53 protein-coding genes and 1 riboswitch (1 of these 54 running past the window's edge) are annotated in these 56,832 nt (G+C 60.0%); of the genes, 36 read left to right on the top strand and 17 right to left on the bottom strand.

Annotation, left to right across the window (positions count from 1 at the left end; translation table 11 throughout):
• From ACQZ6J_RS20550 to ACQZ6J_RS20500, 11 genes are all read left to right on the top strand, one after another.
• Window positions 1-1,059 carry the 3' portion of a helix-turn-helix domain-containing protein gene (locus tag ACQZ6J_RS20550; RefSeq protein ID WP_449085405.1) on the top strand. 747 nt of this gene lie to the left of the window's left edge, so the window shows 1,059 of its 1,806 coding nt (coding positions 748-1,806); its start codon lies off the left edge, out of view; its stop codon occupies window positions 1,057-1,059.
• A 163-nt stretch (window positions 1,060-1,222) separates the two neighbouring features.
• The gene (locus ACQZ6J_RS20545; protein ID WP_449085404.1) at window positions 1,223-2,206 is read left to right on the top strand and encodes a flavin reductase family protein; all 984 of its coding nucleotides are present in this window, start codon (window positions 1,223-1,225) and stop codon (window positions 2,204-2,206) included.
• 10 nt (window positions 2,207-2,216) lie between these two features.
• Window positions 2,217-3,728 carry an aldehyde dehydrogenase gene (locus ACQZ6J_RS20540; protein ID WP_449085403.1) on the top strand — a complete coding sequence of 504 codons (1,512 nt, stop codon included), beginning with the start codon at window positions 2,217-2,219 and terminating at the stop codon, window positions 3,726-3,728.
• A gap of 39 nt (window positions 3,729-3,767) precedes the next feature.
• Complete coding sequence (locus ACQZ6J_RS20535; protein WP_163988704.1) at window positions 3,768-4,844, top strand: LLM class flavin-dependent oxidoreductase; 1,077 nt, start codon at window positions 3,768-3,770, stop codon at window positions 4,842-4,844.
• Between the two features lies 1 nt (window position 4,845).
• Complete coding sequence (locus tag ACQZ6J_RS20530; RefSeq protein WP_449085402.1) at window positions 4,846-5,655, top strand: alpha/beta fold hydrolase; 810 nt, start codon at window positions 4,846-4,848, stop codon at window positions 5,653-5,655.
• A complete protein-coding gene (locus tag ACQZ6J_RS20525; protein WP_449085401.1) occupies window positions 5,648-6,037 on the top strand; it encodes a carboxymuconolactone decarboxylase family protein in 390 nt (129 codons plus the stop codon). The genes ACQZ6J_RS20530 and ACQZ6J_RS20525 overlap by 8 nt, the downstream gene beginning before the upstream one ends.
• Before the next feature lie 152 nt (window positions 6,038-6,189).
• On the top strand, window positions 6,190-7,023 hold the full coding sequence (locus ACQZ6J_RS20520; protein ID WP_163988710.1) for a transporter substrate-binding domain-containing protein: 834 nt from the start codon (window positions 6,190-6,192) through the stop codon (window positions 7,021-7,023).
• 60 nt (window positions 7,024-7,083) lie between these two features.
• Window positions 7,084-8,058 (top strand): amino acid ABC transporter permease, encoded by a 975-nt coding sequence (locus ACQZ6J_RS20515; protein WP_163988712.1) that lies wholly within the window; start codon window positions 7,084-7,086, stop codon window positions 8,056-8,058.
• Window positions 8,055-8,798 (top strand): amino acid ABC transporter ATP-binding protein, encoded by a 744-nt coding sequence (locus ACQZ6J_RS20510; protein ID WP_163988714.1) that lies wholly within the window; start codon window positions 8,055-8,057, stop codon window positions 8,796-8,798. The genes ACQZ6J_RS20515 and ACQZ6J_RS20510 overlap by 4 nt, the downstream gene beginning before the upstream one ends.
• Window positions 8,799-9,118: 320 nt before the next feature.
• Window positions 9,119-10,018 (top strand): LysR family transcriptional regulator, encoded by a 900-nt coding sequence (locus ACQZ6J_RS20505; RefSeq protein WP_449085400.1) that lies wholly within the window; start codon window positions 9,119-9,121, stop codon window positions 10,016-10,018.
• A gap of 49 nt (window positions 10,019-10,067) precedes the next feature.
• Window positions 10,068-11,189: an HPP family protein gene (locus ACQZ6J_RS20500; protein ID WP_449085399.1), complete on the top strand. Its 1,122-nt coding sequence runs from the start codon at window positions 10,068-10,070 to the stop codon at window positions 11,187-11,189.
• Window positions 11,190-11,297: 108 nt separating this feature from the next.
• On the opposite strand, the gene putA is transcribed toward ACQZ6J_RS20500, so the two are convergent.
• Window positions 11,298-15,002 carry a trifunctional transcriptional regulator/proline dehydrogenase/L-glutamate gamma-semialdehyde dehydrogenase gene (gene putA, locus ACQZ6J_RS20495; RefSeq protein ID WP_449085398.1) on the bottom strand — a complete coding sequence of 1,235 codons (3,705 nt, stop codon included), beginning with the start codon at window positions 15,000-15,002 and terminating at the stop codon, window positions 11,298-11,300.
• Window positions 15,003-15,187: 185 nt separating this feature from the next.
• Here putA and ACQZ6J_RS20490 point away from each other — a divergent pair, with 185 nt between their 5' ends.
• Window positions 15,188-15,649: an Lrp/AsnC family transcriptional regulator gene (locus tag ACQZ6J_RS20490; RefSeq protein ID WP_163988722.1), complete on the top strand. Its 462-nt coding sequence runs from the start codon at window positions 15,188-15,190 to the stop codon at window positions 15,647-15,649.
• Window positions 15,650-15,782: 133 nt separating this feature from the next.
• Entirely contained in the window at window positions 15,783-16,049 is a 267-nt protein-coding gene (locus tag ACQZ6J_RS20485; RefSeq protein WP_163988724.1) for a hypothetical protein, read from the top strand.
• A gap of 46 nt (window positions 16,050-16,095) precedes the next feature.
• On the opposite strand, the gene ACQZ6J_RS20480 is transcribed toward ACQZ6J_RS20485, so the two are convergent.
• Window positions 16,096-16,341 carry a 4-oxalocrotonate tautomerase gene (locus tag ACQZ6J_RS20480; RefSeq protein WP_449085397.1) on the bottom strand — a complete coding sequence of 82 codons (246 nt, stop codon included), beginning with the start codon at window positions 16,339-16,341 and terminating at the stop codon, window positions 16,096-16,098.
• A 54-nt stretch (window positions 16,342-16,395) separates the two neighbouring features.
• Between ACQZ6J_RS20480 and ACQZ6J_RS20475 the strand changes: the two genes are divergently transcribed.
• Entirely contained in the window at window positions 16,396-17,280 is an 885-nt protein-coding gene (locus ACQZ6J_RS20475; RefSeq protein WP_449085396.1) for a LysR family transcriptional regulator, read from the top strand.
• A 245-nt stretch (window positions 17,281-17,525) separates the two neighbouring features.
• Here the strand turns inward: ACQZ6J_RS20475 and ACQZ6J_RS20470 are convergent, their stop codons facing one another.
• Complete coding sequence (locus ACQZ6J_RS20470; protein WP_449085395.1) at window positions 17,526-18,386, bottom strand: LysR substrate-binding domain-containing protein; 861 nt, start codon at window positions 18,384-18,386, stop codon at window positions 17,526-17,528.
• A 127-nt stretch (window positions 18,387-18,513) separates the two neighbouring features.
• Here ACQZ6J_RS20470 and ACQZ6J_RS20465 point away from each other — a divergent pair, with 127 nt between their 5' ends.
• Window positions 18,514-19,374, top strand: coding sequence for an urea carboxylase-associated family protein (locus tag ACQZ6J_RS20465; protein ID WP_449085394.1), 861 nt, complete (start codon window positions 18,514-18,516; stop codon window positions 19,372-19,374).
• 106 nt (window positions 19,375-19,480) lie between these two features.
• Here the strand turns inward: ACQZ6J_RS20465 and ACQZ6J_RS20460 are convergent, their stop codons facing one another.
• From ACQZ6J_RS20460 to ACQZ6J_RS20430, 7 genes are all read right to left on the bottom strand, one after another.
• Window positions 19,481-19,840: a hypothetical protein gene (locus tag ACQZ6J_RS20460; protein ID WP_163988735.1), complete on the bottom strand. Its 360-nt coding sequence runs from the start codon at window positions 19,838-19,840 to the stop codon at window positions 19,481-19,483.
• Between the two features lie 161 nt (window positions 19,841-20,001).
• A complete protein-coding gene (locus tag ACQZ6J_RS20455) occupies window positions 20,002-20,610 on the bottom strand; it encodes a thiamine phosphate synthase (protein WP_449085393.1) in 609 nt (202 codons plus the stop codon).
• Window positions 20,607-21,380, bottom strand: a complete 774-nt coding sequence (locus ACQZ6J_RS20450; protein ID WP_449085392.1) for a thiazole synthase — start codon at window positions 21,378-21,380, stop codon at window positions 20,607-20,609. Before ACQZ6J_RS20450 ends, ACQZ6J_RS20455 begins: the two co-directional genes overlap by 4 nt.
• A gap of 3 nt (window positions 21,381-21,383) precedes the next feature.
• Window positions 21,384-21,581 carry a sulfur carrier protein ThiS gene (gene thiS / locus ACQZ6J_RS20445; protein ID WP_163988741.1) on the bottom strand — a complete coding sequence of 66 codons (198 nt, stop codon included), beginning with the start codon at window positions 21,579-21,581 and terminating at the stop codon, window positions 21,384-21,386.
• Window positions 21,572-22,552, bottom strand: coding sequence for a glycine oxidase ThiO (thiO, locus tag ACQZ6J_RS20440; protein WP_449085391.1), 981 nt, complete (start codon window positions 22,550-22,552; stop codon window positions 21,572-21,574). Before thiO ends, thiS begins: the two co-directional genes overlap by 10 nt.
• A 1-nt stretch (window position 22,553) precedes the next feature.
• Window positions 22,554-24,380: a phosphomethylpyrimidine synthase ThiC gene (gene thiC, locus ACQZ6J_RS20435; protein WP_449085390.1), complete on the bottom strand. Its 1,827-nt coding sequence runs from the start codon at window positions 24,378-24,380 to the stop codon at window positions 22,554-22,556.
• 92 nt (window positions 24,381-24,472) lie between these two features.
• A riboswitch (TPP riboswitch) is annotated at window positions 24,473-24,604 on the bottom strand.
• Between the two features lie 132 nt (window positions 24,605-24,736).
• The gene (locus tag ACQZ6J_RS20430; protein ID WP_449085389.1) at window positions 24,737-25,480 is read right to left on the bottom strand and encodes a hypothetical protein; all 744 of its coding nucleotides are present in this window, start codon (window positions 25,478-25,480) and stop codon (window positions 24,737-24,739) included.
• A gap of 549 nt (window positions 25,481-26,029) precedes the next feature.
• On the opposite strand from ACQZ6J_RS20430, the gene ACQZ6J_RS20425 reads away from it, so the two are divergent.
• Window positions 26,030-27,121, top strand: a complete 1,092-nt coding sequence (locus tag ACQZ6J_RS20425) for a porin (protein ID WP_163988749.1) — start codon at window positions 26,030-26,032, stop codon at window positions 27,119-27,121.
• Window positions 27,122-27,330: 209 nt separating this feature from the next.
• Here ACQZ6J_RS20425 and ACQZ6J_RS20420 read toward each other — a convergent pair whose 3' ends face one another.
• Window positions 27,331-27,972, bottom strand: a complete 642-nt coding sequence (locus ACQZ6J_RS20420) for a TetR family transcriptional regulator (protein WP_163988751.1) — start codon at window positions 27,970-27,972, stop codon at window positions 27,331-27,333.
• A gap of 496 nt (window positions 27,973-28,468) precedes the next feature.
• On the opposite strand from ACQZ6J_RS20420, the gene ACQZ6J_RS20415 reads away from it, so the two are divergent.
• From ACQZ6J_RS20415 to ACQZ6J_RS20390, 6 genes are all read left to right on the top strand, one after another.
• Window positions 28,469-29,305, top strand: coding sequence for an EF-hand domain-containing protein (locus tag ACQZ6J_RS20415; protein WP_449085388.1), 837 nt, complete (start codon window positions 28,469-28,471; stop codon window positions 29,303-29,305).
• Window positions 29,306-29,659: 354 nt separating this feature from the next.
• Window positions 29,660-30,232: an RNA polymerase sigma factor gene (locus tag ACQZ6J_RS20410; RefSeq protein ID WP_163988755.1), complete on the top strand. Its 573-nt coding sequence runs from the start codon at window positions 29,660-29,662 to the stop codon at window positions 30,230-30,232.
• Window positions 30,225-30,674 carry a hypothetical protein gene (locus ACQZ6J_RS20405; protein ID WP_449085387.1) on the top strand — a complete coding sequence of 150 codons (450 nt, stop codon included), beginning with the start codon at window positions 30,225-30,227 and terminating at the stop codon, window positions 30,672-30,674. Before ACQZ6J_RS20410 ends, ACQZ6J_RS20405 begins: the two co-directional genes overlap by 8 nt.
• Entirely contained in the window at window positions 30,671-31,120 is a 450-nt protein-coding gene (locus tag ACQZ6J_RS20400; RefSeq protein WP_449085386.1) for a periplasmic heavy metal sensor, read from the top strand. The genes ACQZ6J_RS20405 and ACQZ6J_RS20400 overlap by 4 nt, the downstream gene beginning before the upstream one ends.
• A gap of 75 nt (window positions 31,121-31,195) precedes the next feature.
• Window positions 31,196-32,704, top strand: coding sequence for a DUF1800 domain-containing protein (locus ACQZ6J_RS20395; RefSeq protein ID WP_449085385.1), 1,509 nt, complete (start codon window positions 31,196-31,198; stop codon window positions 32,702-32,704).
• A gap of 2 nt (window positions 32,705-32,706) precedes the next feature.
• Window positions 32,707-33,927, top strand: a complete 1,221-nt coding sequence (locus tag ACQZ6J_RS20390; RefSeq protein WP_449085384.1) for a DUF1501 domain-containing protein — start codon at window positions 32,707-32,709, stop codon at window positions 33,925-33,927.
• 19 nt (window positions 33,928-33,946) lie between these two features.
• Here the strand turns inward: ACQZ6J_RS20390 and ACQZ6J_RS20385 are convergent, their stop codons facing one another.
• A complete protein-coding gene (locus ACQZ6J_RS20385; RefSeq protein WP_449085383.1) occupies window positions 33,947-34,843 on the bottom strand; it encodes an AraC family transcriptional regulator in 897 nt (298 codons plus the stop codon).
• A 244-nt stretch (window positions 34,844-35,087) separates the two neighbouring features.
• On the opposite strand from ACQZ6J_RS20385, the gene ACQZ6J_RS20380 reads away from it, so the two are divergent.
• From ACQZ6J_RS20380 to ACQZ6J_RS20340, 9 genes are all read left to right on the top strand, one after another.
• Window positions 35,088-36,539, top strand: a complete 1,452-nt coding sequence (locus ACQZ6J_RS20380) for an aldehyde dehydrogenase (protein ID WP_449085382.1) — start codon at window positions 35,088-35,090, stop codon at window positions 36,537-36,539.
• Between the two features lie 62 nt (window positions 36,540-36,601).
• Complete coding sequence (locus ACQZ6J_RS20375; protein ID WP_449085381.1) at window positions 36,602-37,912, top strand: ABC transporter substrate-binding protein; 1,311 nt, start codon at window positions 36,602-36,604, stop codon at window positions 37,910-37,912.
• Between the two features lie 7 nt (window positions 37,913-37,919).
• Complete coding sequence (locus ACQZ6J_RS20370) at window positions 37,920-38,672, top strand: ABC transporter ATP-binding protein (RefSeq protein ID WP_449085380.1); 753 nt, start codon at window positions 37,920-37,922, stop codon at window positions 38,670-38,672.
• Entirely contained in the window at window positions 38,669-39,397 is a 729-nt protein-coding gene (locus tag ACQZ6J_RS20365; protein WP_449085379.1) for an ABC transporter ATP-binding protein, read from the top strand. Before ACQZ6J_RS20370 ends, ACQZ6J_RS20365 begins: the two co-directional genes overlap by 4 nt.
• Window positions 39,394-40,290, top strand: coding sequence for a branched-chain amino acid ABC transporter permease (locus ACQZ6J_RS20360; protein WP_449085378.1), 897 nt, complete (start codon window positions 39,394-39,396; stop codon window positions 40,288-40,290). Before ACQZ6J_RS20365 ends, ACQZ6J_RS20360 begins: the two co-directional genes overlap by 4 nt.
• Window positions 40,287-41,306 carry a branched-chain amino acid ABC transporter permease gene (locus tag ACQZ6J_RS20355; protein ID WP_449085377.1) on the top strand — a complete coding sequence of 340 codons (1,020 nt, stop codon included), beginning with the start codon at window positions 40,287-40,289 and terminating at the stop codon, window positions 41,304-41,306. Before ACQZ6J_RS20360 ends, ACQZ6J_RS20355 begins: the two co-directional genes overlap by 4 nt.
• A 37-nt stretch (window positions 41,307-41,343) precedes the next feature.
• A complete protein-coding gene (locus tag ACQZ6J_RS20350; protein WP_449085376.1) occupies window positions 41,344-42,129 on the top strand; it encodes a coniferyl-alcohol dehydrogenase in 786 nt (261 codons plus the stop codon).
• Between the two features lie 27 nt (window positions 42,130-42,156).
• Window positions 42,157-43,602, top strand: coding sequence for an aldehyde dehydrogenase (locus ACQZ6J_RS20345; protein WP_449085375.1), 1,446 nt, complete (start codon window positions 42,157-42,159; stop codon window positions 43,600-43,602).
• Window positions 43,603-43,913: 311 nt separating this feature from the next.
• Window positions 43,914-44,297 (top strand): hypothetical protein, encoded by a 384-nt coding sequence (locus tag ACQZ6J_RS20340; RefSeq protein WP_449085374.1) that lies wholly within the window; start codon window positions 43,914-43,916, stop codon window positions 44,295-44,297.
• 191 nt (window positions 44,298-44,488) lie between these two features.
• Here ACQZ6J_RS20340 and ACQZ6J_RS20335 read toward each other — a convergent pair whose 3' ends face one another.
• Both ACQZ6J_RS20335 and aceA read right to left on the bottom strand, forming a co-directional pair.
• Window positions 44,489-44,734 (bottom strand): SMc00767 family acetate metabolism repressor, encoded by a 246-nt coding sequence (locus tag ACQZ6J_RS20335; protein WP_163988784.1) that lies wholly within the window; start codon window positions 44,732-44,734, stop codon window positions 44,489-44,491.
• Between the two features lie 26 nt (window positions 44,735-44,760).
• A complete protein-coding gene (aceA, locus tag ACQZ6J_RS20330; RefSeq protein WP_449085373.1) occupies window positions 44,761-46,050 on the bottom strand; it encodes an isocitrate lyase in 1,290 nt (429 codons plus the stop codon).
• Between the two features lie 206 nt (window positions 46,051-46,256).
• Between aceA and ACQZ6J_RS20325 the strand changes: the two genes are divergently transcribed.
• Entirely contained in the window at window positions 46,257-47,669 is a 1,413-nt protein-coding gene (locus ACQZ6J_RS20325; protein ID WP_449085372.1) for a helix-turn-helix domain-containing protein, read from the top strand.
• A gap of 164 nt (window positions 47,670-47,833) precedes the next feature.
• On the opposite strand, the gene ACQZ6J_RS20320 is transcribed toward ACQZ6J_RS20325, so the two are convergent.
• Window positions 47,834-49,555 (bottom strand): ABC transporter ATP-binding protein, encoded by a 1,722-nt coding sequence (locus tag ACQZ6J_RS20320; RefSeq protein WP_449085371.1) that lies wholly within the window; start codon window positions 49,553-49,555, stop codon window positions 47,834-47,836.
• 648 nt (window positions 49,556-50,203) lie between these two features.
• On the opposite strand from ACQZ6J_RS20320, the gene ACQZ6J_RS20315 reads away from it, so the two are divergent.
• From ACQZ6J_RS20315 to ACQZ6J_RS20300, 4 genes are all read left to right on the top strand, one after another.
• The gene (locus ACQZ6J_RS20315; RefSeq protein WP_449085370.1) at window positions 50,204-52,120 is read left to right on the top strand and encodes a glycosyltransferase family 4 protein; all 1,917 of its coding nucleotides are present in this window, start codon (window positions 50,204-50,206) and stop codon (window positions 52,118-52,120) included.
• Window positions 52,050-52,802, top strand: coding sequence for a glycosyltransferase family A protein (locus tag ACQZ6J_RS20310; protein ID WP_449085369.1), 753 nt, complete (start codon window positions 52,050-52,052; stop codon window positions 52,800-52,802). Before ACQZ6J_RS20315 ends, ACQZ6J_RS20310 begins: the two co-directional genes overlap by 71 nt.
• A gap of 87 nt (window positions 52,803-52,889) precedes the next feature.
• A complete protein-coding gene (locus ACQZ6J_RS20305; RefSeq protein WP_449085368.1) occupies window positions 52,890-53,243 on the top strand; it encodes a hypothetical protein in 354 nt (117 codons plus the stop codon).
• 82 nt (window positions 53,244-53,325) lie between these two features.
• Window positions 53,326-53,931 carry a DNA polymerase III subunit epsilon gene (locus ACQZ6J_RS20300; RefSeq protein WP_449085367.1) on the top strand — a complete coding sequence of 202 codons (606 nt, stop codon included), beginning with the start codon at window positions 53,326-53,328 and terminating at the stop codon, window positions 53,929-53,931.
• A gap of 447 nt (window positions 53,932-54,378) precedes the next feature.
• Here ACQZ6J_RS20300 and ACQZ6J_RS20295 read toward each other — a convergent pair whose 3' ends face one another.
• Together ACQZ6J_RS20295 and ACQZ6J_RS20290 are read right to left on the bottom strand one after the other, a co-directional pair.
• Window positions 54,379-56,271 (bottom strand): hypothetical protein, encoded by a 1,893-nt coding sequence (locus ACQZ6J_RS20295; protein ID WP_449085366.1) that lies wholly within the window; start codon window positions 56,269-56,271, stop codon window positions 54,379-54,381.
• Window positions 56,268-56,832 (bottom strand): hypothetical protein (locus ACQZ6J_RS20290; protein ID WP_449085365.1); only part of this gene is annotated, 565 nt, incomplete at its 5' end. The genes ACQZ6J_RS20295 and ACQZ6J_RS20290, both read right to left, overlap by 4 nt.

The raw sequence follows: 56,832 nt of genomic DNA, 5'->3' as shown, positions 1-56,832 counted from the left end.
TCTCTCATGAAGACCGCGCGCGAGACCATCGAGACCGGCATGGCGGATACGGCCAGCCTGTTTCTCGACGATGGCAACAGACGTTTCAAGCTTTCCGCCCGTATCGAGGCACTGAGCGTAGACATGCAATTGGTCGGCGCGCTGATCATCTTCCCGACGGAGCGGGAGTTCAGCGATCTGGATCTGCTCATGCTCGACAGCGCCAAGTTTGCGCTCAGCGTCCAGATGATGCGTAGTTTCATCCGGTTTCGCTTCGAGACCCGCACGCAGAGCGAATTGTTTTTCGAGGTTGTCGAGGCGCGATGGCGCAATGGCAATGATATTGCTCAGCGGGCGCAGCGTCTCGGACTGAGCTTTTCTGTACCTCAACAGATGATCGTCATCGATTTTCCGGAGAAAACCAAGGCATTCGGCGGAGCATCGATCGATGTGGAGCACACGCTTTCGCGGATCATGCAGCAGGTACAACTGCAGGCAAGCCTTGTGGCGGTCGATGGCGGCGTTGTTTGCCTCGTTCCTTACGATGCCGGCAAAAAGCAGGAACGCACCGCCAAGCTTACGCGTCGTATTGCGGAAGAGCTCGGTCGTTATTTCGGCGAGGAGCCTATCGTGGTGGCGGGCAGCCGATGCCTGACGCTTGCCGACTATCCGCCCGCCTGGGAGCGATGCGGCAGAATGATCCGCATCGGACGGTCTTTTGGCCTGACCGGAGCGCTCGCGGCGCAGGATTTCGGGCCGCTGCCGATGCTGGTTGCAGCCTCCGAGGCTGGCGATATCCGTAGCTTCGTGCAGGAAAGCGTCGGCGCCATTGCGGATCATGATCGCGAGAACGGCACGCCCTATCTCGAGACGCTATCGACCTATTTGCAGGAAGGCTGCCGCAGCCAGGCTTGCGCCGATACGATGGGGCTTCATGTGACGACGCTTCGGTATCGCCTGTCACGCATACAGGAACTCTTCGGCGTCGATGTCGAAAGTCCGGACAAGCGCTTCGCCGTCGAACTGGCAATTCGTCTCCACGGTGTCATAGACAATCGGCCGGCTGGTTCGAAGGCCTAGTTTTCCTGCCGTACCTTATGTCTTGAGGGGCGTTTTTGCCGGCCATTTTCACCTCCTACGAACCGGAGCAGAAGTTTTAGTCCTCGTCCGCCGATGGTGAGGAAGAATCGTGGGATCGCCCCCGGTAGCTTGCTCTCAACGAAGACAGAGGAGGCACGAGGGCATGGCGGACACGGCGGCAATGATGGATACCTCCATCGACCCGATCGCATTGCGCCGGGCCTTTGGGACGTTCGTGACGGGCGTGACCGTCATCACGACGCTCGATGAAGACGGCACCCCGCGCGGAATGACCGCAAACTCGTTTACTTCCGTCTCCCTCAATCCGCCGCTGCTGCTGGTTTGCGTCGCCAAATCCGCCTCGAGCTATCAGGCTTTCACCGGTTCCGATTGCTTCGCCGTCAACATCCTTCACGAAGGACAGGTCGACGTTTCGGCAACCTTCGCCTCCAAATCTCCGGACAAGTTCCAGTCGGTCAACCACGATCGCATCCATACCGGAGCGCCAGTCCTGACGGATAGCCTAACGTGGTTCGATTGTTCGGTCTTCAATCGCATGGATGCCGGGGATCATGCCGTTCTGATCGGAGAGGTACGGGCGTTTGGCACCAGCCCCTCGGCTCCTCTCGGCTTTTGCCGGGGACGCTATGCGAGCGTAAAGGATCCGCTTCCCGCCGGTTGGCTCGCCTCGCACGGGATGATCATAGGCTATCTGATCGAGGCTAACGATCATCTGCTGCTCCGGTCGGATGGCAAGGGTGGTTGGGTGCTTCCAACGGCGCGGCGGCGAAAGGCGGACAGCCAGCTGGTTGTCGACGGGGGCGGAGCGCTACGGCTCCTGCCTGACAACACGTTCCTTTATTCCGTCTTCGACGTCGCCGACAGCGATCCGGGTTACCTGATCTATCGCGCGCGCCTTGCGGATGAGGGCATGCCGGCCGACCTGCCCGTCGGACTGAAATTCTTCCACGTCGATGAGATCCCTTACGAGCAGGTGCCCACTCACGAACTGCGCTCGATGCTGCGCCGCTATGCGCGGGAGCGGCGCGAAATGCGCTTTGGCATCTACATGGATTCCGACGATGGCGGCCGCGTCGCGATGATCGACGGTGAGGCCCATGCCTGGATGCAAAGCTCACACGAATAGGACGAGGAACATGAAGACGACGGTCAAATCACTCGAAGGTTCGCGGCAGCTGCTATTCATTAACGGCCGTTTCGTCGCGCCAAAGAGCGGCAATTATATTGCAAGCTACGATCCGACCACCGGCGAGCCCTGGTACGAGTTTGCCGAAGCCGATGCCGCGGATGTGGACGATGCCGTCGCCGCTGCCGGCAAGGCCTTTCACAATCCCGCCTGGCGGCGCATGACGCAGACCGATCGCGGCAGGCTGGTGCGCAGGCTGGCGGATCTTGTCCTGCAGCACGCCGATGAGCTCGCGGAAATCGAGACGCGCGACAACGGCAAACTGATCAAGGAAATGCGCGCCCAGATGCGTGCCATGCCGGACAGCTACCATTACTTCGCCGGCATGGCCGACAAGCTGCAAGGCGAAACGATCCCGGTCAACAAGCTCGACATGCTGAATTTCAACATGCGCGAACCCCTCGGCGTCGTCGGCATGATCACACCCTGGAATTCACCTCTGATGCTTTTGACGGGGACGCTCGCGCCCTGTCTGGCAATCGGCAACACCGTCGTCATCAAGCCTTCGGAGCATGCAACGGCATCGACGCTGGCGCTGGCCGAACTCATAGCAGAGGCAGGTTTTCCCGAGGGCGTCGTAAACGTGGTGACCGGCACCGGCAAAAGCGCCGGCGAAGCTCTGACGCGTCACCCGGGCGTTGCCAAATACGTCTTTACCGGCAGCACGAACACCGGTCGTCGCATTGCGGGCAACGCGGCCATGAATCTCGTCCCGTGTTCGATGGAGCTCGGCGGAAAGTCGCCACACGTCGTTTTCGGTGACGTCGATATCGAACATGCGGTCAACGGCGTGGTCTCGGGGGTTTTTGCCGCCGCCGGCCAGACCTGCGTTGCCGGATCCCGCTGCTTTGTCGAGGCAAGCGTCTATGATCGCTTCATCGATGCATTGGTTGCCCGTACGCAGCGCATCAGGGTCGGTCACCCGATGGTCGCGGAGACCGACATCGGCCCGCTGGCGCTGGCCGACCAGCTTTCCAAGGTCGAGACCTATGTCGCGTCCGGGGTCAGGGAGGGGGCCAGGATCGCAACTGGCGGCAAGCGGCCGCAGGCCCAGGATCTCTCGCGAGGTTGGTATTTCGAGCCGACCGTGATGGTCGAGGCGCAGAACGACATGTCCTTCATGCGTGACGAACTCTTCGGACCGGTTGTCGGCGTCATGCCGTTCAGGACCGAAGAAGAGATGATCAGCCTCGCCAACGACACGAATTATGGCCTGGCCTCCGGTATCTGGACGCAGAACATCGACCGGGCCATGCGCTTCGCCAACCAGATCGAGGCCGGAACGGTATGGATCAATACCTACCGCTCATCCTCCTTCATGTCCGCCAATGGCGGCTTCAAGGAGAGCGGTTACGGCCGGCGCGGCGGCTTCGAGGTCATGCGGGAGTTCTCGCGCCTCAAGAACATCATCATCGACTATTCCGGCGCCATGCAGGACCCGTTCGTCATCCGCCTGAAGTGAAGACGCAGAAGAAAACAAACCCGAAAGGGAGGTAAACAGATGAAATTCGCGGTATCGCTGACCATGGAACGGTTCTCACCGGACGTTCCGATGTCCAGGGCAAAGAGCAACCTGCTGGAACTTGCGCGGATCGCCGATGAGGGCGGCTTCGAGGCGCTGTGGACGGCCGAGCACCACACGATCGAATGCACGATCTCTCCCAATCCGTTTCAGACGCTGGTCTGGCTGGCGCAGCATACACAGCAGATCCGCCTGGGAACGTCGACGCTCGTCGCTCCCTATTGGAACCCCATCCGCCTGGCTGGCGAGGCAGCGCTTTGTGACCATCTGACCGACGGCCGCCTCGAGTTCGGTATTGCCCGCGGCTCCTATCAGTATGAATTCGACAGAATGGCCGGAGGCATGCCCCAGCAGGAGGGGGTAGCCTATATGAAAGAGATCGTGCCCGCGGTTAAGAAGCTCTGGGCGGGCGACTATGCCCATGACGGCCACTATTGGACGTTTCCGGTTGCGACCTCGGTGCCGAAGCCGCTGCAGCAGCCGCATCCGCCGATATGGGTTGCAGCGCGCGATCCAGGCTCGTTCGACTGGGCGATTGCCAACGGTGCCAGCATCCTGTCCACTCCGCTCTCGGCGCCTGCGGCGGAAATCCAGGTTCTTTCGGACAAGTTCCACAAGGCGGTTGCCGATCATCCGGAAGTTCCGCGCCCGCGCTTCATGATGCAGCGCCGGACCTGCGTCTACGACAAGCCGGATGGATGGGAGCTCGCTGTCCAACACAGCATGGACTATGGCCGCGCCTTCGAAAACCTCATGCAGAACATCGGCACGGTACGGGAAGGCTTCCCGGAGGCGGTCCCTTACGAGGCGGTCAAAGGCAAGGACAATTATAACCCGGATAACATTCGCAAGAACCTGATGTTCGGGACTCCGGACGAGGCGATCGAGAAATTGCTGGTCTATGAGGCTGCAGGCGTCGATCAGTATTGTCTCGGCCTGACGTTCAACCTGCCCTTTGAGTTGCAGAAGCGAACGCTGGAACTCTTCGTCAAGGAAATCCTGCCCTTCTTCGCCGCGCGCGAGAAGGAGCAGGGGCGCAAGATGGCGGTAGGCTGACATGGCGGAGACCCAGCGCCATACCGTCGGTGACGTCACGCTCAACTATCGCATTGATGGTCATGGCGATCCCCTTGTTTGCATTCATGGTGTCGGCTCGTATCTCGAGGCTTGGGCCGGGGTGGTCGAGCGCCTCAAGGATCGTTTCACGGTCCTGACGTTCGACCTGCGGGGACATGGCCGTTCAAGCCGGATAAAGGGACGCTACGAAATCGACGATTTCGTCGACGAGGCGCTGGCCCTTGCCGACAGGGCGGGTTTTTCGACCTTCAATCTTGCCGGCTTTTCTCTCGGTGGATTGATCGCCCAGCGTTTGGCCCTGACCCATCTCGACCGGCTGCGCCGCCTCGTCTTGCTTTCGACGGTCGCCGGCCGCACGCCTGAGGAACGTTCCCGCGTTCTGGAGCGCCTTGCGGCGCTGCGTGTCGGCACGCCGGCGGATCATCACAATGCGTCGCTGTCGCGCTGGCTGACGGAAGAGTTTCAGGACCGGAACCCGGAAATCATCGCCTGGCTAAGGCAGCGCGACGCGGAGAATGATCCCGAGTGCTATGCCTCTGCCTACCGGGTGCTGGCCGAAACGGATTTCGGTGGCTTTCTCGACCAAATCCGCTGCCCGACGCTGATTGCAACGGGGGAGGATGATCTCGGCTCCAATCCGCGCATGGCCCGCTACATGCATGACCGCATTCCCGGCTCCGAGCTTCGGATCCTGCCCGGTCTGCGCCATTCAATCCTGATCGAGGCGCCGGAGAGGATCGCGACGCTGATGCGGCAATTCCTGGTGGGAGAGGAGGCGGCCCATGGATGACGTTTTGAAACGAAACGGTGAAGCGGTCAGGCGCAAGGTGCTTGGCGACGATTATGTCGACCGGGCGATCGGCGGAGCCGACGCCTTCTCCGGACCGTTCCAGGACCTGCTCAACGAATATTGCTGGGGTGTCGCCTGGACGGACGACGCACTCGACCTCAAGCAGCGCAGCCTTCTCAATCTGGGAATGCTGGCAGCCTCCAACCGCATGCATGAATTCGGGATCCATTTCAGGGGCGCGATCCGCAACGGCCTGACGGATGACGAGCTTCGCGGAGCTTTGGTGCAGATCGCAATCTATTGCGGCATCCCGGCAGGCGTGGAGGCTTTTCGCGTCGCTCGATCCGTTCGGGACGACATGCAGCGGAAGGGAGAGTGCTGACTTCTCACTCTCGGAGGAACAAGCGGCTGATGGCTGCTCGATATCGCCGGAAGACGAAAGCTCCCGAGAAGGGTCAAGATCGTGGTGATGGTGGGGATACGATCCTGCATCGGAATTGAAATCAAATAACGACAACAGAGGGAACAAAATAGATGGATAGACTTGCAAGAATGGCAGCGGTTGCTGCTTCGCTCGCCGTCGCATTGGCAGCCTTGCCTGCCAATGCCGGCGCCGTCCTTGATCGGGTATTGGCGGCAAAGACCCTGAAAGTCGCGACCGATGCCAACTGGGCGCCGCAATCTTTCATGAACGACAAGAACGAGCTTGACGGGTTCGACGTCGATGTCGCCAAGGACATCGGAAAACGCCTTGGCGTGAAGGTCGAGTTCGTAACGCCCGGCTGGGACATCATCACCGCAGGCAATTGGGCCGGGCGTTGGGACATGCATGTCGGCTCGATGACGCCGACGAAAAAGCGTGCGGAGATCTTCGATTTTCCGGCGGTATATTACTATACGCCTGCAGCCGTTGCCGTTCACAAGGACAGCAAGGCCACCAAGCTCTCCGATCTTGACGGGAAGGTGGTCGGAACGACAGCGACCTCAACCTTCGAGGCCTACGCCAAGCAGGACCTGACCCTGGATGCCGCCGGCGCGCCTGCCTTCAAGTATGAGTTCAAGCCGAAGGAGGTAAAGTCTTATGCGAATTCGACCACCGCATTCGACGATCTCCGCCTGGGAGACGGCACGCGTCTCGATGCGGTCGTTTCCTCGCTGCCGAGCATTATCGATGCCCAGAAGGCAAACTATCCCATCAAGCAGCTTGGCGATCCCGTGTTCTACGAGCCGCTCGCCGTTGCTATCGAGCACGGGGACAAGGCGTTCAACGACAAGATCGCCGATGAGATAAAAGATATGAAGGCGGATGGGACGCTGAGCAAGCTCTCGGTCAAATGGTATGGCGTCGACTATACGGTCGTGAAGTAGCAGACATCAATCTCGGCGGCTTGCGCAATCGAGCCGCCGACCTGGTTGAAGGGGAAAGAGATGCTTTATCCCGATACGGTTGAATCCGAAGTCCTTGTTCATAAGCCGTGGTTTGTCGCGACAGTTTTTGCGACGGTTCTGGTTGCTTTCCTGCTGTTTAATCTGACCGGTACCTCGCTCGGCGAGTTGATGCGCCCGGTGATCGGCGATCCCGCGACCTCGGGCCTTTACGGGCGCTTTGCCATTGCGTTCGCCATTGCCGTGATATTCGCGTTGAATGTCGTACTCATCGGCTTTGCGCCGCTCAGGCTGCAAATCGCCATCGTGTGGCTGGAATTGCTGATCCTCTTCCTCGCATTCTTCGAGACATTTCACCTGAGCCTGCCCTTTATTGCGGAGAAGCTACCATTCCTCATCACGCAAGGGCTCGTTACCACGATCTACGTGTCGGCGGTGTCGATCGTCATTGCGTCGGCGATCGCCATTCTCGGCGCGGTGGCAAAACTTTCGAACAATGGTTTCGCCTATGCGATCGCGAGTTTCTACACCTCGTTTTTCCGTGGGCTTCCGCTATTGATGCAGGTCTATCTTATCTATCTCGGCTTGCCGCAGCTCGGCTTCGTGATCGATGCGGTTCCGGCCGGCATTCTGGCGCTTTCGCTTTGTTACGGCGCCTACATGACCGAGATCTTTCGATCCGGCATCCAGAGCATCGATCGAGGGCAATGGGAGGCCTCTCGCTCGATGGGCTTCGGCTTCGGCGTTACGATGCGCAAGATCATCTTGCCGCAGGCGCTTCCCGTCATCATTCCGCCGACGGGAAATCAGTTTATCTCGATGCTGAAGGACAGCTCGCTCGTATCGGTGATTGGCGTTTGGGAGCTGATGTTCCTGGCGCGCACACTTGGGCAGAAGACCTTCCAGCACATGGAAATGCTGATTTCGGCCGCCATGCTCTACTGGATCCTGTCGATCTGCCTCGAGCTTATCCAGTCGCGCATCGAGCGCCATTATGCCAGGAGCAAAGTGCGATGAACGGCGACAAGATCATCGAAGTGAAGAACGTTTCGAAGTGGTACGGCAGCTTCAAGGTGCTGACGGACATCAATCTGACCGTTCGCAAGGGAGAGCGCATCGTGGTGTGCGGTCCGTCCGGCTCGGGAAAGTCGACGCTTATCCGCTGCTTCAACCGGCTGGAGGCGCATCAGGAAGGCGAGATAACCGTCAACGGCATCACGCTGCATGACCGGATGCGCAACGTCGGCGACGTGCGCAAGAACGTCGGCATGGTGTTTCAGCACTTCAATCTCTTCCCGCATATGACGGTGCTGATGAACTGCATGGTCGGCCCCATGTGGATCAAGGGCAAGTCGGAAGCCGAGGCCCGGCAGACCGCTTTGCGCTTTCTTGAGCGGGTTCGCATTCCGGAGCAGGCAAACAAGTATCCGGTCCAGCTGTCCGGCGGCCAGCAGCAGCGGGTGGCGATCGCCCGGTCTTTATGCATGCAGCCGCAGATCATGCTCTTCGACGAGCCGACGTCCGCGCTCGATCCGGAAATGGTATCGGAGGTGCTGGAGACCATGACGAGTCTCGCCAAAGACGGCATGACGATGGTATGCGTGACGCATGAAATGGGTTTCGCGCGGGCCGTTGCCGATCGGGTTATCTTCATGAATTCCGGCCAAATCGTCGAGGAGGGCGCTCCGCAGGACTTCTTTAGCAATCCGCGTCATGAGCGAACGAAGCTCTTCCTGAGCCAGATCCTGAAGCACTGATCGGATCGCGGTCGTTGCCAGGAAGACGATTGCTGGCAATATATCGCGGCCGCGTCATGGGCCCCGTGGCGCCTGAGCCATCATCCCGAAAGAAGCAAGAAGGCAGATTGCTGCAATCCCGTAAGGGCCGGGTCTATCTCGTAAACGAGACAGGCGGGCGATGGGTCGCCACCAGATTTGTCGTCTTCGTTCCTGATCGACATGCACGCATTCTTTCTCCGCCGGCATTGAATCTTCGAAAATCGATCCTCTTCGCGATCTTGATTATGGTTTCGAGATCGAGAATAGTGTGGCATCTTAATTCTCATATTTGAGAGACAATGGATTTCACAGCCCTCGAAATTTTCCTGGTCGTCGCAGAACAATCGAGCGTCACCCGTACCGCGGCAATCATCGGCCGCGCGCCGTCCAATATCACCAACCGCGTTCGCGCGCTGGAAGACGAACTTGGCGTTGCCCTGTTCAGCCGCGATGGAAAGAAGATGACGCTGACCCGGGAAGGGCGGGTTTTTCGCTCCTATGCACGTCGTTTGACGGCGCTTGCCAAGGACGCGAGAAATGCCGTCATTTCGGCTGGACCTGCCGAGGTTCTGCGCGTGGGTACGATGGAAAGCACGGCGGCCAGTCGTCTTCCTACGGTGTTGCAGGAGTTTGGTCAGACCTACCCGGCTATTTCTCTGCGATTGACGATCGGCGCCACAGACGAGTTAACCCGTGGCGTTCTTTCGGAGGAAATCGATTGCGCATTGATCGCCCGTGTTCCGGCCGATCTGTCCGACACTGCCTCTGCCTCATCCGAGCGCCAATTTGATCTTCTCCAGGCAAACTCGGTCTTTGCGGAAGACCTGCTTCTGGTCCTTCCGTCCACCTCCCGCAATGTTCGTACCGCGGCAGACATTCAGTCGGACGTGCTCGTTGCTCTTGAGCCGGGCTGCACCTATCGTCGCGTGGCTGAGCATTGGATTCGGCAGGCCCGACAAATCCGCACCGTCGAAGTCGCGTCCTATCACGCCATTCTGGCAAATGTCGTCGCTGGCCACGCCGTCGGCGTGGTGCCCCGATCCGTGCTGGAGATGATGCATTGGCCAAACGACATCAAGACCCACACCCTCGGCGAGGTCGAAACACTGTTGATCCGCCGCAAAGATAATCAGTCGCCAGCCTTCGGCTTCTTTCACGAGGCACTGGTTGCCAATCGAGCTTCAGTGGTTTCGCGCTGACTTTCCTCAACAGCCCTCACTTGAGACGGGTACATTTACAGGTTCTGCTATGTCATCACTGGATCCGCAATCGAAACCAGCCAGCGCGCGTTTTCGGCTCTTCACGCCCATTCTGGCCGGAGCCACCTTGCGGGAACGGCTTTTGGCCTGCCTTGGAGCGTTGATCAGTATCGCCGTAACCGGCATGATCGGCGGGTATTTTTTCGGAGACGGTATCGATCTTCCGCTCATTGTGGCGCCCATGGGCGCCTCTGCGGTGCTGCTGTTTGCCGTGCCTGCCAGCCCGCTTGCCCAACCTTGGTCGATCATCGGAGGCAACACGATTTCAGCGCTCATGGGCGTGTTTGCCGCCCATGTGGTCCATGATCCGGTCATTGCCATCGGTGTCGGCGTTGCATTGGCGATCGCGGCAATGTCGTTTACCCGCAGCCTCCATCCGCCAGGTGGGGCTGCGGCGCTGACCGCCGTGCTCGGCGGGCCGGCCGTGGCGCATTGGGGCTTGCTCTTTCCGTTGATCCCGGTTGCCCTGAACTCCTGCGTCCTCGTCGCTTTGGGCATTGCGTTCCACAAATTATCGCGGCGGTCCTATCCGCATGTTGCGGCGCCGGTTGCAGCCAATCTGCATGGAACCACCGACCTGCCGTCGGATCGGCGTGTCGGCTTCAATGAGCAGGATATCGATGCCGCGCTCGTCAACCTTGATGAATCATTCGATATCGACCGCGGTGATCTTGGCAGATTGTTGCGACAGGTCGAGTTCGAATCGCTTGTCCGCTCCAACGGCAAGATCCTGTGCCGGGACATCATGTCGCAAGACGTCATTTCGATCGAGGAAAGCGGCACGACCGAAGACGCCCGGGCCCTTCTCCTGAAGCACAATATTCGCACACTTCCGGTGAGGAGCGATGACGGTCGATTGATCGGGACCTTGGGCTTGCGCGAACTTGCGCAGGCATCCGTTTCGTTCAAGGATCATATATCTCCAGCAGCGACTGCGTCAGCTGGGGACAAGGCATTGAGCCTGCTTCCGGTGTTGACCGATGGCCACACGCATGCCGTCATCATCATAGACGCGGAATTGAAGATCCTCGGCCTGATCTCTCAGACCGATCTTCTAAGCGCCGTGGCGCGTGCTCTCCCGGCTGGACTATCCGACAATCGGGCTGCGTGATCGGCGCGAGGTCCGAGAATCCCATGGCTCTCCGGGTCTTCCGCAGGAAATACGATGGCCGGTCCCTTCCGGTCCGGCCATCGCACGAATGTCAGACCGCGTCCGATGTTATCCGATCGTCATCAGGCTGGCATTGCCGCCGGCTGCTGCGGTGTTGATCGAGGTTGTCACCTCTTCCAGCAGCCAGTTCAGGCAATAGGCATCGGCGCTCCTGGCAATTTCCTCGCTCGACGCCGCCTGGGTGAGAACGAGCGGGCCGGGGATTGCCGAAATCGTCCTGATCGCCGTTTGCACGCGCTCGGCATTGCCCTCGATGAGCGCGCCGGCAAATGGGCCGTCCGCTGCCCAGTCCTTCGTCCAGGAGATGCGCCTGGCGATCTGCGCAGGCAGGCCGTGAAGCTCGCCCTGCAAGCCCGACGCGGCATCGATGACGATCGAATTGCCTGTCGCCAACCCGGCGGCGATCTGCACATGCAGGCCGAGCGTCGTCTGCGGAGCAAGCAGGATCCTGCCGCGTGGATGCAGCGCGTAAAGGTTCAATTCACCGACCGGGCCTTGAAGCTCGGTATTGAAGCCCAGAGACGATTGGGCGGCGACGGCACGCGGCTGCTTTGCCGCGTCCGCAGCCCCCTTGCTTTCGAGCCAGGCGATGAACTGCTCGGCAGCCGGATCGCCTTGTACGGAAGCGTCCCGCAATGGTTCGGTCGAAGAGGCGACCAGGCGGCGCAGATACATCGGGCCGCCCGCCTTCGGGCCAGTGCCGGACAGGCCCCGGCCACCGAAGGGCTGGACGCCGACGACCGCGCCGATGATGTTGCGGTTGACGTAGAGATTGCCGGCACGCACGCGCTCGGTGACATGGGCGATCGTATCGTCAAGCCGCGTGTGCAGGCCGAAAGTCAGGCCATAACCGGATGCGTTGATTTCATTGATGAGCTTGTCCAATCCCTTGCGCTGATAGCGCATGATATGAAGAACGGGACCGAACACCTCTCGCTTGAGATCGCTCAGCTTCTTCAGCTCGATGATGGTCGGAGCGACGAAAGTGCCTTTGGCGGCGCTCGCGGGAAGGTCGAGCTGCTCGACATTGCATCCGAGCTTGCGCATGCGCTCGACATGCTCATCGATGCCGCGCTTGGCATTGTCGTCGATGACCGGGCCGATATCGACCGCAAGCCGATCGGTCTTGCCGACCGACAGTTCGCGAAGCGCGCCCCGCAGCATCGTCAGGGTGCGATCCGCCACTTCTTCCTGCAGGCAAAGGACGCGCAAAGCCGAGCAACGCTGTCCGGCGCTGTCGAAGGCCGAGGCGATCACGTCGCCGACGACCTGTTCGGCAAGGGCCGAGGAGTCGACGATCATGCCGTTCTGGCCCCCGGTTTCGGCAATCAGGGGGATTGGCTTGCCGAATTTGGAGAGCCGTTCTGCAAGCTGCGCCTGGATCAGGCGGGCGACCTCCGTCGAGCCGGTGAACATGACGCCAGCGGTTTCGGGCGCGCCGACGAGTGCTGCACCCATTCTGCCGCTGCCGGGTGCGAACTGCAGGACGTCGTGCGGGACGCCGGCTTCATGCAGAATGCGAATGCCCTGCGCCGCGATCAGGGGCGTGTTACCGGCAGGCTTTGCAACGACGGGATTGCCGGCGACCAGCGCAGCCGCAACCTGGCCGGTGAAGATCGCCAGGGGGAAATTCCACGGGCTGATGCAGACGACCGGACCGAGCGGAACGCTTCCAGGCGACAGCACCGTGCGCGCCTGCGTGGCGTAGTAGCGAAGGAAGTCGATCGCTTCCCTGATTTCGCCGACGGCGTTTGCGGCCGATTTGCCAGCCTCGCGGATGGTCAGGCCGACGAGAACAGGCAAGTCGCCCTGCATGAGATCGGCAGCGCGCTCCAGGATGGTGGCGCGCTCGTCCGGGCTCACGGCTGCCCAGCGCTCGGAAGCCGCAGCCGCAAGCCGCATGACATCGGGCGCATCCTGCGGTTCGAGTTCCGTGACCTGTCCAACGAAGTCGGTGTGGTCGGCGGGGTTGAGGACCGCGCGGGCCGTTCCGCGTTCGGAGCCGTCTGCGAGCAGCGGCTTTGCGATCCAATCCGTGGCTGCGGAGGCCTGCAATTGTGCGGACAGATCGGAGAGCGCGGTCTCGTTGGAGAGATCGATGCCGCCGGAGTTTTGCCGTGCATTGCCGAACAGGTCCGTGGGCAGAACGATCTTGTCATGCTGTGCGCCGACGACGGACATTGCGCGCACGCGCTCGACCGGATCGGCGATCAGCTCGGACACGGGCACATCAGGATCGGCGATCTTGTTGACGAAGGACGAGTTGGCGCCATTCTCCAGCAAGCGGCGGACGAGGTAGGCCAGCAGCGTCTCGTGGGTGCCGACGGGCGCATAGATGCGGCAGGGCCGGCCGAGGTTCTGAGCGCCGACGACTTCTTCGTAAAGTGGTTCGCCCATGCCGTGCAGGCATTGGAATTCATACTTGCCGACGGAAAAATCGCGCCCGGCCATTTCGTAAATCGTGGCAAGCGTCTGCGCATTGTGGGTGGCGAATTGCGGGAAGACCACATCGGTCGCCGAAAGCAGCTTCTTGGCGCAGGCTACGTAGGAGACATCGGTATAGATCTTGCGGGTGTAGACGGGGAAGCCTTCCAGGCCGTCCAGCTGCGCGCGCTTGATCTCGGCGTCCCAGTAGGCACCCTTGACGAGGCGGACCATCAGGCGGTGTCCGGAGCGGCGGGCAAGATCGATGATAAAGTCGAGGACGAAGGGGCAACGCTTGCCATAGGCCTGCACGACGAAGCCGATGCCATCCCAGCCGGAGAGATCGGGATCGAGGCAAAGTTCTTCCAGGAGATCGAGCGACAGTTCCAGCCGGTCGGCCTCTTCGGCGTCGATATTGAGGCCGATATTATAGCTCTTGGAAAGGAGCGCCAGCGCCTTCACCTTCGGCAGAAGCTCGCCCATCACCCTTTCCGTCTGCGAACGCGAGTAGCGCGGATGCAGTGCTGAAAGCTTGATCGAGATGCCCGGCCCCTCATAGATGCCGCGGCCGGCCGATGCCTTGCCGATCGCATGGATGGCATTTTCATAGTCGCGATAGTAGCGCTCGGCATCGGCATGCGTCGTCGCGGCTTCTCCGAGCATGTCGTAGGAATAGCGGAAGCCCTTTGCCTCGAGCGCACGGGCCCGCCGCAAGGCTTCGTCGATCGTCTCGCCGGTGACGAACTGCTCGCCCATCATGCGCATGGCCATGTCGACGCCGCGACGGATGACAGGTTCGCCGCAGCGCGCGATCAGTCTTGTCAGCGAGGCGGACAGCCCGCCTTCATTGACCGTCGATGTCAGCTTGCCCGTCACGACCAATCCCCAGGTGGCGGCATTGACGAACATCGAGCGTCCGCCACCGAGATGCGACCTCCAGTCGCCGCCGGCGATCTTGTCGCGGATCAACGCGTCGCGCGTGGCGGTGTCGGGAATGCGCAGAAGGGCTTCGGCGAGGCACATCAGCGCGACGCCTTCCTGGCTTGAGAGGGAGTATTCCTGCACCAGGCCTTCGACCCCGTCGCCCTTGTGCTTGGCGCGTAAAGCTTCGATCAGGGTCCTGGCCGTCTTCCTTGCAGCCTCGCGAGTGGCTTCCGGCAAGGTGGCAGCCTCGACCAGGAAGGGAAGGCATTCGGTCTCGGGGCGCCTGTAGGCGGCGGTGATTGCCTGACGGAGCTGGCTTTGTTCACGGATGGGCGGCGCGAAATGTGAAAATGGGGCAGAGTCCGGAGCCGGTTCTTCAGTGGCAAGTTTGGCAGAGACAGTCATGATAACCTCAAGGTGCAAGGGTCCCGATGGCTTGAGTGGATGTCGGCGACATCGCCACCCGCAGCCCTCCCGTTGCTTCGATCAGAACATACTGCATTCTAGAAAAGCGTTCCGCCTTGAAACTGCGGCTTTCCAGTCATATTGAACTTCAATATTGCTTACTTCAAATAGGAATGCCTGCAAAAATGACCAAATCCAGTGAAATTGACCAGTTCGATCAAAAGATCCTCGACGCACTGGTCGAGGACGGACGCATGTCGATCACGGAACTTTCGGAGCGGGTCGGCCTTTCCAAGACGCCATGCCAGGCACGCCTGAAGAAGCTGATCGATTCCGGTTACATTGACGGCTTCAAGGCTATACTCAATCCGATCAAGCTTGGCCTGGATCACGTCGCCTTTGCCGAGGTGAAATTGACGGATACGCGCGAGGAAGCTTTGCTCAGCTTCAACAACGCCGTCAAGAAGATAAAGGAGATCGAAGAATGCCACATGATCGCGGGCCGTTTCGACTATCTTTTGAAGGTTCGGACCTCCGATATCCGCCGCTATCGCATCGTTCTTGGCGAAAAGATTTCCAGCCTGCCTTTCGTTGCCAGCACATCGACCAATGTGGTGATGCAGTCGGTCAAGGAAAGCTGGTCCTAGTGTCGATGTGACATGAAAACGTCAATCAACGCCTCTGAGCGCCGGTCATATGCCTCACTTCATCGCGCCGCCTAGATTTCGCCAACCGAATCAGATCATTGCGAAACGCTAAAATGAGCATGATGGAGTACGCATGGAGACCAATGTCAGCGACCACGACCTTGTCGAGGTCATGAAGCGGTACTTTGCGGTGAAGGCCGAAGTCGAAGAGGTGAAGTCGCGCCTGGAGGTGGCAAGGCGAGAGAGCGGCGAGGAGATCGGTGTGTTTTACAATCCGCGCACCAATCAGAACCATGCCGCCGATATCATCCGCTCCCACGCTCTCAAGCAGGAGATGGCGCGCCTGATGGATCGGGCAGAGGCCTGGGGGCGGCAAGGCCTCCTGCCGGACGAGGCCTGACGATCGAATAGGGACCGCCAGGCCGCGATCGTGAAATCGGGTTGCCTCAGCTATCCGATTTCAGTTTGCCCGCCGTTGCCCAGGACTCCTTCGAGATCTCGGTAATCACGATTTCCACCGATTCCGGCGGGCAGGCGAGTGTTTCCACGGCGGCCCTGGTCGCTTCGCGAACGAAGGCGCGCTTCTGATCCTGAGTGCGGCCGGGATGCATTTCCAAGCGCAAGATGGGCATGGTGTCTCCTTGAGGTATGTTGCCGGATGTTCGGCGCGACGGACTATCTTGCAAAACCATCGGGTGATAAATACGCTCACATTTACTTCATTCCGAACCCGTAGGTAGGTAATCGTGGACAAGTTGGCCGGCATGGCGATGTTCGTCAGAGTGGTTGAGCAGGGCAGCTTCGCCGCCGCCGCCGACATCAGCGATGTGTCGTCCGCCATGGTCGCCAAACATGTCAGGACGATCGAACAGCGGCTGGGCGCACGCCTGCTTCACCGCACGACACGCCGTCACCAGCTGACCGAGGTCGGCAAGCTCTACTACGAACGCTGCAAGACGGTACTGGCGGAGGTGGAGCTTGCCGAGCAATCGGCCTCCGAACTGCAATCCGCTCCGCGCGGACGCTTGCGGCTCGTCGCTCCCGTCAGTTTCGGAACGCAAAGCCTCGTGCCGGCGCTTGTCGACTATCTTCACCGGAATCTCGACGTCAGCGTCGATCTGGCGCTCGACAACAATCCGCATGATCTGATCGGCGAGGGCTACGAGCTCGGCATCCATATCGGCGCCCTGACGGACACCAATCTCGTGGCGCGTCCGCTAAAACCCTATCGACGCATTCTTGCGGCTTCGCCGGACTATCTCGATCGCTGCGGCAGACCGCAGGCCCCGGAGGATCTCGTCGATCACATGTGTCTCGGCCATTCCTATTGGCGCTTGCAGGGGCGCTGGCATCTCGTCGGCCCGGAGGGAGAGACCCGAGAGGTCGCGATAAAGGGCAGGTTCACCGCGAACCAGGGCGCAGCGCTGCGCGTTGCGGCATTGCATGGGGCCGGCATCGCGCTGCAGCCGGAGTTGCTGCTTGCCGCCGATCTCGATGCCGGCCGGCTGGAGCCGGTGTTGCCGCAATGGTCTTACAAGCCGACGCCGATGCATCTGGTCTATGCGCCGGATCGGCGCCCGACCGCGATGTTGCGCAGTGTCATCGACTTTCTCGTTGCCCGCTTCGGCTGAGGAAGGAGCCTCTGTCGCCCGCGTGAGACTTTGATCAGATCGGATCATCGCACGGGAGGGTGAGGGGATGAGACCAAGGTGGTGCCGAAGACCATTGCGGCAGGCATCGGCGCGGCAATGGTCGGGCGCGTGCCGAACGGCCGTGGCAATGTTTCGCCGAAAGCGGCGGAGAGGATATCCATCGCAGCCAGGCGGCCTGCCGGTCGCGCACCGCCTGGCCCCTCGCAAATCGCGGGCCTCACAGCTTACCTGCTGACGGAAACCAGCCAGTCGCGAAATATCTCCGCCTCGCGGGAAAGGCGGCTGGCCTGAAGCAGCCAATATGACTTGTCGGTATCCAATGGCGTGTCGAACAGAGTAACCAGCGTGCCATTCGCCAATTCCTCGGCAATGAGGGATGTCGGGCAGAGACCGATGCCCTGGCCGCCGATGACCGATCCGATCATCAAGCTGAAATCGGCAAAGATCGGCCCTGAATTTGCCGGTCGGGAAACACCCGCCAGCGCGAACCATCTTGCCCAGGACGCCGTCGTTTCGTCGTGCAGGAGATCGGCAGCAGCAAGGTCAGCGGGTTGATGCAGCGGACCGTGACGGCGTTCGTATTCCGCCGAACAGGTCGGCCGTGTCTCGGCAGACAGAAGCGAAACGGCGTTCACCGCCGGTCTCGGTCCGTGGCGGATCAGAAGATCGACGCCCGCCGCTTCGGGTGTGCGTGCATCCAGCGCGTAGACGATGTTGATGCGGATATCGGGATGGTCTTTGTGGAAGACGGGCAGGCGGGGTATCAGCCAGCGCGTGGCGACCGAGGCAATGCATGCCACGCTGACGGGTCGGTCGGGGCTATCGAGCCGTACTTGCCGCGCCGCGATTTCGATATGTCCCAGACTGGCTGTAACAGCCGCCCCAAATTCGCGGCCCGCCGTCGTCGCTGTGACGCCTCGCGCATGGCGGTTGAACAATGCCACGCCCAGCCAATTCTCCACGGCACGCACATGCTGGCTTATGGCGGCTGCCGTCAGATTGAGTTCGGCTGCCGCCTTGACAAAGCTCTCGTGACGGGCGGCGGCCTCAAAGGCGCGCAGCGAGGCAAGCGGAAGGTGTTGCATCGCTCAAGGCTAAGCAAGGCTTAGCCAAAGAGCAAGGATAATCGATGTTGTGCACCTGTCCCATATCCTTACATTGCTGGAAGGCCGCAAGGCTCGCTTCCAACTCGTTAAGGAATGTAAAGTCCTCATGAACAGCCTCTTTGATATGCCGGCTCCGGCCGATGCCGAGGAGCGGCGCCGCAAGCCGCCGGTCGTGGTCTATCCGAATGGAACGCTGCAGCCCGCCGATATGGATCTGCTTCATGCTGCCCGGCAGGGCATGGCCAAGGTAGACGAAGTCATCGTGCCGCCGCGCGAGGGTGGCAGCTTCCGGGTGCCGAAGGGGCATTTCTTTCGCATTGTCAGCGTCGAGGGGTCGCAGGTCGGCGACCTCAATCTGTGGAACGCCAAAGACCTTTCGGAACGGTTTTTCAGCGGCAAGACCCGCGCGCTGCACGCAACCCATGTCGGTGTCGGCGATCGGCTCTGGAGTACCTTGCCCTATCTTCGGCCGATGGCGACGATCACGCACGATACGCTCGGCTGGTACGGTTGGGATGCGGACGGAGCCGGCGTTCATGACGTGATCGGCACACGCTGCGACCCCTACACCAACAGGCTGCTGAAGGGGGACGACTATCACCAGTGCTGCCACTCCAATCTGTCGCGCGCCCTTGCAAAAGAAATGAACATTCCGGTCCAGGAGGCGGAGTTTCACGTTCATGATGTGCTGAACGTCTTCATGTGCACCGGCTTCACGCAGGACACACATCAATATTTCATGAAGGCAAGTCCTGTAAGGCCGGGCGATTTCATCGAATTTTTTGCGGAGGTCGATCTCCTTGGCGCTCTTTCGGCCTGCCCGGGCGGCGATTGCGGCAGCGAACATTCGAGCGATACGGTGCCTTGCTATCCGCTGAGGGTGGAGATCTGGCGTCCGGCGCCCGAACGTCTTGCCGGCTACGTTTTCCCTCAACGCAACGCCTATCCGCGCACGCACGGTTTATAATTCGACGGCGTGGCCGTTAAAAAAATTGCCGGCAGTCTGCGGCTGCCGGCAATTCCAAATCGTTTAGGAGGCTGATCGTCCGCCTAGGACGAACTCGGCCGGCGTCCTAGTTACAAACGCGAATGCGCTCGTAGTGCCAGCCATCGTCATACTGGTTTTGAACCGCGCGGTTCTCGAACCAGCATCTGGGCGGGGGCGGCGGAGGTGCGGCATAGACCGGACCGCCGCCGCCATTGGCTATAGCGCCGCCGATCAGGCCGCCGATGAGGCCAGCGGCAACGCCGCCGGCGATGACCCCGCCATTGCCATGGTGGTGATGACGACGCCAGTCGTCGTGGCCGCGCCAGTCGCCGCGATAGGGCGGGCGGCCGTCATATTGTTGTGCCTGCGCGAAGCTGGCGGGCGCCAGTGCGCCACCTACCACCGTCGCGGCCAACAAAACCGTAAGAACTGTTTTCTTTATCATGACTACCTCCAAAGCAGTCGTTCATGCTCAGCGAATGCGCGAGTCATTTAATCAACGTCTTAAGCATGATTATGTTCAGCTGAATATTTTATGAATGTGCCATTCATCGGGCAGCAGGTCCGGAATGCAGCCCAAGGTGCACGATATAGCGCCTGATTTCATCAGCCAGCCGGAGGTCGCGTTGCCTTGAGCCATTCGCGCGTCCGCGATTCGGGGTCGGTATTGCGAGTGATGTCGGTCACGACGGCGGCGATGTCGGCCCCTTGCTCGAATACGGCGCCCAGACGTTCGACGGTCAGTCCGCCAATCGCGACCAGCGGCATGTCGCCAACACGCGCTTTCCATTGGCCGATACGTTCCAGACCCTGCGGCGCCCACGGCATGGCTTTGAGAATGGTCGGATAGATGGGGCCGAGCGCTATGTAGTCTGGCTCGGCCGCAAGCGCGGTCGCCAATTCCGCTTCATCGTGCGTCGATAGCCCGAACCTCAATCCGGCCCGGCGAATGGCGCCGAAGTCCGCCGAAGCAAGATCTTCCTGGCCGAGATGGATGAAATCGCAATCCTCCTCGATTGCGAGTTGCCAATAGTCGTTGACGATCAACTGGCATCCGTGAGCAGCACAAACTGCCTTCGAAGCATTTATCTCCATGCGGATCTCCGGCGGCGTACGGTCCTTGATGCGCAGCTGCACCAGCTTGACGCCGAGCGGCACCAGCCTCCGGATCCAGGCGGCGCTATCGACGATCAGGTAGAAGGGATCGAGGGTCATGGGAAAACCGCCCTTCCGATGAGGGGCGTAGACGGCACGGCCATATCGCGCGGCTCCAGCATGCCTGCGGCAAATCCCTGTCTGCCGGCATCGATCGCCTTTGCGAAAGCTTCCGCCATCGACGCCGGATTGCCGGCACCGGCAACGGCCGTGTTGAGAAGCACGGCATCAAAGCCGAGTTCCATGACGGCGACCGCGTGGGACGGCCGGCCGATGCCGGCATCCACGATGAGCGGCACATCCGGGAAATGCGCCCTCATGGAGCGAAGTGCGGAAAGGTTGAGCGGACCTGCCGCCGATCCGATCGGTGCGCACCAGGGCATCAGGACCTTGCAGCCGGCGTCCAGCAGCCGTTCGGCGACGACGAGATCGTCCGTCGTATAGGGAAAGACCTCGAAGCCTTCGCCCGCAAGAATCCGGGCCGCCTCCACCAGCGCGAAGACATCGGGCTGCAAGGTATCGTGGTTGCCGATCACTTCGAGCTTGATCCAGTTGGTTCGAAACACCTCGCGCGCCATCTTCGCGGTCAGGACCGCTTCCGAAACTCCATGGCATCCGGCGGTATTGGGAAGAACATGGACGCCAAGTTCGCGGATCACGTCGAAGAATGCACCGCCGTTGCGGCCGCCGGCCGCTTCCCGGCGCAACGAGACCGTCACGATTTCGGTTTGGGAGCGCCGCACCGCGTCCGCCAGCACGGCGGGAGAAGGGTAGCGTGCCGTGCCGAGAAGCAGGTGGGACGCAATCTTGGTTCCGTAAAGGTCGAGCATGGGTCAGCCTCCCTGCATCGGCGTGAGGATCTCGATCCTGTCATTGTCGGCGAGCCTATGGTCGTCGCGCTCCTCGCGGTGGATGAGTTCGCCGTTGATGGCCGTTGCCAGCCATTCCCCCTCATAGTCGAGAGCGGCCAGAAGCTGCGAAAGTGTGGCGGCCTCGACGATTTGAGCTTCGCCATTGATGATCAGGCGCATGGGCGGTTCCTGTCGTTGTTGTGTCCGGAAAAGACGAGATCTGCTGCTTCGACAGCCATCGCCGGCGCCAGCAGGAAGCCATGGCGATAAAGGCCGTTGATCAGGACGGTTTTGTCCTCCCGCGTTACCCGTGGCAGATTGTCGGGAAAGGCAGGGCGAATGCCGGCGCCGGTTTCGACGACGGCGGCATCGGCAAAGGCTGGATGCAACGCGTAGGCGGCGTTCAGCAGCTCCATCAGCGAGCGGGCCGTGATCGGCCCTTGAAATTCCGTTTCGATCATTGTCGCGCCGACCATGAACAGGCCGTCGCCGCGCGGCACGATATAGACGGGAAAACGCGGATGCAGCAGGCGCACAGGCCTTGCAAGGGTGACCTCGTGCGTCTGCAGGCAGAGCATCTCGCCACGAACACCCCGCAGTGGCCGGTCTTGACCGATGCGGGCAGCTCCCGTGCAGTCGATGATCGCTTCGAATTCGGCTCCATCCGCTATCCCGTGGTCGAAGGCGACGCCCCTTGCCAGGAGATCGTCCTTCAATGACTGCAATATCTCCCGGGGATGGAGGTGTGCTTCCTGCGGAAAGAACAGGCCATGCCGGAAGCGACCGGCGAGCGACGGTTCGAGGGTGGCGATGTCGTGTTCGTCGACCCAACGATAGCCTGTCGTGCGGCTGGCGAAGCGTTTCACCTCGCTTTGGTCGCGGTTGGGCGCGACGACAAGCGTACCGTTGCGGACAATCTTGTCGGGCAGGATCGCTTCCCATCGATCGGCCGAATCGCGCCCGCGTTCCAGCACCGCCTCATCGGCGCTTTCCCGTTCGCACCAAGGCGCCAGCATGCCGCCTGCAAGCCACGAGGCGGCTCGGCTGAAATCCGGGCAGGGGTCCGAGATTGTCACCTCAGCGCCGCGCCGAAGCAGTTCGTGGGCCACGGCGAGGCCGGCAACGCCGGCCCCTTTGACGAGGATGCGCATATCACTCGGCCGGCTCTGCGGTGACGTCGATCGGCATGTAGAGGTCGCCGCCCTCGCGGTATTTTGCCGCCATCGCTTCCAGCCCCTCCTTTTGCGCCTCGGCGCGGATGTCATGCGAAATCCGCATGGAGCAGAATTTTGGGCCGCACATCGAGCAGAAATGCGCGACCTTGTGGGCTTCCTTCGGCAGGGTTTCGTCATGGAAGCTGCGGGCGGTATCGGGGTCGAGCGACAGGTTGAACTGGTCCTCCCAGCGGAATTCGAAGCGGGCACGCGACAATGCGTTGTCGCGGACTTGAGCGGCGGGGTGACCCTTGGCGAGATCGGCCGCGTGGGCGGCGATCTTGTAGGTGATGACACCCGTCTTGACGTCGTTGCGATCGGGCAGGCCGAGATGCTCCTTCGGGGTGACGTAGCAGAGCATGGCCGTACCGAACCAGCCGATCATCGCAGCGCCTATGCCAGAAGTGATATGATCGTAGCCCGGTGCGATATCGGTGGTCAGCGGCCCGAGCGTGTAGAAGGGCGCCTCGCCGCAGACGGCGAGCTGCTTGTCCATGTTCTCCTTGATCTTGTGCATCGGCACATGGCCGGGTCCTTCGATCATGACCTGGCAGTCTTTCGCCCAGGCGATCTTCGTCAGTTCGCCCAGTGTCTCGAGTTCGGCAAATTGCGCGGCGTCGTTCGCATCGGCGATCGACCCGGGGCGGAGACCGTCGCCGAGCGAGAAGGAAACGTCATAGGCGCGGCAGATATCGCAGATTTCCTCGAAATGCTCGTAGAGGAAGCTCTCGCGATGATGATGGAGACACCACTTGGCCATGATCGAGCCGCCGCGCGAGACGATGCCGGTGACGCGATTGACCGTCAGCGGGATGTAGTGCAGCCGGACGCCGGCATGGATGGTGAAATAATCGACGCCCTGTTCGGCCTGCTCGATCAGCGTGTCGCGGTAGACTTCCCAGGTGAGATCCTCGGCGATGCCGCTAACCTTCTCCAGCGCCTGATAAAGCGGCACGGTGCCGATCGGCAGTGGCGAATTGCGGATGATCCACTCGCGGATGTTATGAATGTTGCGGCCGGTCGATAGATCCATGACGGTATCGGCGCCCCAGCGTGCTGCCCAGACCATCTTCTCGACCTCCTCGGCCATGGAGGAAGTGACGGCGGAATTGCCGATATTGGCGTTGATCTTCACCAGGAAGTTACGGCCGATGATCATCGGCTCGCTTTCCGGATGATTGATGTTGGCCGGGATGATCGCGCGGCCGGCCGCGACCTCCTGACGCACGAATTCCGGGGTGACATGGTCGGGGATGTGAGCGCCAAAGCTCTCGCCGTCGCGGATCATGGTCTCGGCCTTCGCCTTGCGGCCGAGGTTCTCACGGATGGCGATGAATTCCATTTCCGGGGTGATGATGCCGGCGCGGGCATAGGCGAGCTGGGTCACGGCCTTGCCGTCTATGGCCCTCAGCGGCTGACGCTTGGCCGGAAAGTCCGGTGTCAGCCGCTCGCCGGTGACGAAGCCATTGTCCTCGGGGCGTACGTGGCGGCCCTCATAGATCTCGACGTCGCCGCGAGCGAGCACCCAGTCTCGGCGCAACTGCGGCAAGCCCTGCTCGATGCTGATATCCGCGCTTTCGACGGTGTAAGGGCCGGAGGAATCATAGACGATGACGGGCGGCTCGCCCGATGTGGGGTGAACGCTGATCTCGCGCATCGGTACGCGGATATCGGCATGGATGTCCCCGGGGGCGTAGATCTTCCGTGATGCCGGCATCGGGCCGGTGGTGACAGTCGGGGTGAGGTTCTTTGCGGCAATGGTCATGGTTTGAGGCTCCAAGTTGCGGTTGGAGACCCAGTCAATCAGCCGGAATGATGAAAAGACGCCGGCATGGAATCCACGCGGGAATCCGAAGCCTTCGAGCGCTCGCACCGTCCCTACGCCAGTATGAACTGGATCAGGTTCAACGGGTCACTGCGCCACAACAGGCAAAGCCTTATTGTCCAGCAGTATCTCAGCCCCTTGCCGGGACCCCCCTGGTGAATGACGGAAGGCTATGCTCTCCCGTCCGCTCCTGTCAACCCCGCAGCAAGCAGCGCAATTCCCCGGAGAATCGCGACTGCCATATATGCAAATGGCAACCTATGCGTGCTTTTGTAAAGCCGCGGCTTGACGCCGCCTCAGTAACGCGGCGCGGTATTGCCGACGAAGCGGTGAGGGCCGGTGTGGGATAGCTTGCTGGCGGTATCGAGCCAGATCTTGCCGCCCAGTGCACGCCAGCGACGGCAGAAGGCGAAATCTTCGCTGAGATAGAGGCCCGTCTCCTCCTCGATCATGCATTCAAACAGCGCGTATTGTGTGCCTGGCGATGGCTTCGTGCTCGGATAGGCATGAATGGCATTGTAGCGCAGCCCCGAGTAGGCCTCGGTCATCGCCTCGATGACCGCACGCTTGATGAGAAGCATACCAGTTCCGGCATAGACGGCACTGACAAAATCGCCGTCCCGTTCGGCGCTTTGGCCAACCAGAGGCGTGCCGACGTAATGAAGCGCGGCGGAAGCAAGCGAGGAGCCATCCTGAGAATTAGTGCGGGCGGCCGTGTTCCAATCGTAATCCTTGATCGGATACATCGCCGCGACGACATCCTTGTCGGCCGCCAGCAATCGCATCACCTGATCCGGTTCGAAGCTGATGTCGGCGTCGATAAACAGCATATGGGTGGCTGCGGTGTCGTTCAGAAAGGACGATACGAGCGTGTTGCGGCTGCGGGTAATCAAGGCGTCATTGCCAAGGAGAGCCAGCGTCAGCTGTATGCCGGCCTGCGCACCTGTCTGCATCAGGGAGAAGATGGATTGCATGTAATCCTTGGTCACGAGGCCGCCGAAGCAGGGAGTCGCTATGAAGATCAGGCGGTTCTCGTTCATTCGCAATGTGTCCCCTTCGATGGCGCGATTCGCCGAAATCTAGGGAGATTCGATATTTCTGTGTGTATCGATTTATTGAGTTTTGTTTCCCAACTTTGCTGCGGCGGCCAAACGATATTTGGCGGCTGACTGGCCGGGCGAACGCCTGTTGAAGCATTGGCGGCCATGGATCTGATGACATATTCCAGGCCATTGCCGGGATCGAACGCATCCGGGTTGCAGCCCATGTCGTCAGTTGCATTTAGGCAACAGCGCCCAAGTCTAACGCCAAAGCCCGTTTCATATAATTGACAAACATACGGCCTGTTTGTAAGTCAAAAGCAGGACATAATTTGTCTTACGGTCGAGCAGTCGGCCGGATCGGTAGGGGCATTTCAAAACCTTTGCCGCGGGGTCAATCATGGAGGTTCGAGGGGACTCAAGCCAACATCAGGTGCGTATTTGCCGGGCTGCCCGGTCACGTTTCAGACCGAACCGATCTTCGGGGCAGCATTTCCAGCTTTGTACTCGCGGTAAATTAGAAATGCATATTACAACCAGGAGTTTATAATGAACATCAAGAGCCTTCTTCTCGGCTCCGCTGCTGCGCTGGCAGCAGTATCCGGTGCCCACGCAGCTGACGCGATCGTTGCTGCTGAGCCCGAGCCGCTGGAATACGTCCGCATTTGCGACGCATACGGTGCTGGCTACTTCTTCATTCCGGGCACGGAAACCTGCCTCAAGATCGGCGGCCGCGTCCGTTCTGAAGGTGAATGGTACGATGCCTACAATCCGAACAGCAAGGTCGGCACGCTGTGGCACACCCGTGCCGAGCTGAACGTCGACACCGCGACCGACACCGAATACGGTCCGCTGAAGACCAACATGGTTCTGCGTTGGGACTGGAACGACGGCGGCTCCACCTCCACGAAGCTGCTGTTCGCAAACATCAGCCTCGGCGGCTTCACGGTTGGTAAGCTCGACTCGCAGTACAACCTGTATGTCGGTTACGCTGGCGACGTCATCAACGACGACGTGATCTATGACGGCCCGTACGAACTCAACCAGTTGACCTACAACTACGATGCAGGCAACGGCTTCACGGCTGTGATCTCGCTCGAAGACTCGAACTCCAGCGGCTCGGGCGCTTCCTATGGCGCTGGCTGGTGGTCGGACGACAAGTCCAACCATTACGCCCCTGACGTTGTTGCCGGTGCCGGCTTCAAGTCTGGCGCATGGGGCTTCAAGGTCGTCGGCGGTTATGACTCGATCGTCGAAGAAGGCGCGATCAAGGCTCGTGTAGACGCTGACTTCGGCGCATTCTCGGCCTTCTTGATGGGCGGCTGGAACACCGACGGCGACAAGCTCAACAAGTATGCAGGCACCAACCTCGATCGTTCCGCTTGCCCGGCTGATCGTCCGGCGCTGTGCGGCTGGGGCGACTGGGCTGTCTGGGGTGGCGTTGGCGTTCCGATCAACGAAAAGCTGAAGTGGAACCTCCAGCTCGCCTACACCGACTCGAAGATTTTTGCCGCTACCACGAACGTCAAGTGGAACCCGGTCAAGAACCTGCTCATCGAGCCGGAAGTCTCCTACACCAACTTCGATTCTGTAAACCAGGATCAGTGGGCTGGTATCCTGCGCTTCGAGCGTAGCTTCTAATCACAGAATTACCCGGCACCCTTGCCGGGTAAGAGAAGCCTGACGTTCCAATCCGTTGGGCTTCTTTCATCGATCGGTTGACCTCCGATCAAAGTAAAGGATCCGGCTTTCCCTCCGGATCCTTTTTTTATTTCCCAAGCAATCCGGGAAGGCGCCTGGCGCCTTCCGTTCGAAACTGCGTCGAGTCACATGGAGAAGGTGGCCGGACATCAGGCCGGGGAGACCGCCATTTCCTGGGTCTGTGCCAGCGGGAACCATGTCTTCAAGACCATCTTGATGAACATCTGACCGCAGGGAACAAGCTGGAAATTGCCCCTGTCGAGTGTCCATTCGCTGATCAGGCCGCCGATGACGGCGGTCAGCGAGGAAGCGGCCGTATCCGGCGTCCAGGGCGCCGGCAATTTCGTTTTCTCGTCCATCAGGGTGAAGATGCGTTCGAAGTGTTCGTGCATGTCGTGTCGGAAGGAGCTGGCGCGGCTCGTGGTGCCATCGCAAAACGCCATGTCGAGGTGCATCATCACTTTCAGCATGCTGCGCTTGCGTGGATCGCCCTGAACATCGTCGAATATCGCCGCTATCGTCTCTGCGATAAGATCGAGCGGATTGGGCGGCAATTCCCTGGACATCCGCTCCGCCAGTTCCTGAAACGGCTGCTGCGCCTCATCGCGGATTGCGAACATCAATCCCTGCTTGTTCTTGAAATGCCAGTGCACCGCGCCCCGTGTAACCCCGGCGGCGGCAGCTATCTCCTCCAGGCTGACATTTTCATAGCCCTTGTCGAGAAACAGAGCCTTTGCAGAGTGCAAGATCTCGCTCCTCGTTTCCGCCGCCTCCTCCTTAGTGCGCCTCATTCACGTCTCCACAGAAACCAATCTTCAAGCTGTGCCCCTCATTTTTGTTCTTGTTCCATCAGTGCCGCTCGTCACCGGGATCCCTTGTCCCATCGACGTTCAGCAGAGTGGTGATATTTATATACTCCCTAAAAATCGGGGAAGGAAATCGCAATAGGATGTGTTCGTCAAGCGCCTATAAGCCACGCGCAAGTTTCGGTGTGCAGTTTCGCTCCGTTGGGAAGTGAAAATCGAAAATGTGCAGATGCCAATGGAGCCATGATGGCGAGATGCATTGGCGGGGCGAGCCCGAGTTCGCCGGCACTGGAAACGACGCATTGATCAAGTTGGGGCGCAAAACGCGCTTGATCTCCAGCGTTCGCACCGCCATCCGCTCATATCGATGATCCAGGCCGGGTCTTCACCTTCTCCGGTGGGGCTCAGTGACAGTCGTGTTCAAAGTCGCATACGCGTAAGCCATTCGAGTTTCTCTCAACGCTCGTATCTGGAGGCCCCAATGACGAGCATCTCCTCGATTTCATCGAACAATTATTATCAGTATCCGACGTCGCGTTCGACAGCCTCGACCGACGATGATTCCATCTCATCGTTGTTGTCCGATAGCTCCTCCGGCAATTCTTCCGGCGCGAGCTCGTCATCTTCTTCGGACTCTTCGGACGACTCCTCGCAGATCGCGTCGGCGCAACAGCTGATCGCGCAACTGATGAACATCATCCTCAATCTGCAGGCCAACAGCGGCACCGACAGCTCGACCTCGAATTCGGACGATGACGGCAGCTCCGCCACATCGAGCACCCAGCAGGCGTCCGCGAGCGGTACTCAAAGCAGCAAGCAGAGCGACCTTATCAGCGCCATGGACACCAATGGCGACGGCAGTATCAGCGAGGCGGAGTTTGTGGCCGCACGGCCGGCCGACGTCAGCGAAACCCAGGCGCAGCAACTGTTCCAGAGCTTCGACAAGGGCAATACCGGCTCGCTCACCGAAGCGCAGCTTGGCAAAGCCATGCACGCGGGTCACCACGGCCATCACCAGTCGTCCGGGCAGTTGACGGATGACGAGCTTTCCAGTGCGTTTTCCTCGATGGATACGGATGGTGACGGCAATGTCAGCCAAGCCGAGTTCGTTGCCGCCCGTCCGGCCGATGTGAGCGAGGATCAGGCAACGGCGCTGTTCAACAGTCTCGATACGTCCGGCTCCGGCTCGTTGACGCAAAGCCAGTTCGAGGCGGCCATGAAGGGGCAGCAGGCACAGCAATCGCAGTTGCCTGATTTCGCCAGCTTCTATACCGCAAATGACCAGGATCAGACGACGAGCGATCTGTTGACGCTCTGACCGAATATGAGCTTTCGCATTTGACCATGCGAAGTGCCGGCAATCAGGACAAGAGCGCTTGGGGCCTCTGCGTCCGGGTGAGCCGGCTCTTTTCGTTCACTCGTCGGGACGGGCGTCAAGCCCGAAAAGAAAATCTGAAAATCCTTGGGTTCAGAGCGACGGAACTTGACGAGGGTATCGTTCAACGACTGTGAGCCTGTGTTTGATGTCGAAGGATGATACGCTGACCGAGATGCTGCGATCCGATGGGCGCCTCTTGCTCGAGTCGACGGTTGACCGATGGTTGCCAACCGAAAGCCTGGGACAGATGCGGGAAGCCCGTATCGTACGAAACCGCAACGGTGGCGACTGCCGATGAAATGGGATCGCGCCCCCAAGAGTGGCGACCCGGATGAGGATCTGCTCGGACGTATCGCCGCCGGCGACGCTCCGGCGATGCGTACCATGGTGGCGCGTCAGTTGCCGCGTATCGTGGCGGTCGCGACCCGCATGCTTGGCGATGCGACCGAGGCCGAGGATGTGGCGCAGGAGACGCTTTTACGGGTGTGGCGGCAGGCCGGCGGCTGGCGGCAGGGCAATGCCCGCTTCAGCACCTGGGTGCACCGGGTTGCGATCAATCTTTGCTACGACCGCCTGAGGCGGCGCAAGGACGTTTTGGCCGAGCATCCGCCCGAGATCGAATATGAAGGGCCGGCGCCGGATGCGGGCCTGCTGAGTGAAGACGATCCGTTCCGGCGTGTGGAGCGAGCCATGCAGATGATCGCGCCCCGGCAGCGGGAGGCAATCGTTCTGGTTTATTATCAGACACTGTCGAATGCCGAGGCGGCCGAGATCATGGATGTCAGCATCGATGCATTGGAGAGCTTGCTTGCGCGGGGAAGACGCGCGTTGCAACTGCTTTTGTTGAGGGAAGAGGGCGATGGTTGAGAATATCGCGGGTCCTATGAATGCCGAGAGATTCGAGACGCTGGTTGCTGCCTATGGAGGCGATATCGGTCGTTGGCCGCAGGCAGAGCGTGCGACCGCGCGGAATTTTGCAAGGAGCCCGGGCGCGTCCCAAGCGCTTGCGCGTGCAGCCGGCCTGGATGCGCTGCTCGACACCTATGTCGTCAAACACAGCGACGTCGGTCTGGAAGAGAAAGTTCTGGCAAAGCTCGCTCGCCGCCTGACGATCCGAAACTGGTTCCGCTTTGGCTCCGCCGGCATCGGCCTTGTCGGTGTCGGCATCGCCGGTGCGCTTGCCGGCAGCATCGCTATTGCCGTGCTGACGCCCGGCCTGACATCCGATACCTCGGTCGCCTCCGAGGGAACCGCAACCATGTTCGGCGATATCGGGCCGGACGCGGCCATAGTGCAGGATAGCCAATGACGGATCGCAGCTTTCGCATAGTGGTCATATCACTGCTCGTGCTCAACACGTTTCTGATCGGCGCGCTGGCCGGCGGTGGATTGACGTGGATCCGCAAGACGCAAATGCGTGCCGGCATGATGCCGCTCGCCGGCGAGCAATTGCCGTCGTTGCAGCGGAGGGCCCTGCGTGCGGCATTGAGCGAAGCGCGCAAGAACGAACACGAGACCATCCTCGAGGCGCAGCAGGCCAAGGTCGATGCCGCCTCGATCCTCGGTCAGCCGACTCTCAACGCGGAGGAGCTCGCCGCGGCGCTGGCGCGAGCCCGGAACGCTGATTTTGCGTTGCGCACAAAGCTTGAACAGCGCGCCGTCGATTTTGCCGCAACGCTCTCTTACGACGAGCGCCGTGCGCTTGCCGCAAGCCTGGTGCGGCGCATCGTACCGAGGACCGCTGCCACAAAATGATCATACTTGCCGAGCGACGGATCGGAAGGGCGCTCACGTTGAAGGAGTATGTTTGATGCAGGATTTGGCAGGAACATGGCTCAGCAATCGAATGATGTTAATGCCGCGCTCGCGCTTTCTCGATTTGGGCTAGGCGCAGACCATAACGGCATCGCACCAATCGCCTCGGATCCGCGCGGCGCATTGATGGAGGAGATCACGGAGCGCTTCGTTCCGATTCCGGTCGGGCCGCAGCTTCAGTCCACGGCCGATCTTCTGGTTTCTCTGTACGCATTCCAGCAACAGCGCAAAGAGGCGAGGCAACAACAGGCCGCAACCGCCGTCAACGCCATGCCGCGGGACATGCCGGCACAGGGACCGCGACAGCCATCGGCCCAGCCACCGGACACCATGACAGCTCCGCCGAGCAATGAGGCGATGGTTGTGGCGGTCGGCAAGGCGGTTGAGAGGGTGGAGAAGCCTTCGATACCCTATCTTCCTCAGGAGATCCTGCTGGCCGAGGTGGAGGCCCGCTTCAACGGCACCATCCGGCAGCCACTGATCGGCTTCGGCGAGCGGCTCGCCATGTTCTGGGCAAATCATTTTGCGGTTGCCGTGTCGAAGAGCGAGGAGGTTCATATCGCTGCCGGCGCCTTCGAGCGCGAAGCCATCCGGCCGCATGTCTTCGGTCGTTTCGCCGACATGCTGCTCGCCGTCGAGACGCATCCGGCGATGCTCGGCTATCTCGACAATCAGCAGTCGATCGGTCCCAATTCGAAAGCCAATGCCAATAAGAAGCGCGGTCTCAACGAGAATCTCGCCCGCGAGACGCTGGAACTGCATACGCTCGGCGTCAATGGTGGCTACACGCAGGCCGACGTGACGACGCTTGCCGGGATCATCACCGGCTGGACCGTAGCACGCGCCGACGGCAAGCTCGGTGCGTCCGGCACCTTCGTTTTCAACGCGGGTGCTCATGAACCCGGTGACAAGACGCTGCTCGGCCTGACCTATGCGGACAAGGGCGTCGAACAGGGGCGGGAAGCGTTGCGGGACCTTGCTCGCCACTCTGCCACCGCGCAACATATCGCCACCAAGCTCGTCCGGCATTTCGTCGCTGACATCCCGCCGCCTGCGCTTGTCCAGACTGTTGCTGCGACCTTCAGCAAGACGGACGGCGATTTATCGGCGGTCTATCGCGCCCTGGTCAGCTCCGAGGATGCGTGGAACCCGACGCTCTCAAAGGTTCGCTCACCCCTGGAATTCATGGCCGCACTTCTACGGGCAAGTGGCGAGACGCCGAAACCGAACGTCATCCTCGGCACCCTGACGGCGATGGGCCAGCCGTTCTGGGCGCCTGCCGGGCCCAACGGCTTTGCCGATACCGCCGACGCCTGGGCCTCCAGCGAGGGTCTCGGCATGCGCATGGATGTCGCCAACATGATCGCGAATGCGGTGCCGCCCCAGGTCGATCCGCGTCGTTTCGTCTCCGATTGCCTGGGGCCGCTTCTTTCAAGTGAAACGCTCCAAGCCGTATCGCGTGCCGAGACCCGCAAGCAAGGGCTGGTGATCGCTTATCTTTCCCCCGAATTCCAAAGGCGCTGACGATGACCTGTGAACTCATGACACCCACCCGTCGTGCCGTGCTGGGCGCTTCAGGCGCCCTGTTTGCCTGGGCCTTCATCCCGCGCTTTGCCCATGCCGCCGGTGGACGCGATCCGCGCTTCATCACCATCATCCTGCGCGGCGCGCTCGATGGCTTGACGGCGGTGCCCCCCGTTGGCGACCCCGATTATCAGATGCTGCGGCAGTCGATCGCCATGACCACAAGCGGCCCTAACGCCGCACTGCCGCTCGACAGCTTCTTTGCGCTCCATCCGTCGATGCCGAACTTTAACCGGCTCTATCGCGCAGGTCAGGCGGCAGTCGTGCATGCCAGCGCAACGCCTTATCGCGACCGGTCGCATTTCGACGGTCAGGACGTGCTGGAATCCGGCTATGAGACGCCAGGCCGTGTCGAGTCCGGCTGGCTGAACCGGATGCTGGAGGGGCTGCCCAAGGGCGACAAGGTTTCGCCCGCCGCATCGCAGATTCGCGGCTTGTCCGTTGGCGCAAATGCACCGCTCGTCATTCGCGGCAAGGCGCCGGTTCTGGGCTGGTCGCCATCCAACCTGCAGCCGGTCAGCGACGATCTGCCACCGCGCCTCATGGATCTCTACAATCACACCGACCCGCTGTTTGCGAAAATTCTTGCCGAGGGTATTTCGACCGGCAAGATCGCCGCCGGTCTCGACGTCAAGGCGCGGGGCGGCCCGGGCGATCCCACGGGCATGGAGCAGATGGCCAGAGGCGCGGCCCGTCTGCTGGCGCAGAACGATGGTCCCCGCGTCGCGGCACTTGCCTTCGAGGGATGGGACACCCATGCCGGCGAGGTGGATCGGCTGAACAAACTGCTTGTGGGTCTCGACAATTCGTTCGCTGCGTTCCAGCAGGAGCTCGGTTCCGCCTGGAAGGATACCGCGATCCTCGTTGCGACCGAATTCGGTCGCACGGCTCAGGTCAACGGTACGCAAGGCACGGACCACGGCACAGGAACGACCGCCTTTCTTGCCGGTGGCGCGATCAGGGGCGGCCGGGTGATTGCCGATTGGCCCGGTCTGAAACCGGCGCAATTGCGCGACGGCCGTGATCTTGCCGCCACCACGGACCTGCGCGCCGTCGTCAAGGGCATCGCGGTCGATCTGCTAGGCGCATCTTCCGTGGTCTTGGCGCGCGATGTCTTCCCCGGATCCGATCACGTCGTGCCGATGAAAGGGCTGATCGTCTGACCAGCTCCGATGCTTGACGTCAAGGCCAGTCGGCATAGCCTGATGACAAGGTGCTTTCGGCAACCTCGCTCTTGCGGGCGACGTTGCGATAGGCGGCCGGCGAAAAGCCGGTTTTCCTCTTGAAGAAGTGGCTGAAATAGGTGGGGTCGCGAAAGCCGAGCCCGTCCGAAATTTCCTGCACCGTACGGGCCGAGCGCTCCAATCGCAATTTTGCCTCCTGCACCACCCGTTCGTGCAGCAATTGCACTGGCGAGCGGCCAAGCGCGTTCCGGCAGATGGCATGCAGCCGGTCGGTGGTTACGCCGAGCTCGCGCGCATAGTCCGTCATCGGCCGATGCTGCCGGAACCAGGCTTCCACAAGCTGCCGATATCTCTGCAGGATCGATGCATTGCCGCCGCGTCCGCGCTGCTCTAAGGTCTCCGCGCCGCCGGCGCGCCAAAGCGCCATCAGGATCAGTCGCATATAGGCTGTAATCGCCATCCAGGAGGCGCGCGATGGGTCGTCCAGTTCGCGAACGAAGCCGGCTGTGAGCGGCTGTATCTCGTTAACCGCGTCGATATTCGGTTCGGCCATGAACCAGGCCTGCTCGCCGAATATCCTGAGCGCGTAGGATTCCGCCCGGTCGCCGATGGCATCGACCATGATCTGCGGTGAGGCGCCGACAAGGAAGCCGGCAGCCCCTGCCGCCATATGCAGCTCGCATCGCGATTGCGGCGGGAGGTAGGCGAGGGTCGGTCCCTGTAGGCTTCTCTCTTCCTCTGTATCCAGAACGAATGTCGCTTTACCCGCCTTCAACAGGAAGAGGTGATGAAACTGGGCGTAGAGACCTTTCTGAAAACGAATGGTGCGATGCGTCAGCGACGGCTCGCGCCATTCCCCACGAGCGTGAAGATGGATGCCGCTATCCGAAACCAATCCATCCTCCTTTGCATGACATGACCGGAGCGTGACATGATTGCCAGATATTTACAATATTAACCCAGAAAATCACATTCAAAGCCCGCTCCAACCGCGTAATCTCCTCTCATGGGCCTTTGGGAGGAGGTTTTCACACGGAACATATGTTTGGCGAGGCTGCATCCCGGCCGCGTCGATCCGTGCGCGCCTTTTCCCATTCAGATCGTTGCAGGCATGACCTGCCGGAGAGCGGATAATCGCCATGTTCATCGCGAAACTGCTGATCAATGACGAAGCACTTGATGCGTCGGATGCGTCGACATTCGAATGCATCGATCCCGCGACCGGCGATGTTGCAACCGTTGCGCCCGCGGCTTCCCTGGCCGATGCGGCATATGCTGCCAACGCGGCCGCCGCGGCATTTCCCATCTGGTCCGACATTGGGCCCAGCGAGCGACGGGCGCTTTTGAACAAGGCGGCCGATATTCTGACAGCCCGCACGGCCGAATTCGTCGAGACGATGGTTGGCGAAACCGGGGCGACCCCGCTCTGGGGCAGGATCAATTGTGGTCTTGCTGCCGATATCCTGCGGGAAGCAGGTGCCATGACGACGCAGGTTGCCGGCGAGATCATACCGTCCGGCGAGGCCGGACGCCTCGCCATGGCCGTTCGGCAGCCGGCCGGCGTCTGCCTGGGGATCGCGCCGTGGAATGCGCCGATCATCCTTGGCGTGCGCTCCATCGCCATGCCGCTTGCCTGCGGCAATGCGGTCATTCTCAAGGCCTCCGAGCTTTGTCCCAAGACCCACTGCCTGATCGGCGATGTCATGCGGGAGGCGGGATTTCCTCCCGGGGTCGTCAATGTCGTTACCAATGCGCCGAAGGATGCCGCCGCCATCGTCGAGGCGCTGATTGCGCATCCGGCGGTACGCCGGATCAATTTCACCGGCTCGACCCGCGTCGGGCGGCTGATCGCCGAAGCGTCCGCGCGCCATCTCAAGCACTGCCTTCTCGAGCTCGGCGGCAAGGCGCCGTTCATCGTACTCGCCGATGCGGATATTGACGAGGCGGTGCGGGCTGCCGCTTTCGGCGCCTTCATGAACCAGGGCCAGATCTGCATGTCGACGGAGCGGATCATCCTCATGGAGGCGGTCGCCGATGAATTCGTCGAGAAATTCAAGGCGAAAGCCCAGACGCTGATTGCCGGCAATCCACGCGACGGGAACACGCCGCTCGGAACGATGATTACGGCCGAAGCCGCAAGGCGCGTTCGCATGCTGGTCGAGGATGCCGCGCAGAAGGGTGCGCTCGTCGTTTGCGGCGGCCAGGCGCGCGGCACGCTGATCGACGCAACGATCATCGATCACGTCACGCCGGCCATGCGGATCTACCGCGAGGAGAGCTTCGGGCCGCTCGCGGCGATCATTCGCGTCGACAGCATCGACGAAGCGGTGACCGTCGCCAACGACAACGAATACGGCCTGTCGTCAGCCATTTTCAGCCGCGACATCAATCAGGCGCTCTCGGTGGCTCGGCGCATCGAGACGGGCATCTGCCACATCAATGAAGCGACCGTTGCGGACGAACCGCAGATGCCTTTTGGCGGTGTCAAATCGAGCGGCTACGGCCGGTTCGGCGGCAAGGCGGCGATCGATGAATTCACGGAGCTGCGCTGGGTCACGCTTGCCTCGGGCAGGCGCGACTATCCGATCTGAGCCGCGACGGATCATGAGGGAACACGGGGTAAGAGGACTCCGAGGAAGAGGGAGGAAATCGCATGACTGGTTTCAAAGAGCAGATTTTGAGTGCGGGATTGACGCGGCGTGACTTCATGACCGTGGCTGCGGCCGGCGCGACCGCATTGGCCTTGGGCGGGCGTGCAGCCTTTGCTGCCGACGACACGCTGAAGGTCGGCTTCATCAGCCCGCGCACGGGACCGCTCGGCGGCTTCGGCGAGACCGACGGCTATGTTCTCGATCTTGCGCGAAAGGCATTGGCGGGCGGACTCCAGGCTGGCGGCAAGACCTGGAAGGTCGAGATCGTCGACCGTGACACGCAGTCCGACCCGTCGCGAGCCGGCCAATTGGCAAAGGATCTGATCAACAATCAGGCCATTGATCTGATGCTGGTGGTGTCGACGCCGGAAACGATCAACCCGGTTGCCGACGCGTGCGAGGCGGCAGGCGTGCCCTGCCTGTCGACGGTCATGCCGTGGGAAGCCTGGTATTTCGGCCGCGGCGCGAAACCGGGTGCGCCATCCCCGTTCAAATGGACCTATCACTTCGGTTTCGGCGTCGGCGAATTCCTGAAGACATACGTCTCGCAATGGAACCTGATCGAGACCAACAAGAAGGTCGGGGTCATGTATCCGAACGATGCCGATGGCAACGCGATCCGCGCCAATCTGGCGCCGGCGCTTGCCAAGGCCGGCTTCACCATCGTCGATCCCGGCGCTTACGAGACGGGGACGACGGATTTCTCCTCGCAGATCGCGCTCTTCCGGCAGGAAGGCGTCGAGATCTTCAACAGCTTCCCGATCCCGCCCGACTTTGCGGCCTTCTGGCGACAGGCCGCACAGCAGGGCCTCATCCAGCAGATCAAGATCTGCCAGGTCGCCAAGACCGGGCTCTTCCCTTCCGACATCGAGGCGCTTGGCGATCTCGGTGTGAATATCGCCAGCGCTGCCTATTGGCACAAGGCCTTTCCCTACAAGTCGGCGCTGACAGGCGTATCCGGGCCCGAGCTTGCCGATGGCTACGAGGCGGCGAGCGGCAAGCAATGGACGCAACAGCTTGGCGCGAGCCTTTCGCTTCTCGACGCCGGCTTCGACGCGCTGAAGGCAGCGTCCGACGTCAAGAGCAAGGAGGCTGTCGCCAAGGCGCTGAGCACGCTGAAGACCACGACGATTGCCGGCAAGGTGGATTTCACCGCAGGCCCCGTCGCCAATGTCTCTCCCGGCCCGATCATCGGCACGCAATGGGTCAAGGCACCTTCCGGCTCGAAATTCGCGCTCGACTATGTCGTGACGGAAAACGCCACCGATCCGAACGTGCCTGTGGGGACCAAACTCATCGCTTACAACGGGTAAGGCTATCGTGCAGCGGCAAGAACGACAGAGGCAAGGGCAGGATTTCCTGTCGGCCAGAGGCATCCACAAGCGCTTCGGGGCGCTTGTGGTTCTCGAAAACATCGACTTTTCCATGGGAGACGGCGAGGCGGTCGGCATCGTCGGCCCGAACGGAGCAGGCAAGACGACGTTGCTGGGCGCGCTGGCGGGAGCCTTTCCGTTGAACGCCGGAACGATCGCCTTCGACGGACGGAACGTAACCGCCCTGGCGGCGGCAGATCGCTGCCGGTCTGGACTTGTCAGGACGCATCAGATTCCAAAACCTTTCGGCGGAATGACGACATTCGAGAATGTCCTTGTCGCCGCCTCACAGGGTAAGGCATCAAGCTGCGATGAGGTCTATGGGCGCGTCGTCGATTCCTTGCGGCTTTGCGGCATGCTGGGTGTTGCCAATCGCCGCGCCGACACGCTCGGCCTGCTCGATCGCAAGCGGCTGGAACTGGCGCGTGCGCTTGCGACCAGCCCCCGGCTGCTGCTTCTCGACGAAATCGGCGGCGGATTGACGGACGGCGAGGCAAGTGAACTCGTCGGCATCATTCTCGAGCTCAGGCAACGCGGCATCGGCATCGTCTGGATCGAGCATATCGTCCATGTCCTGCTGCAGGTCGTCGAACGGCTGGTCTGCATGGATGCCGGCCGGATCATCGCCGATGGCGATCCGAAGGCCGTCATGAGCGATGCCGAAGTGGTGCGTGCCTATCTTGGAGGAACGCCGGCATGAGCATTCTTTCCCTTCGCAATCTCGATGTCCGTCACGGGCTGCTGCCAGCGGTGCGCGGCGTCAGTTTCGATCTCGCCAAAGGGCAGGTGCTTGCCCTTGTTGGCGCCAATGGCGCCGGCAAGACGACGCTGCTGCGCTCGATCGCCGGCGCGCATTTGCCGGCATCCGGTCAGATCCTGCTCGATGGCGAAGATGTCACGGCCATTCCCTCGCATAAGCGCATCGCCCGAGGCATTGCGCTGGTGCCGGAGGGACGGCGGCTGTTTTCGCAGATGTCCGTGGAGGAAAATCTGTTGCTCGGTAAAAGCGCCGGCCGCAAGGGCGAATGGACGATCGAGCGGATCTTCGACGCCTTTCCGAATTTGAAGCCGCGCCGGCACGCCAAGACTGGCCATCTGTCTGGCGGCGAGCAACAGGCCACCGCAATCGGCCGGGCGCTGATGAGCAATCCGGACGTTCTTCTCATCGATGAGGTCTCGCTCGGCCTCTCGCCGCTTGTGGTCGACCGGGTCTACCAGCAGCTACAGGGCCTCCTGTCATCGGGCACGACCATCGTGCTTGTGGAGCAGGATCTGGCGCGTGCCATGACCGTCGCGAGCCGCATCATCTGCATGCTCGAGGGAAGGATCGTACTCGACAGGCCGGCAAGTGGGGTGACTCGCGCGGAGGTGACCCAGGCCTATTTCGGCCTGCACCGGGCGACAGCCGAAAGGAGCGTCTCGTGATCAATACCCTCATTCAAGGCATCCTGCTCGGCGGCTATTATGCGGTCATTGCCTGCGGCCTGTCCTTCATGTTCTCGGTCATGCGCGTCATCAACCTCGCGCATGGCAGCCTTGCGGTCGTTGCCGCCTATGGCCTCTGGTTGCTGGCATCGAAACTCGGCATCCCACCCTTTGCCGGCCTGCTGATCGTCCTGCCGGTCATGGCCGCACTTGGCTGGCTTCTGCAGCGCTTCGTTCTGGAGCGCAGCGCCCGGGGAGGGACGCTGCTGCCGATTCTGACGACCTTTGGCCTGTCGATCGTCATCGACAACCTGCTGTTCGAGCAATTCGGGGCGGATACGCGTTCGCTTGCTCCCTTCATCGGCAATCTATCCTATGCCTCCTGGCAACTGCCAGGGCACGTTTTCGTCGGCAAGCTGGCCGTCCTTATGATGGTGGCGGCGATCGTCATCATCGGCGCCCTGCAGTTCTTCCTCAGCCGATTTGCAATGGGCCGTTCCATCCGTGCCACGGCGGAGGACCCCGATACGGCCGGCCTCGTCGGCATCGATGCGCGCCGCGTCAACGCCATTGCGACCGCTATCACCATGGTAACGGTCGGCATTGCCGGCGCGTTCCTTGCCATGCGGGCGACGTTCAATCCCTATTCGGGCGGCCCGCAGCTGCTATTTGCCTTCGAGGCGGCCGTCATCGGCGGCGCCGGCTCGCTCTGGGGAACGCTGCTTGGCGGCATCGTGCTCGGGCTGGCGCAATCGATCGGCGCTCAAGTCCATCCGCAGGGCTTCCTGATCGGCGGCCATATCGCCTTCCTTCTCGTTCTTTTCGTTCGGTTACACCAGTTTGGCCTTCCCGGATTTGGCAAAATCCGCACGCTTCTTCGGAGCCCGTCATGAGCATGATCACACCCGGAATATCCGTCGAGCGCTGGACCGCATCCTCGCGGCTGACCCTGGCTGCGATGATCGTGGCAATCGGGCTGCTCGCCGCCTTGCCTGCCATATCGAGCGCCGGCGTCACTGATCGCATGACGGCTCTCTTCATCTACGTGATCCTGGCGGCGATGTGGAATGCGCTGGCGGGTTTTGGCGGTCTCGTTTCCGTCGGGCAGCAGATCTTCTTCGGACTTGGCGCCTATTTCACCATTCGGCTGGCGGATGCGGGGCTCGATCCCTTTGCCTCGCTCATTGCCGCTGCTTTCGTCATCGGTGCGATATCGCTGCCGCTCTCCTGGCTGATGCTGCGATTGAAGGGAGGCGAGTTTGCCATCGGCATGTGGGTGCTCGCCGAGCTTGCCCATTTGCTCGTCAATCTCGATCGGCTCATTCAGGGGGAAACCGGAACCTCGCTGATCTCGTTGAACGCCTATGACGGCGGCACGCGGCGGGTGCTGATCTATTGGCTGGCACTGGCAGCCATGGTTGTCCTGCTTGGCGCGCTTTTTACTCTGCTGCGCAGTCGGGCAGGGGCTGCCATGCAGGCGATCCGCGACAACGAAGACGCGGCAACCTCCGTCGGCGTCCGGGTCGCTGCAACGAAACGGCTGCTCTTCGTGCTGGCGGCGTTCGGCATCGCCGTTGCCGGCGGCCTATGGCTGGCAACGGCGGTCACCTTCCAGCCAAAGACCTATTTCAGCGTGCAGTGGACCGCCTACATGATCTTCATGGTGCTGGTCGGCGGCATCGGCAAGTTCGAAGGCGCGATCCTTGGCGCCGTCCTCTTCTTCGTCATCGAGACCGTCTTCGGCGGAGCAGGGGTCTGGTATCTGGTCGGCCTTGGTGCGACGGCCGTCCTCTTTTCTCTCTATGTGCCGCGGGGCCTGTGGGGCGAAATCGAACGACGCTTCGATCTGCAGCTTCTGCCGGTCGGCTACCGGCTGAAGGTCTCGGATCTCTCCCAGGATAAACAGTAGCGGCGGTTGCGTCGCGTTTCACGAGAAAGGTGAAATCATGCTTTTCGGCAAGACCATCCTCATTACCGGCGTTGCCTCTGGTATCGGTGCACGCGCCGCCGAGCTTGCGGGGCAAATGGGTGCCGACGTCATCGGCGTCGACATCCGCGAACCGTCTGCGGGTATCGGCTTCTTCATCAAGGGAGACATCTCGACCGCGGCCGGCGTTCAGGAGATCGTCAGGCAGCTGCCCCATCGCATCGATGCCTTGGCCAATGTCGCCGGACTTTCCGGAAGCACCGGCGTCACGGCGGCGCTGGCGGTCAATTTTTATGGCCTTCGCGCCCTTTCGGAAGCCGTCGCGCCTCGCCTGCGCGAGGGTGGAGCGATCGTCAATGTCGCCTCGATCGCCGGCTATGGCTGGCGCGCCAATCTGGAAAGGGCGAAGACGTTGACAGGCATCGAAGGCTTTCCGGATGTGGCGTCTCTCGTCAGCGACCATGGCCTGAAGAACGAGGAGGGCTATCCGCTCTCCAAGGAGCTGCTTCTGCTCTGGACGATGCGTGCCGCGCACCAGCCACGCTTCAAGGATCGCGGCATTCGCGTCAACGCCGTCAGTCCGGGGCCGGTCGAGACGCCGATCCTGAAACAGTTCCGTGCAGTGCTCGGCGATGCCCGTGTCGATAGCGATATCACCCGGGTCGGTCGAGCCGGGACGTCGGCCGATATCGCGCCTGCAATCCTGTTCTTGTGCTCGGACGGCGCGCGCTGGATAAACGGCGCCAATCTTCCGGTTGACGGCGGATTGGAGGCCTCCATCAATGCCGACGTGCTCGGTTTTTAAAATAGCATCCTCATCAGGAGACAAGAGATGAACATTTCGCTTCTCATCAATGGCGCTGACAGGCCGGCGGCCAGCGGGCGGACCTATGACCGCCTGGATCCCTTCACGGGAGAGCTGGCCAGCACGGCGCCGGCAGCAGGGCTTGAGGATGTCGCCGCCGCGATCGAGGCGGCATCCAATGCCTTTTCCAGCTGGTCGAGCACCGGCCCCGGCCCGCGGCGCGCGATCCTGGCGAAGGCGGCCGACATCATGGATGCGAAGGTCGGCGAGTTCACGAAGCTGATGATGGAGGAGACGGGCGCAACGGCACCCTGGGCAGGCTTCAACGTCATGCTGGCGGCCAATATCCTGCGCGAGGCTGCGGCGATGACGACGCAGATCGGCGGCGAGATCATTCCATCCGACAAGCCGGGCACGCTCGCCATGGGCGTGCGCCAGGCGGCCGGTGTCTGCCTCGCCATTGCGCCCTGGAACGCGCCGGTGATCCTTGCGACGCGCGCGATTGCCATGCCGATCGCCTGCGGCAACACCGTGATCCTGAAGGCTTCCGAACAGTGCCCCGGCACACAGCGGCTGATCGCAACGGCACTCACGGAGGCCGGCTTGCCTGCCGGCGTCATCAACGTCATCACCAATGCGCCCGAGGATGCGCCTCAGATCGTCGAAGCGCTGATTGCCCACCCAGCCGTCCGTCGCGTCAACTTCACCGGATCGACCAAGGTCGGCAAGATCATCGCGGAGCTGAGCGGCAAGCATTTGAAGCCTGCTCTTCTGGAGCTGGGCGGCAAGGCGCCGCTGGTCGTGCTGGAGGATGCGGATATCGATGGCGCCGTCAATGCGGCAATCTTCGGCGCCTTCATGCATCAGGGCCAGATCTGCATGTCGACCGAGCGTATCATCGTGCATCAGGCGATCGCCGACGCTTTCGTTGCCAAGCTTGCCGCGCGCGCCGGGGCTCTGCCCGCAGGCGATCCGCGCGGCCATGTCGTCCTCGGCTCGCTGATCAGCCTGGAGGCGGCGAAGAAGATGGAAGAGCTGATCGCGGACGCGCAGGCCAAGGGTGCCAGACTGGTGGCTGGCGGCAGGCGCACCGGCACGGTGGTCGAGGCGACCTTGCTTGATTTTGTCACGCCGGATATGCGCGTTTACGCCGAAGAATCCTTCGGGCCGGTAAAGCCGATCATCCGCGTGGCAAACGAGGACGAGGCCGTGCGTGTCGCCAACGATACCGAATACGGCCTCTCGTCCGCCGTCTTCAGCCGCGACGTGCAGCGGGCGCTTGCCGTCGCCAGCCGTATCCAGTCCGGTATCTGCCATATCAATGGCCCGACCTTGAATGACGAGGCGCAAATGCCGTTCGGTGGCGTGAAGGGCAGCGGCTATGGCCGTTTCGGCGGCAAGGCGGCTATTGCCGAATTCACGGATCTGCGCTGGATCACCATCGAAGATCCGGCACAACACTATCCCTTCTGATCATGGGAAATTGCGGTGGCCAACGGTCGGTTGGCCGCCGCCCTTGCTCTCGCTTGCAGCAGCTTTTTCAGAATTCGGCAGGATATGCCATCCCCGCCGGCTGCACTCACCGCAGCGTTGCGCCCGATATCAGTCATTGCGCCAGTTCGCACGAAGAGCATTGACCATGGCCGTGTGTTCGCTAGGTCTCGTAACGGAGACACCTTAGGAGGAATCACATGTTCCTGCGCGCAATCTTTCTTGCCTGCGCTTTCGCCACGTCCGCAAACGCCGCCAGCTTCACACCGTAAGAAAACGGCCGCTTTGACTACGTGATCGACCTGCCGTCGGATTTCAAGACGGTGCTGATCCCGGACAACGGCGATGGTGTAGGACTGGAGAGTGTGGATGGCTCGGTGAAATTGTCTGTTTGGGGCAATAACATCACCGAAGACAGCTTCAGGGCAGAAAGCGACCTCAGGCGCAAGCTGCAAGCGGAAAAGGGCTGGAAGTTCACTTATGAGAAGCGAGGGACCGCCTGGGCGAGCTTCTCCGGGATCAAAGACGACCGCATTCTTTATATACGCGAGATCGCGCTTTGTGACGATGCCATGGGAAATTTCTCGATTGAATATCCGGCTTCCGAGCAGAAGCGTTATGGCCCCCTGATCGAGCGGTTGGTGCAGACGCTCAAGGCCCCAGCGCACTGCAAGTAAATGTCACCCGCGTGGAGACCTGGCTTGCAAGTCAAATGGGGCGGGATAACGTTTGGCCGCTTGATGTCGAGATGGTTTCTCCGCCTCGGCGATTACGTCGTGGCCTGATCGGGCCATGAGGATGGGCGATGAAAACGGGCCGGCCGTTGAAGCACGGCGCGGCCCTGGCTTTGGCTCGACAATGTGATGGGTCAGGCCGGGTGCACGGCATTGGCGACGACGACGGGGATCAGCAGATCGCCCCAATTGCCGTTGCCACCATGGTGGCGAGCCGAGCGGACGAGCTCGACGGAAACGCCGGCCTCGACCGCATTCATCACGGCCTGATTGAGGCGATGCAGCTCGTTGGCCAACATGCGGATGACTGCTTGCTGATCGGTATTCATGGTGAGAGATTGCTCCTCGGCCCTCTCGCGAACGCGTGCTATGGATGGCATTTCATTCTCCTCCTATGATCTCGATATCACTCTGCTGCCGGCTTGAACTGGGCATGTTCGGTCGATCCGTGCATGGCGGTCGTCGATGACTGGCCGCCGGTGATGGCCAGCGACACGGCATCGAAATAGCCGGTGCCCACTTCGCGCTGATGTTTTGTGGCGGTGTAGCCGTTGGCCTCAGCGGCAAATTCGGCCTGCTGCAGCTCGGAATAGGCGGCCATCTGGCGAGCCTTGTAGCCGCGGGCAAGCTCGAACATGCCGAAATTCAGCTGGTGGAAGCCGGCAAGCGTGATGAACTGGAACTTGTAGCCCATCGCGCCCAGCTCCCGCTGGAACTTGGCGATCGTCGCATCGTCCAGATTTTTCTTCCAGTTGAACGACGGCGAGCAATTGTAAGCGAGCAGCTTGCCCGGATGGACGCGATGCACACCTTCGGCGAACCGCCGCGCCTGTTCGAGATCCGGCTTCGACGTCTCGCACCAGATGAGATCGCAGTGCGGCGCGTAGGCGACGGCGCGGGCAATGCAAGGCTCGATACCGTTGCGGACCTGATAGAAGCCTTCGACCGTGCGGCCGGCGTCATAATCGACAAAGGGCTGGTCGCGCTCGTCGATGTCCGACGTCAGGAGCTTGGCTGCTTCCGCATCCGTGCGCGCAACCACGAGGGTCGGCACGCCCATGACGTCGGCTGCCAGTCGGGCTGCGTTGAGGTTGCGGATATGAGCAGCCGTCGGAATGAGAACCTTGCCGCCAAGATGGCCGCACTTCTTCTCCGATGCCAGCTGATCCTCGAAATGAACGCCGGCGGCGCCCGCCTCGATATAGGCTTTCATGATCTCGAAGGCGTTAAGCGGGCCACCGAAACCCGCTTCCGCATCCGCGACGATCGGGGCAAACCAGGTATCGACGGACAACCCTTTCCCCTCGGCGGTCTCGATCTGGTCGGCCCGTTGCAGGGTTCGATTGATGCGCTTCGCCAGTTCCGGACCTGCATTGGCTGGATAGAGGGACTGGTCCGGGTACATGGCAGAGGCCGTATTGGCGTCGGCCGCGACCTGCCATCCGGAAAGATAGATCGCCTTCAGTCCGGCGCGAACCATCTGCATGGCCTGGTTGCCGGACAGCGCACCGAGCGCATTGACGAAGTCTTCCTCATGAATGAGCTGCCAGAGCCGGTTCGCACCCATTTCGGCCAGCGAGTGGCGGATTGTGATCGATCCGCGCAACCGCTCCACATCCTCGGCCTGATAGGGGCGCTCGATACCATCGAAGCGCCCGGTGGGCGCGCTTGGAACCAGCTTGTAAAAATCTGTCATGCAGTCCTCCTGATACCTTTTTCCGATCCTGCGATGGATCTTGATCGCATGACTGTTTTTACAATATCGATGCTGTCGTGGCTATGAGAACCGGAGTTTCCCGTTATTTAAAAGGGTTAGGATGTGTTGCCATTGACATCAACCCATAGTAAAATTGCAAATCTTGTAAAGTTTGAACCGGCAGAACTTTGTAAAGGGTTTGACATATGGTTGAGCGGAAGATTTTTGCCGGGCCGCGGGTTCGACGCATTCGCATGGGGCTCAACCTGACGCAGACGATGATGGCGCAGGCGCTCGACATCTCGCCATCCTATCTCAATCTCATCGAGCGCAATCAGCGGCCGCTGACTGTGCAGCTGCTGTTGAAGCTGTCGGCGGTCTATAAGGTCGATCTCGACGAACTGCAGGGTGAGCAGGGCGGCAGCGCAGGGCAGTTGCGTGAAGTGTTTGCCGATCCGTTGCTTGCCGGCGAGATCCCTGGCGATCAGGAACTGATCGAGCTTGCCGAAGCCGCGCCGAATGCGGCAAACGGCATGATCCGGCTTTATCGCGCCTATCGCGAGCAGGCCGCAAGGCTGTCCGATCTTGCCGAGCTTCTGTCCCGCGACGGCAGAGTTGCCGACATCGCCGGGCCGCGCCTGCCGCTCGACGAGGTGCATGACCGTCTGCAATCGCGCGCCAATTGTTTTCTTCGCATCGAGGATGCCGCCGAGGCCTTGCATGAACGCTTTTCCCCCGGCGACGATATGTTCGCCGCGTTGAAAGCCTGGCTGAAGGGGGAGCATGGTATCGCGGTGCGCCTGTTGCCGGTGCGCGCCATGCCGGGCCTGCGCCGGCGCTATGATCGCCATTCCATGCGGCTCTTCCTGTCGGAGAGGCTGTCGCCGTTCGATCAGCTCCGCGAGATTGCGACAGAGGTCTCTCTTCTGGCCATGCGCGCGGAAATTGCCGCCGAGCTCGATGCACTCGCGCTGTCTACGCCGGAGGCCAATCGTATCGCCCGTTTCGAGCTGGCGCGTTACGCCTCACATGCGCTTCTGATGCCCTATGGGGCTTATCTTTCGGCAGCACAGCGCATGCATTATGATATCGATGGTCTCGGTGCCCGCTTCGGCGTGTCTTATGAGCAGGCCGCCACACGACTGACCTGCCTGCAGCGTCCGGGCGCCGCGGGCATTCCGTTTTTCCTGATCGAGATCGACAATGCCGGCCATCGTCTGCGCAAGGCAGGCGCCCAGGGTTTTCCGCAGGCGCGCTTCGGTGGCGGCTGTCCCAAGCTCAACATCCATGCCGCCTTCGCTCAGCCCGGACAGATATTGGTGGACGCGGCGCAAATGCCCGACAGCACGGGTTTTCTCACGATAGCGCGGACGATCGACGGGCCGCAGGCCGATTTCGGGGAAAGGGTCCGCCGCACGGCGCTTCTCCTCGGCTGTGACATCGCCCATCGCGACGAGGTGATTTATGGGAAAGCGCTGGGCGCCGCCGATGTCTTGATCGGCCCGGCCTGTCGTCTATGCGAACGCCAGGGCTGTCTGGCGAGAGCGGAGCCGCCCGTCACGCGCCCGCTTGGCCTCGATGAAATGGCTGCGGGCTTGAGCGTGTTCGATTTTCAGTGATCGCCCCGACAGGCCTCCTTCAGCACGAGGGCAATCGAGCGATCGAGGCCGCTGCTCAATCGCCCGAATGCGTAGTCGCTCGAATATGGTCTATCCGCCGGGGATATGATGGAGACCGAGGCGTTGAACCTCGGCTCCTCTGTATAGTCCCTACTACATGCAGATCAGGCATAGAGACCGAACTGCGCATTGTGCAGCCGCGCATAAGCGCCGCGACGAGCGAGCAGCTCGTCATGCGAGCCTTGCTCGATGATGCCGCTATCGCCCATGACGATGATGCGGTCCGCGTTGCGGATCGTCGACAGCCGGTGCGCGACGACCAACGTGGTTCGCCCTTTCGCAAGCTCCGACAAGGCTTGTTGGATCGCGTATTCGGTGGCCGTATCGAGTGCCGAGGTGGCCTCATCGAGGATGAGGATCGGCGGGTCTTTCAGGAAAATGCGGGCGATCGCGAGGCGTTGCTTCTGTCCGCCTGAAAGCTTGACGCCGCGCTCGCCCGTTGGCGTATCGAGGCCGCCGGGCAAGGAGCGCACGAATTCATCGAGCGAGGCCCGCTGGAGCGCCTTCATAATGTCCTCGTCGGTTGCTCCGAGCTTTCCATAGGCGATGTTCTCGCGGATGGTCGAGCCGAACAGGAAGACGTCCTGCTGCACGATGCCGATCTGGCTGCGCAACGAGGCTTGCGTCATGTCACGGATATCGATGCCGTCGATCGTGATGCTACCCGATGTCACGTCGTAGAAGCGCGGCAGAAGCGAGCAGATGGTGGTCTTGCCGGTGCCGGAGGCGCCGACGAATGCTACGGTCTCGCCGGTGGCGATCGCCAGGCTGAGATCCGTGAAGATCGCAGCCTGGTCGGAATAGCCGAAAGCGACGTTCCTGTAGGCGATATCGCCTTTGAGATGATCGACGGCAATCGCATTCGACCGATCGGCAAGGTCCGGCTCCGTGTCGATCAGGGACAGGAAGCGTTTGAAGCCGGCGATGCCCTTGGGATAGGTCTCGATCACCGACGTGATCTTGTCGATCGGCCGGAAGAAGACGTTGATGAGCAACAGGAAGCTGATAAAGCCGCCATAGCTTAGTTCACCCGATATCACGAACCAGGTGCCGGCCATCATGACGATGAGCTGCACCAGGCGCGTGCTGAAGTAGCTGAGCGCGATGCTCGCCGTCATATAGGCATAACCGTCCAGCTTGGTCGCCTTGTAGTCTTCGTTGTCGCTGGCAAACAGCTGGCTCTCATATCGCTCGTTGGCGAAAGCCTTCACCACGCGGATGCCGCCGACGGTTTCCTGCATGCGTGTGTTGAAGTTGCCGACCTTGCCAAAGAGGCTGCGCGAATTCAGGGTCATCTTGGAGCCATAGCGGCTGACCAGCCATGTCATGAAAGGCACGATGGTCGTCGTCAGCAGCGCCAGTTTCCAATGGACGCTGAACATCAGAAGAAAGGCGCCTATGAAGGTCATGATCGCGATGAACATGTCCTCGGGGCCATGATGGGCGATCTCGCCCACCTCCTCGAGATCCCTGGTGACGTGCGTGATCAGATTGCCGGTGCGGTTGTTATCGAAATAGCGGAAAGACAGCTTCTGGATATGGTCGAAGGCTTGCCTCCGCATGTCGGACTCGATCGAGATGCCGAGCGCATGCCCCCAATAGTTGACGATCGCCGAAAGGCCGGTGTTCACCGCGTAGACGACGAGGAGCAGCGCCGCCGTGCCGAAAATAAGACCCCAGTCGCGGCTCGGAAGCAACTGATCGATAAACAGCTTAACCGCCAACGGAAAGCCGAGCTCGAGCAGGCCTGCAAGTACCGCGCAGCCGAAGTCGAGGAAAAACAGCTTTTTATAGCGTGCATAATAGGAAAAGAATCGACGTAGCATGAATGCCCTCCATGGGCATTGAAGAGGATAAGATGGGAGAAGAACGGACTGAACAGCAGCCCGGAATCGGCGGCGCTGTTCAGCGTTAGTTGGAGCCGAAATTTCTCATCTGGCGTTCCTCCTGCATGAGTCGCGGAGTTTATATAATCCACGCGCGCAAACCTGTCACATGCAAAATTAACGGCTTGTGATACCAGCGAAATTTGTCAGAGCAAGTGAATGCAGTCGCCCAAGAGGGGCCAAGAAGAGGCTAGACAGTGCTCCCGCTCTTGGAGATATGCTACACAAGTACCGCATATAGCTGGCTCCGAAAAGCCCGTCAGCGACCGGTCTCAAGGACCACTTCGGCTTTTTCGGTGCGCATTGATGCCGGGATATAGCGGGGGCACCCTTAATTGGTGGCTTATAAGTTGTAAGAATCGACGATTGAGTCGATCGCCGCCTTAGTTCATTGTGCACACCGATATCTGACGGCTCATTCTTCCCCTGGACAACGTCTGCTTGCCGCTGATCCTCGCCGTACCGCTTTTCGTCATGATCAGGGGAATCTTGCGGTTGTGATTATCGAGGTCTAAAGAGAGAAACAACACTATAGGCGGCCGTGAAAACTCGGACAGTTCGGTGAGTGAAGCACATTGATGAGCGTACATGTTTGACACGATCAATCTTCTAATAGAAGCCTTGTGTCGTCGCAAGTATAGGCGGCTTGTGCTCGCGTCGGGCCTGTTCGATGCGGAATGGTATAAGCTTGCTTATCCCTATGTCGTGCGTGATGGAATCGACCCGCTGACGCATTTTCTCCAAAATGGTAAGAAACATCGGCTTTCTCCCAGCGCCATTTTTGATACCTCGCGCTATCTCGACGAGCACGATACGGCGCGCCTATCGCGGCTTAATCCGCTCGTTCACTATCTTATGCAGGGCAGGCAGCAATCGCTGGAAATTCATTCGCCGCCGCTAAATGCGGCGGGCCGTATTCGCACCTCTGGCCTGTTCGATGATAACTGGTACGGTGCACGTTATCCCGATGTCGCCGATTCGGGTCTTTCGCCTCTTTTGCATTATCTCATATACGGCGCCAGCCAGGGCCATTCACCCGGCCCCGATTTCGATTCGGAGTGGTACCTCAGCCACTACCCTGATATCGTCGGCATAGATCCATTGCTCCACTTCATTGATCACGGTCGTGGGGAGGGACGCTCTCCGTTGCGGCCGACGCGCATTATGGAACTCGCCATCCGGACGGTCAAAAGTGTAGAGGACATTGAGCCGGAGCTTTATGCGGCCGACTACTTCGCGAATATGGATCATATCGCGGTACTCGACGGTCGGCCGCGCCATAGTGTCGCACGCGTATTCGAAGCCGTGATAGACGCAATCCGGGAGCCGCCGAGGGCTATCGTATTTATGCCATGGCTTATCCATGGCGGTGCGGATCTTGTTGCTTGCCATGCTATCCGCGCGCTAGCCGAGACCTACAGCGCGACATCGGTGCTGGTAATCTTGACGGATGCCGATCGGGAGGAAGCGCTGCATCTGTTGCCTGAGAATGTTCCCCTGCTTTCTCTTTCGCGGATCGATGCAGATCTTTCCCCGTCCGAAAGGACGGAATTGATAGATCTGATTCTTCGCAGTCTGCAACCGGATGCTGTGCTAAATGTCAATAGCCGCGCTTGTTGGCAGGCGGTAAAAGTTTACGGGCGCAGGCTTTCTTTCTTCACCCGCCTGTATGCCATGTTGTTCTGCCCGGATTTCTCCGAATCTGGGCGGCGAAATGGCTATTCTGATCTATATTTGCGTCAGTGCTTGCCGCATCTTTCGGGCATTTATTTCGATAACCAAAGCTATATTGATGAATTGACGGAACATTTCTGCATTCCCGCGGAACTACGGAGCCGACTCGTAGTCCTGTATCAACCGGCACCTTCGATACTTTCGGTCAAGCACGGACGCCGACCGGAGGAGCCGTTGCGCGTGCTGTGGGCCGGGCGTTTGGCTCAGCAAAAAAATCCCTCGCTGCTTATGGCCATCGTAGAGCGCGCGCCGCGCTTCGAATTCCACATATGGGGTCGGGGTGATAGCACATGGCGGCAGCAATTGGTCGCTCTGTCCCAACGTTGCGCGAACGTATATTTTCAAGGGCCATTCGATCGATTCGATGGTTTGCCTTTAGCCGACTATGATGTTTTGCTTTATACGTCGCTGTGGGACGGAATCCCGAACATACTATTGGAAGCTTCCGCGGCGAGGCTCCCCATAGTTGCTTCTCATGTCGGAGGCATAGGGGAACTTGTCGACGCACAAACCGGTTGGCTGATAGGGGAGCCGGACGATCCAGAGTCATACGTGGCCGCGTTGCAAGCTATTGCAGATGATCCGGTCGAGGCTGTGCGGCGTAGCGAGGCCATGCGCGGGAAATTGCTGAGAGATCACGCTTGGTCAGCTTATCGACAAGTTCTCACCCTGCAACCGCGTTCTACCGGAGGTCTTTTGAATGGCTCGTCCCCAAATTACGGCAATTCTGACGGCGCATCGCGAGGGATTGTTGGCGAAGCCATCGCTTGAGAGCCTGAAGCGATGCGTTGCACATGCTCGGGCCGCCGGCCTTTCGATCGAAACGATTGCGATCATTGATCGTCCCGATTCCGTCACTCGCGATCTGGTGCGGCAATACACATCGGAAGGAATCGATAGCATCGAGGTTGATTTCGGCGATCCGGGCAGGGCACGCAACCATGCCATTGATGTGGCCAACGGGCATTACGCAGCCTTTCTCGACGCGGACGATTTATGGGGAACGAACTGGCTGACGATCGCCGCGCAAGCGGCCAGAAGCCGCCGAGAGCCGATAATCTGGCACCCAGAGATCTGCGTCTATTTTGGCGCGGCTCATTATATTTTCGAGCATATCGATATGGAAAGTCCAAGCTTTAGCCCCGCCACTCTTATGGTTGAGAACTACTGGACGGCATTGAGCTTTGGCGCTCGCGACATCTACGCCGACAACCGCTATCCCGATACCGACTTGACAGCTGGCTTCGGCTTCGAGGATTGGGCGTGGAACATGACGACTGCGGCAAAGGGCATTCTGCACAAAACAGTCGCCGGTACTGGCCATGTCATCCGCCGAAAAGCACGGTCGATGTCACGTGATACGATCGGCGCGCAAGGAGTGCCGCATCCCACTCCCTATCTCACGCAATATTTGCGCTGCCGCATGGAGAGGGCCGACAAAGCTCAACCATAACGCGTATTATTGAAAGCCGCAGCTGATTTCTGTTTGATTAAAATGGGAAGTTGAACTATTTTTGCACTGCACAAGCCGGAGAGTTGCATGGCCACCGTCGAAGAATACAAAGCCGCTATGAATGAGTTGTCCGCCGCAACTGCAGCTTTCGCTCCTATTAGCAATTATGTCCGACAGATCGGTGAAGCTATTAGTGGAGATAAGAGTTTTCTGTTCTTGCAAACAACTTTTGCTCAAGCGGACGAGAATGGTAGTCATTTCCATGACGCACGTTATAAGTTGGACCTAACAAAGTGGCCGAGTGGAGATAAGCTCCGTCAAGCTGGTGCGCGCTTGACTGCCGCCTATAATAATGCGCACAGAGTTTATTCTGAGCTGCCGTCAGAAGATAAAGAATATCTAAAATCGCCTCCGTACCAGCCGGAACTGAAGTTGCGCTAAAGCCAGTCGCTATCGGCTCTGCCGTTTTTAAGTCGGCGTGGCCGAATGTCACATATGGGTTTTGAATTAGAACGCTAGTAGAATGATGCAGACGCTCTCTTTTATCGTTACGGACATTGAGACCGATGGCCCTCAGCCAGGTCGGAATTCAATGATAAGTATTGCATCTGCTGCCATCGGCGCGGATGGTGAGAGCCAAGGAACCTTCAAAATTAACCTACGGCCTTTATCCGAAGCTACTGCTGATTGTGCTACCATGATGTGGTGGCAGTCGGAACCACTTGCATGGGAGGAAGCCACCAGAGATCAACAGGCCCCGGAAGTCGCAATGCGAGCGTGGGCTGACTGGGTGAAGAGTCGACCTGGCGATCCGGTATTTGCCGCACATCCCCTTTCCTTCGACGGGCCATGGATGGATTGGTACCTTCAGAAATTCATCGGTTGCCGTCTTTTCAAACATCCTCGTGATCCAAGTCTATGTGTTGGCGCTGGTTTGGATATCCCATCACTTGTAATGGGGGTAACGGGCTGGGATTATCGCCATTGCAGTCGAGACCACTATCCCGCGGGCTGGCTGGGAAATTATAGGCATAACCATTTCGCATTATATGATGTGCTTGGATATGCGCATCTGCTTGGTTTAATTTTGACAGGCACGGTAAGTAGGAGTGTATCACCAAAGCTATGATGAATTTCTAATGCGTTTCGTAGTCGTGAGTCCGTACTCGCTCGATTAATTGGGAGCGCGCTTGAAGCAGAATTTGTAATTGCAAGCAGTTTCAGATCGGCCCGCCCCGCCCTCAACATCGCTCGGTGTTCGTCGACGAAGAAATTCATTTGGTTCAGTGGGCGGTCAAGTTCTGCTGGGTAAAATAAGCAGTTGCTTTTGTGTACTATCACATTGGCTTGACGAAGTTCTTGGTTCTTCCGCTTCAAAGCCTTCATGCGGTTAGCGTATTCACCGAGAGCCAGTCTTGACCACTATCGAAGATACTGCCGTCTATCGAGACGGGTGCCCAGCTTCAATTCGGATGACAGTCAGATGAGAACTTATGCGTCGCCCTACTCGTCTCCGCTCCACTTTCTCAACAATTGGAGTCTCGGCAAATCCCACGCGGCTCACCTAAATTCGGAATCAACTCTTGTTGCGGCGCAAAAGTGCGGCATTATTGTCTGCGTTGACAACTTCGAAGTCATTCGCGAGCAGGAATGGCATGGCGGTTGTGCCTTTTGCTGACCAATTACCTGCAGCATCAATCCAAGTGTCATCGAAGCATATCAATCCATTCTCTGTGAGCTTGTCCAGCAGAGAATGCGCACAGTCAAGATGCATTTGATGGCAATCCACATCGCTGATCCGATTGCCAAGGTAACGTTCATATCGTGATTGCCGTTGTTCCGAATGCTTGCCATGATCGAAGTCGTAGGCGTCAAGGAATACGTAATCAATCGGTCCAGGATGGGCGGCAAGGTAGTCTTCGCCTTTTGCCGTAATCGCTTTAAAAGGTAAACCCAGCCGCTTGAACATTCGTTGCGCCCGACGACTGTTGGAAGGATCCATGTCAACGGTAACAAAATCTATTCCGAGATCTGCGCAAAGTTGTGCAAGTTTACGAGTCGATCCCTGGTCTGGGACGTTTTCCCTGGTGGTACCGATTTCGATCATAAGTTGTTTTCGGGGTAGGGGTAACGGAGGAGCGTCCCGTAGATAATGTATTAGCAGGGCGTGGCCGTGCTCATTATTTGAATTGTTCGCCAATCGTCCATAAAGAGCAGTATCGAGAGATGCCGTTTGTGGTTGTTTCAAAACTCCAGGCCGCCGTAAACCTGAGGCTAACGCGTCGAGGGCTAGCGCCCCCCGATTCAGATCCAGGTACAGAGACGCACCGAGTGCAGCCAGCGCTTGAGCATTTGGAGGAGCTTCATCAAGCGCCTCTGTAACCAAACCGAGCGCCAGCAATGTCTCACCCTTGCGTGTGAAATGTGCTGCTGCGAGTAGCATAGCAAGTGCGCAATCTTCTCTTTCCAGGGTAGCAAAAAGTGCATCAAGAGCTTCGGGAACAGCCTTTGCGGTCAAAGCCATATCGATCCGGGGTAACAGTATCTGAGTATTGGGTATCGTCGCGGGAGGAAGTAAAGTGGCGAGCCGAGGCAAAAACCAAGAGAGCAGCGCACCGCTGCCTTCGGGTACAGTAAGCGGAATGGTCGCGGTAGGGCGCTGCATCTCCCAGTCGACGGCTAAGAGACGATTGGAATCGTAGCCGAGCGTTCTGCAAAGTACCTCGTAAGCCGGAGCACCGCCGAAGTAGTCGATGGGCTGAGTGTCTTGGGCCTCGGTGGCTTTATGAGGAGTTTTTTGACCCAGCAAGACCCTTACTCGTTCCTCCCGCTCGTCTGCTACATCTTCAAAGTGCAGAGTTTCAGCCTTCTGCAGGCCCGATAGGCTGGCGGAAAGCCGTTCGCAGAACTCATTGAGGGAAAGACCCATGGCTATGCCAGCCATCACATAAGCGCGCCAAGGATGGCAGACGAGTATCCGTTTGCGTAGCGGATCAAAGATTTGCTTGGAGTAAGAGGCAAATGGCGTTGCCAAGAAAAAAAACTCGCGTCCCTCGCGGGCCAGCTCATGCTGCATCGTTCGGACTATCTGTTCCGACAATCTCAATTTATTTTCTTCGCCCGGGTCTGGAAGGCGATGAAACTCTATCCCTGGTGCTTGGCCACGCCACCAGTCTAAGTTGAGAGGGGGCAAGCTGGGGAAGGCAATTAGGAGCCCCGGGAGTTTAGCTTCCGCTTGCGTTGTGATTTGCTCACATTGTTGTAACAGGCTCGGCAGTGGTTCGCTGGGGAGCTCACCTTCGATTTGTCTCGGCAGAGAGCTATCATCCAGCAATCTCATTATCTCGTCAAACAACGTAATGGTTTCGTCCAATTGTGTCAGCTTGGAAGTTAGCGACGATGGTCGGAGTTTCTCTGTATCAATTTCCGGCAAGAGCAGCGGTTTACCGCCATTTTGGGAGCGACTCATTTCGTCCCCCTTCTGGTTTTGCTGCGTTGTGGACGTGTCTCAGAGGTTCCTGCGGCTGATGGTGAAGCAAATAGCTCGCGCAATTGCCCGGCTGCCTCCTGCAATCTTGGAGTGAGTTTGCGAATGAGTTGCTCGAGCCGAAGTTTTTCGTCGTATAGACTTGCGTAGCGGTCGCGCAGATCGGTTACATCGGTTTGGGCAGCTCGCAAACTTTCAAGTGTCACTGAAGTGTCATGCCGAGCCCGAGTATAATCCGCGCGAGCGCGTGCTAAAGCCTCCTCATTTTCATGAAGTGAGTTTCGCATGCGGGCGACAGCGGCTTTATGTGCTGTTACATGCCCTTGTTCTATCTTTAATTCCTTTTCGAGTTGGTCGTGCCTGGCCTTTGCCTCTTTGAGGGCAGTGTCCCGCTCGGTGATCGACCTGGTGCCGGCCTCGGCCTGGTTGCGTGCGTCAGCAAGCTCCTTTTCGAGTTGGTCGTGCCTGGCCTTTGCCTCTTTGAGGGCAGTGTCCCGCTCGGTGATCGACCTGGTGCCGGCCTCGGCCTGGTTGCGTGCGTCA

This window comes from Rhizobium sp. A37_96, from assembly GCF_053521765.1.
The sequence above is the reverse complement of the archived record's forward strand: the minus strand, read 5'-3'. Positions and strand labels throughout refer to the sequence as shown.

Coding starts and splice junctions, on each gene's coding strand:
- ACQZ6J_RS20305 (WP_449085368.1), top strand. CDS start 52,890: ATGGCCACCGTCGAAGAATACAAAGCCGCTATGAATGAGTTGTCCGCC.
- ACQZ6J_RS20420 (WP_163988751.1), bottom strand. CDS start 27,972: ATGAGGCGCACTAAGGAGGAGGCGGCGGAAACGAGGAGCGAGATCTTG.
- ACQZ6J_RS20515 (WP_163988712.1), top strand. CDS start 7,084: ATGCTTTATCCCGATACGGTTGAATCCGAAGTCCTTGTTCATAAGCCG.
- thiO (WP_449085391.1), bottom strand. CDS start 22,552: ATGCGCATCCTCGTCAAAGGGGCCGGCGTTGCCGGCCTCGCCGTGGCC.
- ACQZ6J_RS20375 (WP_449085381.1), top strand. CDS start 36,602: ATGACTGGTTTCAAAGAGCAGATTTTGAGTGCGGGATTGACGCGGCGT.
- ACQZ6J_RS20295 (WP_449085366.1), bottom strand. CDS start 56,271: ATGAGTCGCTCCCAAAATGGCGGTAAACCGCTGCTCTTGCCGGAAATT.
- aceA (WP_449085373.1), bottom strand. CDS start 46,050: ATGACAGATTTTTACAAGCTGGTTCCAAGCGCGCCCACCGGGCGCTTC.
- ACQZ6J_RS20335 (WP_163988784.1), bottom strand. CDS start 44,734: ATGCCATCCATAGCACGCGTTCGCGAGAGGGCCGAGGAGCAATCTCTC.
- ACQZ6J_RS20450 (WP_449085392.1), bottom strand. CDS start 21,380: ATGCTCGACCTTTACGGAACCAAGATTGCGTCCCACCTGCTTCTCGGC.
- ACQZ6J_RS20405 (WP_449085387.1), top strand. CDS start 30,225: ATGGTTGAGAATATCGCGGGTCCTATGAATGCCGAGAGATTCGAGACG.
- ACQZ6J_RS20530 (WP_449085402.1), top strand. CDS start 4,846: ATGGCGGAGACCCAGCGCCATACCGTCGGTGACGTCACGCTCAACTAT.
- ACQZ6J_RS20430 (WP_449085389.1), bottom strand. CDS start 25,480: ATGAACGAGAACCGCCTGATCTTCATAGCGACTCCCTGCTTCGGCGGC.
- ACQZ6J_RS20390 (WP_449085384.1), top strand. CDS start 32,707: ATGACCTGTGAACTCATGACACCCACCCGTCGTGCCGTGCTGGGCGCT.
- ACQZ6J_RS20455 (WP_449085393.1), bottom strand. CDS start 20,610: ATGACCCTCGATCCCTTCTACCTGATCGTCGATAGCGCCGCCTGGATC.
- ACQZ6J_RS20490 (WP_163988722.1), top strand. CDS start 15,188: ATGACCAAATCCAGTGAAATTGACCAGTTCGATCAAAAGATCCTCGAC.
- ACQZ6J_RS20485 (WP_163988724.1), top strand. CDS start 15,783: ATGGAGACCAATGTCAGCGACCACGACCTTGTCGAGGTCATGAAGCGG.
- ACQZ6J_RS20300 (WP_449085367.1), top strand. CDS start 53,326: ATGATGCAGACGCTCTCTTTTATCGTTACGGACATTGAGACCGATGGC.
- ACQZ6J_RS20425 (WP_163988749.1), top strand. CDS start 26,030: ATGAACATCAAGAGCCTTCTTCTCGGCTCCGCTGCTGCGCTGGCAGCA.
- ACQZ6J_RS20460 (WP_163988735.1), bottom strand. CDS start 19,840: ATGATAAAGAAAACAGTTCTTACGGTTTTGTTGGCCGCGACGGTGGTA.
- ACQZ6J_RS20535 (WP_163988704.1), top strand. CDS start 3,768: ATGAAATTCGCGGTATCGCTGACCATGGAACGGTTCTCACCGGACGTT.
- ACQZ6J_RS20480 (WP_449085397.1), bottom strand. CDS start 16,341: ATGGTTTTGCAAGATAGTCCGTCGCGCCGAACATCCGGCAACATACCT.
- ACQZ6J_RS20345 (WP_449085375.1), top strand. CDS start 42,157: ATGAACATTTCGCTTCTCATCAATGGCGCTGACAGGCCGGCGGCCAGC.
- ACQZ6J_RS20350 (WP_449085376.1), top strand. CDS start 41,344: ATGCTTTTCGGCAAGACCATCCTCATTACCGGCGTTGCCTCTGGTATC.
- ACQZ6J_RS20320 (WP_449085371.1), bottom strand. CDS start 49,555: ATGCTACGTCGATTCTTTTCCTATTATGCACGCTATAAAAAGCTGTTT.
- ACQZ6J_RS20510 (WP_163988714.1), top strand. CDS start 8,055: ATGAACGGCGACAAGATCATCGAAGTGAAGAACGTTTCGAAGTGGTAC.
- ACQZ6J_RS20365 (WP_449085379.1), top strand. CDS start 38,669: ATGAGCATTCTTTCCCTTCGCAATCTCGATGTCCGTCACGGGCTGCTG.
- ACQZ6J_RS20400 (WP_449085386.1), top strand. CDS start 30,671: ATGACGGATCGCAGCTTTCGCATAGTGGTCATATCACTGCTCGTGCTC.
- ACQZ6J_RS20520 (WP_163988710.1), top strand. CDS start 6,190: ATGGATAGACTTGCAAGAATGGCAGCGGTTGCTGCTTCGCTCGCCGTC.
- ACQZ6J_RS20325 (WP_449085372.1), top strand. CDS start 46,257: ATGGTTGAGCGGAAGATTTTTGCCGGGCCGCGGGTTCGACGCATTCGC.
- ACQZ6J_RS20355 (WP_449085377.1), top strand. CDS start 40,287: ATGAGCATGATCACACCCGGAATATCCGTCGAGCGCTGGACCGCATCC.
- ACQZ6J_RS20470 (WP_449085395.1), bottom strand. CDS start 18,386: ATGCAACACCTTCCGCTTGCCTCGCTGCGCGCCTTTGAGGCCGCCGCC.
- ACQZ6J_RS20505 (WP_449085400.1), top strand. CDS start 9,119: ATGGATTTCACAGCCCTCGAAATTTTCCTGGTCGTCGCAGAACAATCG.
- ACQZ6J_RS20465 (WP_449085394.1), top strand. CDS start 18,514: ATGAACAGCCTCTTTGATATGCCGGCTCCGGCCGATGCCGAGGAGCGG.
- ACQZ6J_RS20415 (WP_449085388.1), top strand. CDS start 28,469: ATGACGAGCATCTCCTCGATTTCATCGAACAATTATTATCAGTATCCG.
- ACQZ6J_RS20545 (WP_449085404.1), top strand. CDS start 1,223: ATGGCGGACACGGCGGCAATGATGGATACCTCCATCGACCCGATCGCA.
- ACQZ6J_RS20525 (WP_449085401.1), top strand. CDS start 5,648: ATGGATGACGTTTTGAAACGAAACGGTGAAGCGGTCAGGCGCAAGGTG.
- ACQZ6J_RS20500 (WP_449085399.1), top strand. CDS start 10,068: ATGTCATCACTGGATCCGCAATCGAAACCAGCCAGCGCGCGTTTTCGG.
- putA (WP_449085398.1), bottom strand. CDS start 15,002: ATGACTGTCTCTGCCAAACTTGCCACTGAAGAACCGGCTCCGGACTCT.
- ACQZ6J_RS20410 (WP_163988755.1), top strand. CDS start 29,660: ATGAAATGGGATCGCGCCCCCAAGAGTGGCGACCCGGATGAGGATCTG.
- thiC (WP_449085390.1), bottom strand. CDS start 24,380: ATGACCATTGCCGCAAAGAACCTCACCCCGACTGTCACCACCGGCCCG.
- ACQZ6J_RS20315 (WP_449085370.1), top strand. CDS start 50,204: ATGTTTGACACGATCAATCTTCTAATAGAAGCCTTGTGTCGTCGCAAG.
- ACQZ6J_RS20540 (WP_449085403.1), top strand. CDS start 2,217: ATGAAGACGACGGTCAAATCACTCGAAGGTTCGCGGCAGCTGCTATTC.
- ACQZ6J_RS20380 (WP_449085382.1), top strand. CDS start 35,088: ATGTTCATCGCGAAACTGCTGATCAATGACGAAGCACTTGATGCGTCG.
- thiS (WP_163988741.1), bottom strand. CDS start 21,581: ATGCGCCTGATCATCAATGGCGAAGCTCAAATCGTCGAGGCCGCCACA.
- ACQZ6J_RS20395 (WP_449085385.1), top strand. CDS start 31,196: ATGGCTCAGCAATCGAATGATGTTAATGCCGCGCTCGCGCTTTCTCGA.
- ACQZ6J_RS20310 (WP_449085369.1), top strand. CDS start 52,050: ATGGCTCGTCCCCAAATTACGGCAATTCTGACGGCGCATCGCGAGGGA.